The 57,671-nt window shown below is 45.4% G+C and carries 57 protein-coding genes (2 of these 57 cut by a window edge); 29 read left to right on the forward strand and 28 right to left on the reverse strand.

Annotation, left to right across the window (positions count from 1 at the left end; translation table 11 throughout):
* The 4 genes in view from AC1DCV_RS17095 to AC1DCV_RS17110 are tightly spaced (at most 17 nt apart) and all read right to left on the reverse strand, a layout consistent with a single transcriptional unit that may run on beyond the window.
* A protein-coding gene (locus AC1DCV_RS17095) for a glycoside hydrolase family 88/105 protein (RefSeq protein WP_477024271.1) crosses the window boundary here: on the reverse strand, positions 1-626 show its 5' portion. It extends 553 nt beyond the left edge of the window; only the first 626 of its 1,179 coding nucleotides appear in the window; it begins with the start codon at positions 624-626; its stop codon lies beyond the left edge, outside the window.
* Entirely contained in the window at positions 616-2,847 is a 2,232-nt protein-coding gene (locus AC1DCV_RS17100) for a glycosyl hydrolase family 28 protein (protein WP_477024272.1), read from the reverse strand. Before AC1DCV_RS17100 ends, AC1DCV_RS17095 begins: the two co-directional genes overlap by 11 nt.
* Positions 2,847-4,487 (reverse strand): RagB/SusD family nutrient uptake outer membrane protein, encoded by a 1,641-nt coding sequence (locus AC1DCV_RS17105; RefSeq protein WP_477024273.1) that lies wholly within the window; start codon positions 4,485-4,487, stop codon positions 2,847-2,849. Before AC1DCV_RS17105 ends, AC1DCV_RS17100 begins: the two co-directional genes overlap by 1 nt.
* A 17-nt stretch (positions 4,488-4,504) precedes the next feature.
* Positions 4,505-7,462 carry a SusC/RagA family TonB-linked outer membrane protein gene (locus AC1DCV_RS17110; protein ID WP_477024274.1) on the reverse strand — a complete coding sequence of 986 codons (2,958 nt, stop codon included), beginning with the start codon at positions 7,460-7,462 and terminating at the stop codon, positions 4,505-4,507.
* A 222-nt stretch (positions 7,463-7,684) separates the two neighbouring features.
* On the opposite strand from AC1DCV_RS17110, the gene AC1DCV_RS17115 reads away from it, so the two are divergent.
* Positions 7,685-8,725 (forward strand): LacI family DNA-binding transcriptional regulator, encoded by a 1,041-nt coding sequence (locus AC1DCV_RS17115; protein WP_477024275.1) that lies wholly within the window; start codon positions 7,685-7,687, stop codon positions 8,723-8,725.
* 9 nt (positions 8,726-8,734) lie between these two features.
* Here AC1DCV_RS17115 and AC1DCV_RS17120 read toward each other — a convergent pair whose 3' ends face one another.
* Together AC1DCV_RS17120 and AC1DCV_RS17125 are read right to left on the reverse strand one after the other, a co-directional pair.
* Positions 8,735-10,351 (reverse strand): glycoside hydrolase family 43 protein, encoded by a 1,617-nt coding sequence (locus AC1DCV_RS17120; RefSeq protein ID WP_477024276.1) that lies wholly within the window; start codon positions 10,349-10,351, stop codon positions 8,735-8,737.
* Positions 10,348-11,301 carry a pectinesterase family protein gene (locus tag AC1DCV_RS17125; protein ID WP_477024277.1) on the reverse strand — a complete coding sequence of 318 codons (954 nt, stop codon included), beginning with the start codon at positions 11,299-11,301 and terminating at the stop codon, positions 10,348-10,350. The genes AC1DCV_RS17120 and AC1DCV_RS17125 overlap by 4 nt, the downstream gene beginning before the upstream one ends.
* 218 nt (positions 11,302-11,519) lie before the next feature.
* Between AC1DCV_RS17125 and AC1DCV_RS17130 the strand changes: the two genes are divergently transcribed.
* From AC1DCV_RS17130 to AC1DCV_RS17140, 3 genes are all read left to right on the forward strand, one after another.
* Positions 11,520-11,981: an N-acetyltransferase family protein gene (locus tag AC1DCV_RS17130; RefSeq protein ID WP_477024278.1), complete on the forward strand. Its 462-nt coding sequence runs from the start codon at positions 11,520-11,522 to the stop codon at positions 11,979-11,981.
* 52 nt (positions 11,982-12,033) lie between these two features.
* Positions 12,034-12,498 carry a glycine zipper domain-containing protein gene (locus tag AC1DCV_RS17135; RefSeq protein WP_477024279.1) on the forward strand — a complete coding sequence of 155 codons (465 nt, stop codon included), beginning with the start codon at positions 12,034-12,036 and terminating at the stop codon, positions 12,496-12,498.
* 381 nt (positions 12,499-12,879) lie between these two features.
* Positions 12,880-14,172 carry a hypothetical protein gene (locus AC1DCV_RS17140; RefSeq protein WP_477024280.1) on the forward strand — a complete coding sequence of 431 codons (1,293 nt, stop codon included), beginning with the start codon at positions 12,880-12,882 and terminating at the stop codon, positions 14,170-14,172.
* A 160-nt stretch (positions 14,173-14,332) separates the two neighbouring features.
* Here the strand turns inward: AC1DCV_RS17140 and AC1DCV_RS17145 are convergent, their stop codons facing one another.
* Positions 14,333-14,653, reverse strand: coding sequence for a hypothetical protein (locus AC1DCV_RS17145; protein ID WP_477024281.1), 321 nt, complete (start codon positions 14,651-14,653; stop codon positions 14,333-14,335).
* 353 nt (positions 14,654-15,006) lie between these two features.
* Here AC1DCV_RS17145 and AC1DCV_RS17150 point away from each other — a divergent pair, with 353 nt between their 5' ends.
* Positions 15,007-15,495 (forward strand): hypothetical protein, encoded by a 489-nt coding sequence (locus AC1DCV_RS17150; protein ID WP_477024282.1) that lies wholly within the window; start codon positions 15,007-15,009, stop codon positions 15,493-15,495.
* Here the strand turns inward: AC1DCV_RS17150 and AC1DCV_RS17155 are convergent.
* From AC1DCV_RS17155 to AC1DCV_RS17165, 3 genes are all read right to left on the reverse strand, one after another.
* Entirely contained in the window at positions 15,461-15,919 is a 459-nt protein-coding gene (locus AC1DCV_RS17155; protein WP_477024283.1) for a GNAT family N-acetyltransferase, read from the reverse strand. The genes AC1DCV_RS17150 and AC1DCV_RS17155 overlap by 35 nt on opposite strands.
* A 32-nt stretch (positions 15,920-15,951) precedes the next feature.
* Positions 15,952-16,596 (reverse strand): hypothetical protein, encoded by a 645-nt coding sequence (locus AC1DCV_RS17160; protein ID WP_477024284.1) that lies wholly within the window; start codon positions 16,594-16,596, stop codon positions 15,952-15,954.
* Between the two features lie 149 nt (positions 16,597-16,745).
* On the reverse strand, positions 16,746-17,330 hold the full coding sequence (locus AC1DCV_RS17165) for a TetR/AcrR family transcriptional regulator (RefSeq protein ID WP_477024285.1): 585 nt from the start codon (positions 17,328-17,330) through the stop codon (positions 16,746-16,748).
* 83 nt (positions 17,331-17,413) lie between these two features.
* Here AC1DCV_RS17165 and AC1DCV_RS17170 point away from each other — a divergent pair, with 83 nt between their 5' ends.
* Complete coding sequence (locus tag AC1DCV_RS17170) at positions 17,414-18,055, forward strand: VOC family protein (protein WP_477024286.1); 642 nt, start codon at positions 17,414-17,416, stop codon at positions 18,053-18,055.
* Here AC1DCV_RS17170 and AC1DCV_RS17175 read toward each other — a convergent pair.
* Entirely contained in the window at positions 18,050-18,409 is a 360-nt protein-coding gene (locus AC1DCV_RS17175; RefSeq protein WP_441576063.1) for a winged helix-turn-helix transcriptional regulator, read from the reverse strand. The two genes, AC1DCV_RS17170 and AC1DCV_RS17175, sit on opposite strands and share 6 nt — an antisense overlap.
* 92 nt (positions 18,410-18,501) lie before the next feature.
* Here AC1DCV_RS17175 and AC1DCV_RS17180 point away from each other — a divergent pair, with 92 nt between their 5' ends.
* A complete protein-coding gene (locus AC1DCV_RS17180) occupies positions 18,502-19,170 on the forward strand; it encodes an NAD(P)H-dependent oxidoreductase (protein WP_477024287.1) in 669 nt (222 codons plus the stop codon).
* 175 nt (positions 19,171-19,345) lie between these two features.
* On the opposite strand, the gene AC1DCV_RS17185 is transcribed toward AC1DCV_RS17180, so the two are convergent.
* Positions 19,346-19,729, reverse strand: a complete 384-nt coding sequence (locus tag AC1DCV_RS17185) for a winged helix-turn-helix transcriptional regulator (RefSeq protein WP_477024288.1) — start codon at positions 19,727-19,729, stop codon at positions 19,346-19,348.
* 81 nt (positions 19,730-19,810) lie between these two features.
* On the opposite strand from AC1DCV_RS17185, the gene AC1DCV_RS17190 reads away from it, so the two are divergent.
* Both AC1DCV_RS17190 and AC1DCV_RS17195 read left to right on the forward strand, forming a co-directional pair.
* Positions 19,811-20,842: an alcohol dehydrogenase catalytic domain-containing protein gene (locus tag AC1DCV_RS17190; RefSeq protein WP_477024289.1), complete on the forward strand. Its 1,032-nt coding sequence runs from the start codon at positions 19,811-19,813 to the stop codon at positions 20,840-20,842.
* Positions 20,842-21,966 (forward strand): mechanosensitive ion channel family protein, encoded by a 1,125-nt coding sequence (locus AC1DCV_RS17195; protein WP_477024290.1) that lies wholly within the window; start codon positions 20,842-20,844, stop codon positions 21,964-21,966. The genes AC1DCV_RS17190 and AC1DCV_RS17195 overlap by 1 nt, the downstream gene beginning before the upstream one ends.
* Here the strand turns inward: AC1DCV_RS17195 and AC1DCV_RS17200 are convergent.
* The 4 genes from AC1DCV_RS17200 to AC1DCV_RS17215 all read right to left on the reverse strand — a co-directional run bounded on the left by AC1DCV_RS17200 (position 21,958) and on the right by AC1DCV_RS17215 (position 26,774).
* Complete coding sequence (locus tag AC1DCV_RS17200) at positions 21,958-22,434, reverse strand: GNAT family N-acetyltransferase (protein ID WP_477024291.1); 477 nt, start codon at positions 22,432-22,434, stop codon at positions 21,958-21,960. The genes AC1DCV_RS17195 and AC1DCV_RS17200 overlap by 9 nt on opposite strands.
* A 188-nt stretch (positions 22,435-22,622) precedes the next feature.
* The gene (locus tag AC1DCV_RS17205) at positions 22,623-25,247 is read right to left on the reverse strand and encodes a glycoside hydrolase family 2 protein (protein WP_477024292.1); all 2,625 of its coding nucleotides are present in this window, start codon (positions 25,245-25,247) and stop codon (positions 22,623-22,625) included.
* Positions 25,248-25,338: 91 nt separating this feature from the next.
* Positions 25,339-25,779, reverse strand: coding sequence for an SRPBCC family protein (locus tag AC1DCV_RS17210; protein WP_477024293.1), 441 nt, complete (start codon positions 25,777-25,779; stop codon positions 25,339-25,341).
* Positions 25,780-25,781: 2 nt separating this feature from the next.
* Positions 25,782-26,774 carry a GlxA family transcriptional regulator gene (locus tag AC1DCV_RS17215; RefSeq protein ID WP_477024294.1) on the reverse strand — a complete coding sequence of 331 codons (993 nt, stop codon included), beginning with the start codon at positions 26,772-26,774 and terminating at the stop codon, positions 25,782-25,784.
* Positions 26,775-26,896: 122 nt separating this feature from the next.
* Here AC1DCV_RS17215 and AC1DCV_RS17220 point away from each other — a divergent pair, with 122 nt between their 5' ends.
* On the forward strand, positions 26,897-27,316 hold the full coding sequence (locus tag AC1DCV_RS17220) for a VOC family protein (protein ID WP_477024295.1): 420 nt from the start codon (positions 26,897-26,899) through the stop codon (positions 27,314-27,316).
* 6 nt (positions 27,317-27,322) lie between these two features.
* Here AC1DCV_RS17220 and AC1DCV_RS17225 read toward each other — a convergent pair whose 3' ends face one another.
* The gene (locus AC1DCV_RS17225) at positions 27,323-27,796 is read right to left on the reverse strand and encodes a VOC family protein (RefSeq protein WP_477024296.1); all 474 of its coding nucleotides are present in this window, start codon (positions 27,794-27,796) and stop codon (positions 27,323-27,325) included.
* Between the two features lie 121 nt (positions 27,797-27,917).
* A complete protein-coding gene (locus AC1DCV_RS17230) occupies positions 27,918-29,090 on the reverse strand; it encodes an MFS transporter (RefSeq protein WP_477024297.1) in 1,173 nt (390 codons plus the stop codon).
* Between the two features lie 116 nt (positions 29,091-29,206).
* Between AC1DCV_RS17230 and AC1DCV_RS17235 the strand changes: the two genes are divergently transcribed.
* Both AC1DCV_RS17235 and AC1DCV_RS17240 read left to right on the forward strand, forming a co-directional pair.
* On the forward strand, positions 29,207-30,097 hold the full coding sequence (locus tag AC1DCV_RS17235; protein WP_477024298.1) for a LysR family transcriptional regulator: 891 nt from the start codon (positions 29,207-29,209) through the stop codon (positions 30,095-30,097).
* Between the two features lie 71 nt (positions 30,098-30,168).
* Positions 30,169-31,002: a ThuA domain-containing protein gene (locus tag AC1DCV_RS17240; RefSeq protein WP_477024299.1), complete on the forward strand. Its 834-nt coding sequence runs from the start codon at positions 30,169-30,171 to the stop codon at positions 31,000-31,002.
* A gap of 73 nt (positions 31,003-31,075) precedes the next feature.
* Here AC1DCV_RS17240 and AC1DCV_RS17245 read toward each other — a convergent pair whose 3' ends face one another.
* Positions 31,076-33,466 carry a glycoside hydrolase family 2 protein gene (locus AC1DCV_RS17245; protein WP_477024300.1) on the reverse strand — a complete coding sequence of 797 codons (2,391 nt, stop codon included), beginning with the start codon at positions 33,464-33,466 and terminating at the stop codon, positions 31,076-31,078.
* A 340-nt stretch (positions 33,467-33,806) separates the two neighbouring features.
* On the opposite strand from AC1DCV_RS17245, the gene AC1DCV_RS17250 reads away from it, so the two are divergent.
* The 4 genes from AC1DCV_RS17250 to AC1DCV_RS17265 all read left to right on the forward strand — a co-directional run bounded on the left by AC1DCV_RS17250 (position 33,807) and on the right by AC1DCV_RS17265 (position 38,629).
* Positions 33,807-35,255, forward strand: coding sequence for a circularly permuted type 2 ATP-grasp protein (locus AC1DCV_RS17250; protein WP_477024301.1), 1,449 nt, complete (start codon positions 33,807-33,809; stop codon positions 35,253-35,255).
* A 17-nt stretch (positions 35,256-35,272) separates the two neighbouring features.
* Positions 35,273-36,208: an alpha-E domain-containing protein gene (locus AC1DCV_RS17255; RefSeq protein WP_477024302.1), complete on the forward strand. Its 936-nt coding sequence runs from the start codon at positions 35,273-35,275 to the stop codon at positions 36,206-36,208.
* Positions 36,209-36,220: 12 nt separating this feature from the next.
* Positions 36,221-37,207: a transglutaminase family protein gene (locus tag AC1DCV_RS17260; protein WP_477024303.1), complete on the forward strand. Its 987-nt coding sequence runs from the start codon at positions 36,221-36,223 to the stop codon at positions 37,205-37,207.
* Positions 37,208-37,414: 207 nt separating this feature from the next.
* Positions 37,415-38,629 (forward strand): glycosyltransferase family 87 protein, encoded by a 1,215-nt coding sequence (locus tag AC1DCV_RS17265; protein WP_477024304.1) that lies wholly within the window; start codon positions 37,415-37,417, stop codon positions 38,627-38,629.
* 76 nt (positions 38,630-38,705) lie between these two features.
* On the opposite strand, the gene AC1DCV_RS17270 is transcribed toward AC1DCV_RS17265, so the two are convergent.
* On the reverse strand, positions 38,706-39,287 hold the full coding sequence (locus AC1DCV_RS17270) for a PhnA domain-containing protein (RefSeq protein ID WP_477024305.1): 582 nt from the start codon (positions 39,285-39,287) through the stop codon (positions 38,706-38,708).
* A 103-nt stretch (positions 39,288-39,390) separates the two neighbouring features.
* On the opposite strand from AC1DCV_RS17270, the gene AC1DCV_RS17275 reads away from it, so the two are divergent.
* Complete coding sequence (locus tag AC1DCV_RS17275) at positions 39,391-39,951, forward strand: dihydrofolate reductase family protein (protein WP_477024306.1); 561 nt, start codon at positions 39,391-39,393, stop codon at positions 39,949-39,951.
* A 5-nt stretch (positions 39,952-39,956) separates the two neighbouring features.
* Here the strand turns inward: AC1DCV_RS17275 and AC1DCV_RS17280 are convergent, their stop codons facing one another.
* On the reverse strand, positions 39,957-40,553 hold the full coding sequence (locus AC1DCV_RS17280) for a TetR/AcrR family transcriptional regulator (RefSeq protein WP_477024307.1): 597 nt from the start codon (positions 40,551-40,553) through the stop codon (positions 39,957-39,959).
* A 104-nt stretch (positions 40,554-40,657) separates the two neighbouring features.
* Here AC1DCV_RS17280 and AC1DCV_RS17285 point away from each other — a divergent pair, with 104 nt between their 5' ends.
* Complete coding sequence (locus AC1DCV_RS17285) at positions 40,658-41,491, forward strand: alpha/beta fold hydrolase (protein WP_477024308.1); 834 nt, start codon at positions 40,658-40,660, stop codon at positions 41,489-41,491.
* Between the two features lie 80 nt (positions 41,492-41,571).
* Here AC1DCV_RS17285 and AC1DCV_RS17290 read toward each other — a convergent pair whose 3' ends face one another.
* Positions 41,572-43,917, reverse strand: coding sequence for a right-handed parallel beta-helix repeat-containing protein (locus tag AC1DCV_RS17290; protein ID WP_477024309.1), 2,346 nt, complete (start codon positions 43,915-43,917; stop codon positions 41,572-41,574).
* A gap of 87 nt (positions 43,918-44,004) precedes the next feature.
* On the opposite strand from AC1DCV_RS17290, the gene AC1DCV_RS17295 reads away from it, so the two are divergent.
* The 4 genes from AC1DCV_RS17295 to AC1DCV_RS17310 all read left to right on the forward strand — a co-directional run bounded on the left by AC1DCV_RS17295 (position 44,005) and on the right by AC1DCV_RS17310 (position 47,174).
* On the forward strand, positions 44,005-44,187 hold the full coding sequence (locus tag AC1DCV_RS17295; RefSeq protein WP_477024310.1) for a hypothetical protein: 183 nt from the start codon (positions 44,005-44,007) through the stop codon (positions 44,185-44,187).
* A gap of 306 nt (positions 44,188-44,493) precedes the next feature.
* The gene (locus AC1DCV_RS17300; RefSeq protein WP_477024311.1) at positions 44,494-45,708 is read left to right on the forward strand and encodes a 6-bladed beta-propeller; all 1,215 of its coding nucleotides are present in this window, start codon (positions 44,494-44,496) and stop codon (positions 45,706-45,708) included.
* A 3-nt stretch (positions 45,709-45,711) separates the two neighbouring features.
* Complete coding sequence (locus tag AC1DCV_RS17305; protein WP_477024312.1) at positions 45,712-46,863, forward strand: serine hydrolase domain-containing protein; 1,152 nt, start codon at positions 45,712-45,714, stop codon at positions 46,861-46,863.
* A 107-nt stretch (positions 46,864-46,970) separates the two neighbouring features.
* Positions 46,971-47,174: a helix-turn-helix transcriptional regulator gene (locus AC1DCV_RS17310; protein ID WP_477024313.1), complete on the forward strand. Its 204-nt coding sequence runs from the start codon at positions 46,971-46,973 to the stop codon at positions 47,172-47,174.
* Here AC1DCV_RS17310 and AC1DCV_RS17315 read toward each other — a convergent pair.
* Positions 47,149-47,880 carry a siderophore-interacting protein gene (locus AC1DCV_RS17315; RefSeq protein ID WP_477024314.1) on the reverse strand — a complete coding sequence of 244 codons (732 nt, stop codon included), beginning with the start codon at positions 47,878-47,880 and terminating at the stop codon, positions 47,149-47,151. The two genes, AC1DCV_RS17310 and AC1DCV_RS17315, sit on opposite strands and share 26 nt — an antisense overlap.
* 466 nt (positions 47,881-48,346) lie before the next feature.
* Here AC1DCV_RS17315 and AC1DCV_RS17320 point away from each other — a divergent pair, with 466 nt between their 5' ends.
* Positions 48,347-49,474, forward strand: a complete 1,128-nt coding sequence (locus AC1DCV_RS17320) for a terpene synthase family protein (RefSeq protein ID WP_477024315.1) — start codon at positions 48,347-48,349, stop codon at positions 49,472-49,474.
* A gap of 13 nt (positions 49,475-49,487) precedes the next feature.
* On the opposite strand, the gene AC1DCV_RS17325 is transcribed toward AC1DCV_RS17320, so the two are convergent.
* Entirely contained in the window at positions 49,488-51,260 is a 1,773-nt protein-coding gene (locus AC1DCV_RS17325) for an ATP-binding response regulator (RefSeq protein ID WP_477024316.1), read from the reverse strand.
* Between the two features lie 238 nt (positions 51,261-51,498).
* Positions 51,499-52,944: a MocR-like pyridoxine biosynthesis transcription factor PdxR gene (pdxR, locus tag AC1DCV_RS17330; RefSeq protein WP_477024317.1), complete on the reverse strand. Its 1,446-nt coding sequence runs from the start codon at positions 52,942-52,944 to the stop codon at positions 51,499-51,501.
* A gap of 115 nt (positions 52,945-53,059) precedes the next feature.
* On the opposite strand from pdxR, the gene AC1DCV_RS17335 reads away from it, so the two are divergent.
* The 3 genes from AC1DCV_RS17335 (at position 53,060) to AC1DCV_RS17345 (ending at position 54,702) form a co-directional block, all read left to right on the forward strand.
* Positions 53,060-53,536, forward strand: a complete 477-nt coding sequence (locus AC1DCV_RS17335; protein ID WP_477024318.1) for a cupin domain-containing protein — start codon at positions 53,060-53,062, stop codon at positions 53,534-53,536.
* 36 nt (positions 53,537-53,572) lie between these two features.
* Positions 53,573-54,469, forward strand: a complete 897-nt coding sequence (locus AC1DCV_RS17340; protein WP_477024319.1) for a dihydrodipicolinate synthase family protein — start codon at positions 53,573-53,575, stop codon at positions 54,467-54,469.
* A gap of 110 nt (positions 54,470-54,579) precedes the next feature.
* The gene (locus tag AC1DCV_RS17345) at positions 54,580-54,702 is read left to right on the forward strand and encodes a hypothetical protein (RefSeq protein WP_477024320.1); all 123 of its coding nucleotides are present in this window, start codon (positions 54,580-54,582) and stop codon (positions 54,700-54,702) included.
* 30 nt (positions 54,703-54,732) lie between these two features.
* On the opposite strand, the gene AC1DCV_RS17350 is transcribed toward AC1DCV_RS17345, so the two are convergent.
* Positions 54,733-55,089 carry a hypothetical protein gene (locus AC1DCV_RS17350; protein ID WP_477024321.1) on the reverse strand — a complete coding sequence of 119 codons (357 nt, stop codon included), beginning with the start codon at positions 55,087-55,089 and terminating at the stop codon, positions 54,733-54,735.
* Between the two features lie 65 nt (positions 55,090-55,154).
* On the opposite strand from AC1DCV_RS17350, the gene AC1DCV_RS17355 reads away from it, so the two are divergent.
* Positions 55,155-55,628, forward strand: coding sequence for a hypothetical protein (locus AC1DCV_RS17355; RefSeq protein ID WP_477024322.1), 474 nt, complete (start codon positions 55,155-55,157; stop codon positions 55,626-55,628).
* A gap of 66 nt (positions 55,629-55,694) precedes the next feature.
* Here the strand turns inward: AC1DCV_RS17355 and AC1DCV_RS17360 are convergent, their stop codons facing one another.
* Complete coding sequence (locus AC1DCV_RS17360; RefSeq protein WP_477024323.1) at positions 55,695-56,513, reverse strand: HAD-IIA family hydrolase; 819 nt, start codon at positions 56,511-56,513, stop codon at positions 55,695-55,697.
* 212 nt (positions 56,514-56,725) lie between these two features.
* Positions 56,726-56,911 (reverse strand): hypothetical protein, encoded by a 186-nt coding sequence (locus AC1DCV_RS17365; RefSeq protein ID WP_477024324.1) that lies wholly within the window; start codon positions 56,909-56,911, stop codon positions 56,726-56,728.
* A gap of 77 nt (positions 56,912-56,988) precedes the next feature.
* Here AC1DCV_RS17365 and AC1DCV_RS17370 point away from each other — a divergent pair, with 77 nt between their 5' ends.
* Positions 56,989-57,438, forward strand: coding sequence for a hypothetical protein (locus AC1DCV_RS17370; RefSeq protein WP_477024325.1), 450 nt, complete (start codon positions 56,989-56,991; stop codon positions 57,436-57,438).
* Positions 57,439-57,451: 13 nt separating this feature from the next.
* On the forward strand, positions 57,452-57,671 hold the beginning of the coding sequence (locus AC1DCV_RS17375; protein WP_477024326.1) for a hypothetical protein. 407 nt of this gene lie beyond the right edge of the window; the window shows 220 of its 627 coding nt (coding positions 1-220); the start codon lies at positions 57,452-57,454; its stop codon lies beyond the right edge, outside the window.

The raw sequence follows: 57,671 nt of genomic DNA on the forward strand, positions 1-57,671 counted from the left end.
GATTCATCCCAGGCATGGTATAATAAGCCTGTTGCCGTATCACGTGCATGTGTTTCCATCAACACAAACTGCCGGGTAATATCACGGAAGGCGCTGTCTTCATGAAACAACGCCGCGTATTCTGCATAAAAAGGTTCCCCCATGTAAAGACCGTCTAACCACATCTGGTAGGGATAGCGTTGTTTGTGCCAGAAACCACCGTCATGCGTACGGGGTTGTCCGCGCAGCTGTTCCCGTAGCTGCCCTGCTGCCAGCTTATATTTGTCGTTGCCGGTAGCTTTATACAATGTCAGCAGTACCCGGCCATTCTTGATATTATCGATGTTGTAATCTTTCTGCCGGTACGTACGGATGTCACCGTTATCTCCTACAAAAAAATCCATGCGCTGTTGCATATACCGGAAATATTGCTGATCATGGAATCGTTTCCATAGCCCGGTAAACCCCTCCAATACTACGCCTTCATCATAGGTCCATTTTACCGGTGTACCGGGATGCAATACGAGTGAATCCTTCCAAATACGCATGACCGTAGCCGCCATACCGGCAGCACCGCTCTGGGCCTGCGTGGTGAGCATATTGATGAACAACAGTCCTGCGATGATGAATCTCTTTTTAAAACACATGATCTTCCGTTGTTTTGTTTTTAGTATCTCGATAATGACAACTGTCTCGTGTAATATCGTTGACATTGCGGGTTTGCAAAGGAGGCATACCGGAGGAAGTCAGCAGATAAACATTCCTGAAATGTATACCGGTCGCCTCCAGGCAACTGATCCCTTCCTCCGCTTTTATCACCAGGTTGCTCAGGAAAATATGGTCAACAGGCATCTCCGGCAGGCCACGGATGAATACCGCTTTCTTAGCACCACTACATACCACATCATTAATATAAAAGTTGCGGAAACGCGGTGTTGCGTCTGTCACCGGTAGCTTTTCTACTTTGGGTGCAGTTCTTTTTTCACCTGCTAAAGGCACCGGATCTTTGGCTGCATAATACATATCAAACAGGATGGCTTCTCCCGGAATATCTTTCATGTTGATACCGGTGGCATAAATATTCTCCACTACACCACCACGGCCACGGGCAGTTTTAAACCGCAGCCCGATATCGGTGCCCAGGAAAGAACAATCAGACACATAAATATTGCGGGCACCACCAGACATTTCACTGCCTATCACAAAGCCGCCATGTGCATGATAAACGGTACAGTTTTGCACCATCACATTCTCTGTAGGTTTGCCACGTTTACGTCCCTGTTCATCCCTCCCTGATTTGATACAGATGCCATCGTCACCTACATCAAAAGTGCAATCCAGGATCTGTGCATAGCTGCATGACTCAAGGTCTACCCCATCGCCATTTTGCGCGTACCAGGGATTTTTAGCATAAATACCTCTCAGCGTAATATTTTCACAGAGTAAAGGATGCAGGCACCAGGCCGGAGAGTTTTGGAAAGTAACCCCTTCCAGCAACACATTTTTACAGCCGGAAATACTGATCATATTAGGACGCAGGAAATCTTTGATACCAGCGTAGTCCGCTGGTTTGCTGCCTGCTGTAATAACACCGGCCTGGTTGGTTTTAGCACCCAGGTAAGATAATTTGGATGGATACCAGGTAACGCTGTCTTCCCCCATCAAACCACCGGAGGCGACCAATTTCTCCCACTGCGACTGCGTGAGCTTTGCTTTTTTTACAATTCGCCAGGCATCACCGCCGCCATCCAGGATACCACTACCGGTAATGGCTATATTTTCCAGGTTGTTGCCGGAAACCGGCGCCTGACAGCGCACCGCAGCCAGCCCTTCGTAGGTAGTGGAGATGAGCGGATACTGATCAAAGTCGGTCGTAAACTGCAACACCGCATTTGCCGCCAGGTGGAGATTAACATTATTCTGCAACACCAGTGGCCCCGTGAGCCACAGCCCCGGCGGAACCAGCACCACTCCACCACCTTTGCTGCTACAGGCAGCAATCGCATCATTAATGCTTTTACTGTTCAACGTAATACCATCTGCTTTAGCACCATAACGCAGGATATTGAACGTATCCTTTCTGAAGTGCGGTTCATAGATCAGCGGTAACTCGTAACTGTATTTATTTTCGAAGGCGGTCTTTTTCAGGTAGCCCGACAACGGTATGTTTTTCAATCTGATTTCTCCTGCTATCAGTGCCGCTATCTTTGCAGCACCATAAGCAGAAAAATGTGTATTGTCTGTAATGCCTTGTGGCAGAGAGTTATAATGTCCTGCAGGTGTGGTTTTAAACATTTTCACGGAACCCGTTTCTCCTTCCTGCGTCAGCAGTGCGGCACTCCTTTGCTGAAGGTCAAGCAGCGGAACCTGCATCACTGCAGCTACGGCTCTTACCACGGCAGGGTACTGGCCGTGGGTATCTTCCAGAATACCATTGGCAAACTGACGGCGGACTACAGGTGTAATAAGCACCGGGTTTGCTCCTTTGGCGCGGGCTTCTTTTACAAAGCGTTCCAGGTTCGTTTTATAGGCTCCCTCTGCGGCGGCATAGCGGGTACTATCATTTATTTTAGCATCGTTATGTCCAAACTGGATCATCACCCAATCACCGGGATGCAGTTGTGAGAGCACAGTATCCCAGCGGTGTTCATCAATAAAACTTTTGGTACTGCGACCGTTCACGGCATAATTTTTTATGCTCATATCGGGTTCAAAAAAAGTGGGCAACAACTGCCCCCAGCCACGTTCTGGATTATCGGCGAGTGGCTTGTCGGCCATTGTGGAATCTCCGATGAGGAATATAGTGGGTTTGGGACCGGCAGGTGCCAGTCCCAATAATGATAATAGTAGTATCTGTAGATATCTCATTAGTTATATTTATCGTTCTGCTTAAACTCTCCCTTATTCGTCACGGCATCGATCTGATCCTGCGGAATAGGCCGCACGGTATGAAACGACTGGAAATATTTACTGGCGTCCGGATTATGGAGTGCAATTCTTTCCGCAAGCTTACCGGTACGCTTCAGGTCGAACCAGCGCAGCTGCTCTCCCGCCAGCTCCCTGGCTCTTTCATCGAGGATAAAGTCCAGGCTGATATCCGCTGCAGTGATTTGCATCGCTGCTTCCTGACCGGGAATGGCGGCGCGTTTGCGGATCACGTTAATGTAGTCTGCCGCCTTGGCAGCGTTACCTAATTTAAACTGTGCTTCTCCGGCGATCAGGTACATTTCAGCAAGACGAATAATAAATGCATCGCGGGCACTTTGTTCTTCGTTCAGGGATGCCCGTGTGGGGTCATCAAATTTCTGCAGCGATACATAGTGCGTACGATCGTTGCCGCCACCTGCACTGTTATACACCGCGTTTCTATCATATAACCGGTACCTGGTTGTTGCTGCCAATACATCCTTACTACAGCATACAGCCGTATCGCCCAACTTCATACCTGCCGGCGCTGTTTTGAGATTATTGCAAAGCCATACCTGTTTGAAAGAAGCCTGGTAGCGGGCATCTGTTTTATCATTAAACAGGTTTAACAGGAACAACGTAGGCATGTAACGGTTAAACGGACGCTGGTTCAGCACATCACGCTGCATACCCGGGAGATCATCGTACTTCATGGCAAACATCAGGTGACCGTTGTTGGCGCCACGGGAGTGTCCGTTGGGAAAAAGTGTTGCATCCGTACGGTCATCAAATACCAGGTTCTTCATATAGTTAACTGCCCAGATCACCTCTTTATTTTGCAGGTTATCCATACGCCAGAGATCCGCATACTTTGGTAATAACGCATAAGTGTAGTTATTAATTACTTTATCAGCCAGGTCAGCGGCCTGCTGGTTCATACCACGGGTGAGATACATTCTCGCCAGAAAGGCTTCTGCCGCAGGTTTGGTAACCCTGCCATAATCGGTGGTAGTAGCAGGCAGGTTATTCACGGCCACATCAAGGTCAGCAAAAATCTGTTTATAAAAGGTTTCTACCGGCGTACGGTTGGCAGTAGTGATAGCGCCGGAGGTTTCCTCCAGGGTAAAATGTACAGGCCCCCAGGTTTCCACAATATGCCAGTAGTAAAAGGCCCGGAGGAAATGTAATTCCGCATTGCGTACTTTCTTTTTATCTTCTGCGAGACCGGCTTTATCGATGCGCTTGATACCGGCATTACAGAGATTGATAGCAGCATACAATTGTTTCCACAACCCACTCATCACAACATTGCTGGCCTGCAGGTTGTTGTAGTTGGTGATGTCAGGATATTTATCACCGGTACCGCTGGTCCATATATCCGTTCCCATTTCTGCCATGCTGTATCCTTCTTCCTTTCCATACCACCAACGGTTATAGGTATACGCTGCATTTACCAGTGTTTCAAATCCTTCCGGCGTGGAGTATACCGCATCGGTGGTGGTGCCGCCGGGATTATATTCTTCCAGCTGTTTGTTGCAGCTGGCAAGACTTGCAGCCGCTATGGTGAGTATGATAAAGTACTTATTTATGTTTGGTTTCATAACTGCTTTTTTGAAAATTAAAACTCAACATTTATTCCTGCCACATACATTTTGGTGAGCGGGTTGCTCAGATCGCCGCCTCTTTCCGGATCGTAATCTTTTATTTTGCTGAATGTAAAGAGGTTCTTACCGGTTACGTATAAACGAAGACTGCTGAGGTGCAATGGTTTCAACGCATGAGCGGAGAAGGTATAGCCAAGTGACAGATTGCGGATCTTCACAAAAGAGCCTTCTTTATAACCCAGTGTTTTAATAAACGGTGTACCATCTTTAGAGAGACTTGCATTCGGGCGTGGATACTCATTGGACGGATTTTCAGGGGTCCAGTAGTTAAGCGGGGCGCTGTTTTCCAGACCCTGTGGATCAAATTTAGCAGCGTATTCCGAATTGATCCACTGCCCTATACGAGCAAACACATAAATGTTGAGATCAAAATTTTTGTAGCGGAAGTCGTTATTGATACCACCACTCCATTTAGGCACCTGCGCGCCCAGGATGATGCGGTCAGCAGAATTGATGACACCGTTGCCATCCTGGTCTTTCACGCGGATATCGCCGGGTTTGTAACCATATTTCGTGGCCTCTCCCGCATCTGCTGTTTGCCAGATACCAATTTTCTGCTGATCGAAATATACTTTCACCGGGGATCCGATAAACCAGCCATTGGCCACATCATTCGTACTACCATCTGCCAGCGCCACTATTTCTTCTTTGTTGCGGGAGTACACGATGTTGGAAGTCCACCTGAAATCAGCTGTAGCAATATTAGTGGTGTTAATACCTATTTCAATCCCTCTGTTACGGGTTTTCCCAATGTTTTGCATTACAACGCTCACGCCGGAGGAGGTAGGTAAAGTACGTAACAGCAGCAGGTCTTTGGTTTGTGTATCGTAATAATCGATGCTACCACTTACTTTATTGCCAATGATGCCGAAATCGAGTCCGATATTTTTAGTGGTAGAAAGTTCCCATTTCAATCCCAGGTTACCTGCCTGATCACCGATGGCATAAGCCATAGCGGCATTGGTATCATCGAAAGAGAATGGAATTTTAGTGAGGTAGGCAGTGCTCGAGTAAGGAGGTACCGCATCATTACCCGCTATGCCATAGCTCACTCTCAGTTTCAGGTCGCTCAGGAAAGTTTGTGACTTCATGAACTTTTCATCACTGATGCGCCATGCCGCTGCCACGGATGGGAAGAAGGCCCATTTATTACCCGGCGCTAATTTAGAAGAGCCATCGGAGCGGCCGGTGAGTGATAACAGGTATTTTCCTTTAAACGCGTAATTCAAACGGCCTGTAAAAGAGATCAGTTTACTGGCCTGGTAGCTGTTACGGATAGCGATGCCACTCACACTATTTTGCAGCGCATAATATAGCTGAGAGGGCAGCAGCTGTCCTTCTCCCTGCATCAGGGAAGAATCACGCTGATCTGACAATACGCTGGCTACACCGGTGATCCCGAAGGTGTGATCACCAATCGTTTTATTATAGGTGGCCACGTTTTCCCAGCTGAGATACCTGCGGGTATTGCTGTTGGACTGGGATCGTGAAGTAGATGCAGTGGACCGGTCAATGGAGCTTTTAGATGCAAAGATGCCTTGTTTCGCATTGTCCAGGGTTACACCAAAATTAGACCGGAACATAAATCCTTTGAAGGGTGTAAGTTCCAGGTAAGCGTTGATAAAGGTGCGCGTAGTCCGTGTGATGTTCTGATAGGCATTCGGTTGTTCATCTGCCAGCGGGTTGATAGCGGATCCGCTGTTGGGAAATAACACGAGGTTGCCGGCAGAATCATAGGGAACACCCAGCGGAATATACTTATTGGCCTGGTTCAGCGGATCGCGGCGTGCGCTCTGATCATAGTAAGTGATCTGGCTCTGTACACCTATTTTGATCGCATCATTAATGGTTTGATCAATGTTTAAGCGGGCAGCATAGCGTTTCAGGTCATCCAGTTTCAGCAGTCCTTTTTCATTAAAGTAATCAAAGGAGAAATAGACTTTTGTTTTTTCTGATCCTCCTGAGATACCTGCCTGGTAGTCCTGCTGTAAACCTTTATGTAAAAGCTCGTCCGCATAATTTGTCCAGATATTATTTTTGATTTCATCCAGTTCAAATGCGTTGAATATTTTGGAATCATCGGCGGGGCTGGCCCATCTGCCGGTGGTGCGGTTCGCTTCGCGTTTCAATGCCGTATATTCTTCTCCGTTACTCATGCGGGGATAACCGTTTACTTCGGATATGCCGGCATAGGAACTGATATTTACGCGTGGTCTGCCGGCAGTACCTCTTTTGGTGGTGACCATGATAACGCCGTTGGCGCCTCTGGAACCGTAGATAGCTGTAGTAGACGCATCTTTCAGCACTTCCATTGATTGGATATCATTCGGACTGATATCCTGGATGTTTTCATACTGAACGCCATCAACGATATATAGGGGACCATTGCCTGCTGTAATAGAGCGGTTACCTCTTACGGTGACATTCACTTTAGCGCCCGCTGCACCGCTGCTGCGGGTAATATCCACACCTGGCAGTCTTCCCTGCACCGCTTCCATCACATTGGTGGAAGGCACTTTTTTCAGTTCTTCTCCTTTTACCGATACCACTGCACCGGTGAGATCACGTTTTTTCACCATGCCGTATCCTACTACCACAATTTCATCCAGTCTTTTATTGTTCGATTCCATTTTTACTGTCATATTGACATTATCCGCTACTAGGGTTACCGGGGCATATCCTACATAGCTGAACAACAGGTCCGTTTTTTTCCCGTCCGGAACCTGCAGTGTAAAATTTCCATGTGTATCTGTTTGGGTTCCACTGGTAGTTCCTTTCACCTGTACACTTACAAGTGGCAGCGCATCACCGGAGGTTGCATCTGTTACCCTCCCTTTTACGGTGCGGGTCTGTGCAATCGCCCAGCTGCTAAAACCCAACAGCAGCAAGCAAATAAGGTAAATTCTTTTCATAACGTTTGGCGTGAATTTAAATGGCAAATAAAGGTTGTGCTAATCGCTATTGATTAAACGTGGTGATTTGTTGGTTGAAACAGGAGCGCTTTTTTCTGTGTCGTGTGGTTACAAGTCTACAGAACTATTTATTAATTGTGAAGTTTATTTACGCAATCGTTCCCGGAAAATCAGTACTTTCACCACGTACCTGAATGCCGGAAAACATAGTCCGGAAGCCATATGAAGTATAAAGCAGCTACTATAAAAGATATTGCGCAGGCACTTCACCTGTCTACTTCCACGGTATCACGTGCATTGCGTGACAGCCATGAAATCAGTGCGGCTACCAAGCAACTGGTACTGGAGCATGCGGCACAGTTGAACTATCATCCCAATCCTATTGCATTAAGTTTAAAGGAGAAAAAAAGCAGGTCAATAGGTGTAATCGTATCCGAGATTGCCAACAGTTTTTTTTCTCAGACAATTAACGGAATTGAATCGGTAGCTAACGAACAAGGCTATACGGTAATTATTTCCCAGAGTCATGAATCCTTTGAAAAAGAAGTAAGAACGTTACAATACCTCKCCTCCCGTTCCATAGATGGCCTGCTGATATCGGTATCCAGTGCAACTAAGGACCTGACGCATCTGAAAGCGTTACATCAGTACGGTTTTCCCATTGTATTCTTCGATCGGATTGTAGAAGATATTGCCACGCATAAAGTAATGGTGGATAATTTCCAGGGGGCCTATAATGCCACTATGCATTTGCTTTCACAGGGCTACAAGCGTATTGCCTGTATTACCAATTCGGCACATCTTTCCATTACCCGTGAACGGGTGGCGGGATATATGGCTGCATTGGAAAAGCACGGTATCTGGCCCCCATCTTCGCTCATCAAATATTGCTTCCATGGTGGTATGCTGCTGGAGGAAGTAACAGATGCCGTAGAAGAGCTGTTGAAAGAAAAGAAACGGCCGGATGCTATTTTTACTACTTCAGATAAGCTCACTACAGGTTGTATGCGTGCGCTGAAAAAAGCGCAGGTAGCCATTCCCGGTGAAATGGCGCTGACAGGATTTTCCAATTCAGAGTTGATAGAACTACTACATGCACCACTCACTGTGGTGCGGCAACCCGCCTTTGAAATGGGACAGGTGGCCACTCAATTATTACTGCAACTGATAGAAAGTAAAAGACCCGTGAAAGACTTTGAAACGCGGATATTGCAAACGGAGTTATTGATTCCTCCCATGACACCAGCTAAAAAGAAACGATAATCGCGGCAACTATTTATCTATTCTCCACCAGTCCACATCAGCCCAGCCCGCATCATTTGTTTTAATATTCCTGGTGCAGCACAATCCCATTTTGGCGCCTATCCATCTGCCGGTAACGGCGGTAAACGGCGCTCCTGCATCGTGAAATGTTTGTCCATCGCTGCTATAACTAAACTGACAAACAGCGCCTTCTCTTACCTGCACCCTGAAAAATATATCCGTGGACGTTATCTTCTCCAATACGGTAACCGTTTCGGGATGACCTTTGTCTGCCTGCTTACAGCTGAATCGGGATAAATAAATGCCGTCTGCTTTTTTCACGAGTGATAGTCCGGCATAATCGCTGCCCATGACCAGCATATTCATACGATCTCCTTCCTGTCTGGGTTTAAAGCTACACTTCACGGTAGCCCTAAATGCCGGCGCCGGGAATTTCTGCAGGAGTACATTAGGTACTTCCCACAAATTCCGGGCGCTGTCGGTCTGTTGCGCTGCAAAGAGGCGCAGGCAGCCATGCGCAGACGATGGGAAAGCCCAGCCGGCAGCCGGATTCGCCTGCCATTGCCATTGCAGTCCCAATACGTTTTCATTAAACTCATCTGATTCCTGTGGGCTGGCAACCGGATAGGTTCTGCCCACATCTGGTTTGCGGTAACGGAGTACGGGTTCTCCTTTGCCATCATTGTCTTTGTCTATACCTATCACCGGCCAGTTATTTACCCACTTCATCGGCTGCAGGTGAACAACCCTGCCGTAAGCTTCCTGATCCTGGAAATGCAGGAACCAGTCGCCCCCTTTAGGTGTTTGTACCCAGGCGCCCTGATGAGGTCCATTGATCGGGGAATGCCCCTGATCCATCACTATTTTACTCTCGTAAGGACCGTAAATATTTTTTGAGCGCAGTACCAGCTGCCAGCCTGTGCTGACGCCGCCGGCAGGTGCAAAAATGTAGTAGTACCCGTTACGCTTATAGATCTTGGGGCCCTCCAGTGTAGGTTGATCATCATGTCCATCGAACACCAGCACGCCTTCATCAAGCGCTTTGGTACCGGCGGCATTCAACTCTTTTACTACGAGGATACTTTTAATACCGGCGCGACTTCCTGCGTAAGCATGCACCATATATACGTGTCCATTATCATCCCATAGAGGGCAGGGATCTATCAGTCCTTTACCGGCAACTACCAGTTCCGGTATACTCCAGGGGCCTGTGATCTGTTTTGCTTTTACCACATAGATACCGAAATCGGGGTCCGGATAATAAATATAAAACTCCTTATTGTGATAGCGGATTGCGGGCGCCCAAACACCGTTGCCATGCTGTGTAGCCGCGAAATAATCATAGGGTGGCTGACGCAGTAAAGCATGTCCGATAATACGCCAGTTGACGAGGTCTTTGGAATGCAGGATCGGCAAGCCCGGAACGGCGTCAAAGCTGGAGGCCACCAGGTAATAGTCGTCTCCTACCCTGATGGCATCGGGATCGGAATAGTCCGCATATAGTACCGGGTTTTTATAAGTGCCATCTCCATTATCGGCTACCCATACTTTAGATACTTCTGATGCGGATTGTGCCATCACTGGTGTGGTCGCCAGCAGGCACCACAGACAGGCTGTTATCTTCATAATTTAAATTTCCAGTCTCCGAATATATATTCCCTTGTAAATTGTTTCGCTTCCTTTTTGGTGAGTTGCCGGCTCCATCCTGCTCTCCCGGCAGGATTGGCACCGGGGCCACGACTATTATACTCTGCATAACGGGCCGTTTTTTCATTCGACTCTTTCCGCCAGTTGTCCCAGCCTTCCGGTAAAATATGTGCACCCATGTAACAATCAATCCAGGTAGTGCTGGCATAAGGCCGCCACGGCCGCCCCAGGTATACTTTGGTTACGCCGCTATCTGCCGTCAGTGTACAATCTTTAAATACATACCCCACCGGACGTGTTTGCAGTGTAGCCGCTGCCGTAATATACGAGTTCGTTTTATTGTTAATAAGACACTTATAAAACAATGCAGCCGCATAACCAAAAATGAAATCGGTACTTCCTTCAATGTAGCATGCTTTGTAGTATTGCCTGCAGTAAAATGTTCCGGCCAGCAAAGTATCCTGGAAACCCAGCATACGGCAATGCACAAACGTAGTTCTGTCGCCCCGTACGCTGAGTGCCACGGCCTGTCCGGCTTTTACGCCGGCAGTATTTTCGAAGGTGAGGTGCTCTGCCCGGAAATCGCTGGCATAAATCATACAGGAGGGAGAAGAATAGGTAGTGATGCTATCACCGGCAGCATTGCGCATGCCTGCATGATCATCGTAGGTGAGAATGGTTTTATTTTCATCTTCTCCTATTAACGTAACAAAATCTTTGGTGGAATCCAGCTTTATTTTTTCCTTGTAAATGCCATTTTTTATGAAGATGCGTACAGGTATTTTGTTGTTAAGAGGTATCGCGTCTAATGCCGCCTGTACGGTGGTATAATCACCGCTGCCGTCTTTCGCAACTGTTTTCGTTATCGTTTGCGCAGAAAGGAAAAGGCTGATGAACAGTCCTATGGCTGTTAAGATAGTTTGTTTCATAGCGTGGTATTGAATTGCAGACGTCAAAATAGCAAATGGGGCGCAGAAGTGCGGGGATATTTACGCAATCGTTCCCGGAGTATTGGCGGATGGTTCACGGACAGTTCTTCTATAACCCGTGCAAACAAAAAACGCTCTCCCCCGACAGTAATTGGCTGATTAAGCGGTAAAAAGTAGTAAAAAACTGATATTTGCCCCATATTAGTAACAACGCAACCATGGAAACGATTCACATCAGAAAGGCAATATTAACCGACCTGCCCATCCTGCTTGAATTTGAGCAGGCCATTATCGACGCAGAACGGCCCTACGACGCTAACTTAAAAGACGGTACTATTCATTATTACGATGTTGCCGCCATGATCGCCGCCCCCCACGTGGAAGTGCTGGTAGCGGAGTGTAATGGTCAGCTGATAGGCTCGGGCTATGCCCGCATACAGGACGCTAAACCATATCTTAAATTTTCCCAATATGCCTACCTGGGATTTATGTATGTTGAACCCGCACACCGGGGTAAAGGCTTAAACAAGCTGATCATCCAGGGACTCAAAGCCTGGGCATCTTCACAGGGCATGGTGGAAATGCGCCTGGATGTGTACGGCGGGAACGAGGCTGCTGTTAAAGCTTATGAGAAAGCCGGGTTCCGTACCAACCTCGTAGAAATGCGGTTACCACTGTAATTTTTGAGTTTGGCATAATTTTCGTCAGGTGGCTGTTAAAAGGATTTTAACCATGAAACAGTTACTTGTAGCCTTAGCAGCAGCAGTCATTTTCTTTTCCTGCAAAAGCAATGCTGATAATGCCGCCGCTATAGAGAGCGCGAAGAAAGCCACCATTGATTCCATGAATAATGTAAGTGCCATTAAACAACAGGTAGTGGATTCAATGAACAACTTAAAGAAACACAGACATAATACTTCCAACGCAGCTGTAACACCAGGATATGCCGATGCAGAGATGAACAGTCCCGCCCCGGCAACACCAGCTCCTGCTGCACCAGCAAAGAAGAAAGGTTGGAAAGGATGGAGCCACACTGCTAAAGGTGCCGTTGTAGGCGCAGGTGCAGGTGCCATCACCGGAGCAATTGTAAATAAAGACAGACTCAAAGGAGCCGCAATAGGAACCCTGATTGGCGCCGGCGTAGGTGCAGGTACAGGAGCCATTGTGGATCATAAGAAAAAGAAACAGGGGCAGTAATGCTTTGACATAATTTTGAAACGGCGCATCCCAATGGATGCGCCGTTTTTTTGTATCTCAATTATTACATTTTTTGTAATCGTTTATTTACATATTTAATAAAAAGTAAACTCATAATAAAAGATAAAAAATCCTCACCGCACTAGCTACTATTCCTACTCATCAGCACAAAGAAAATCAAACGCTTAAATTCAAGTCCTTAACTTTCGACTTTAATCTATCTAAAAAATACACTCATAAAACCGCCAATTAATTGCAGTGAATCATCTTATAAAGCTTTAGCTTAGTGTTATTATGAAAGGCTAAGACCATTCTTAACCAAACTCCAGTTTACAGTTTTTCTTTCCATTCAGCTCTAGTTTACTAATAAAACGTTATGTGATGAATGTCTACGAAGAATGGGGATTTAATGAAAATCCATTTAGTCCCACACCACTTCAACCTAATGAAGAAGGTAAGAAATTGCTCATCGGCCGTGATGAGGAGATAAAGGAGCTCATGATCCGACTTTTTAATCCTCCTTCCTTAGTAACAGTTGAAGGTGCAAATGGAATTGGCAAATCAAGTCTGATTAACGCAACATTGTATGAATGTTACGAAGACTATTTCAATCAACGAAGAAATTGCTTATTTATTCCGTGCTACAAAAACTTTCAAATAAGTCTAACAAAAGATCCGGAAGAATTCGTTGATGACGTACTTGTTGAGGTAGCTCAAACTCTTTTAATGAGGGCTGATGAATTGACGAATCTAGGTTTCGAAATCCCAGACAATTCAACATCCATCGACAAATGGTTGAATTCTCCAATGATTTCAAATTTCCAGGTCTCAATTGGAAATTTTGGCGTGGGTTTCGGATCAATACCTAACGACTCAAGTGGCTTTGCCAGAAGTGGATTCAGAAGTGTAATTCGAGGCTGGTTGCAAACCATTTTTCCCGTTGACACTGGTGGTGGAGTAGTATGCACTATCGATAATTTAGAGATATTGGAAACAACTGACACTGCAAGAAAGCTCGTTGAACAACTAAGGGACTTGCTATTCAATTTACCGGGAATAAGATGGATTCTATGTGGCGCATCAGGGATTGTTAAAAGTATTGGATCATCTCAGCGACTGGAGGGATTGCTACATGATCCAATAGAAATAATGAGAATTAACCAAAATTATGCTAAGTCAATATTTGATAGCCGAATGGAATACTGCTCCTACAACAGTAAGTTCTATATGCCTCTAACAGAAAAAAATTTTGTAACATTATTTAGTCTCTTTGCTCAAAATGTACGAACTACATTTAAGTACGCAAATGACTATTGTATCTATATTCACAGCAAAACAATCATACCTCGAAGTGAATCTGAAAAAGATAGTATGTTTTCTGACTGGCTCAATGATTTATCTAATCATCATCTCAAAATTATAGTTGAGCATCTAAGCTCAAGGGCCCTCATTTTTTTTAAAAAAATACTTAAATACAACAATAGTTTCTCCCTATGTGATTACAAGACATTTTCATTTGAGAGTATTACAATAATGGAAGCCTACTTGAATGACCTGGCGACAATTGGAGTAATCAAATTTTTCAAGGAGGAAAATGACTATCGAAGAAAATCAATCCAATTAACTTCAATTGGTTACTTCGTAGGGTTTGCAATGAATATAATTCACAATTAGTATCATTCTAATTTGAAATATACGGCTTCTCCTATTGAGTAACATATAAGACAAGCATGCAACTTTCCCAAGGATCAAAGAGGATTGGATTATGAGGGGAAAGAAAAACGCGGCAGCCACCGGTAATATCCCGATGGCTGCCCCGCTTTAAAAAAAACAATTACTTCGTTCCTCCTTCTTTCTTCTGATCACCCTCTTTTTTCCGGTAAGCCTTCAGTTCTTCTTTATCGAGAAAAGAATCCTTATTGGCGTCTATAGCATCGAAGTTCTCTTTCAATTTGGACACCCTTTTATTATCTTTCGCTGCTTCATCTACCTCAGTTTTACTGAGTTTACCATCTCCATCGGTGTCAATTTTCTTAAAAAACCCTTCATGGTCATGCTGTTGCTGTGGTTGTTGTTGCTGCGGCTGTTGCGCATAAGTTTTTGCGGATACAAGTGTTGCCATTAACAAACCTGCTACAAGAAAATGCTTCATCATAATTGTGTGTTTTAAGTTATTGATGATTTTAACTCCAGGGTATACACTGAATTGCCACAAGTGGTAAGAATTAGTTCAGCATATTAGGATTGCACTCTTGGATAGCCGTCAGGTGTCGAAGTTTAATGTGAAGGGCAATGGGGAAATGGGGTATTACTACCTACCGGTAGCTTATAACGCTTATCAGTATTGGGTTTAACGGATAATAGCGGGAAATATACAGGCGATTTCCTTAAGACTATTTAACACTAATTGACATAAATTAACGGTCATAAAGGCTATTTCCTGAAAAATGGGCGAAAGTTGTTACCATTGTCAAAACTCAGTAACTTCACTCCTCCTATACCAAAAACATGCAAATAAAATCTACCAATAGCCCCCTGTTTGAGCTGGTCGGCAAAAGCATCGCATACTTCGCCATGTTGATATTATTCATTCCCCGTCACTACAATAATGTCAATCCATATAAGTATTTGGTTCCCCTCCTATTGATTTCAGCAGTTACTTATTTATACGTAAAATTCACGCTCTACAATAAATATACAACTGCAGTACAGGTATTAAAAGATCAGCTGATAGTGACCTACCTCCAGGGCTTGAGAAAGAAAAGCGTTTATTTCCCGGTAACTACCACTTCATTGGAGCTCAGGTTCCAGGCCCGTTATCTAAGGACGCCGCAATTGTATACCCTCGTGATCGCCGAAAATGGACAACCCAAATACTGGGTCAATAGTACGGAGGGATTTGATGAAAAAATACTCACCGATTTTCTACATGAATATGCCCGTTTACAATACGGAAAAACAACTACCCCAACCTCATCTTCATCCCTTCATGCGTAGCCTTGAACCCCACCGACTCATAAAACCTGATCGCATCTACTCTTTTCTTATCAGAAGTCAATTGAACCATGTAGGCGCCTTTCTCTTTCGCACGGTTAACAATGTATTCAAACACGCGCTTACCGATGCCTTGTCCGCGGTATTTTGAATGGGTTCTTACCGCTTCTACCTGCGCTCTCAATCCACCTTCATTGACCAGGTATTGAATAAACGACAACTGAAACGTAGCTACTGATTCACCATTCATTTCCACCACCGTTAATTCCAGGTTAGGGTCTGCCGCAATCCTTTCAAATGCCTTCTGATACTTGTCGGAATGTACATTATCTGCATTCTCTCTGTCCGCGCCGAGTACATCGTCTGCCAGCATACGAACAATGTCGGGAATATCTTCTTTCTTAGCCAATCTGAATGTAAGATCCATATTCATCTGGTTTATGTGTTCTTCAAAACAATTCATTTCATCACAGGCACAGCCACACCGTTAAAATCAAGGACTGCAAACTTACCATCATTCTCCGCCACCACGTGACTTAAGGCGGTAGTAGCAAACTGTTTCTGGTATACCTTCTCACCTGATGTAAACAGCTCCGGCAAAAGTACGGCGGGTGCATTGGTGTTGGCCAGTTTTACTTCGAATAAGTTATTGATTTTCTTACGCAGCGCAGCATCCGGCTCCTGATCGATATTGAATATTTTATCAGCAATACCTTCAATAAATGCGATATCATGACGTTTGCTGCCGTTAGTGTAAATACAATAGTAAACGCCGGTATCATCATTGCCATACACTTTCTTCGCTATGCAAACAGGCACAGAAGCAATGTTCTCCAATATCTTCTTTTTTGCCTTATTCTGCATCACTGCAATAGCCACGATAGATAGTAATATCAAGGCGCCACAAACCAGGGAATAAGTGGAATAAGTGGCATCTCTTTTCGATAAATCATAAAAAAAGTAAAGCGCAAATGCGCTGAATACCAGGATGGCAATAGGCAGGAACATGAGTTTGTTTTGTCCCCAGCTACCGGCGCTGGCATAGGTTTTCTTTAATGCGGTATTCTGTTCAAGATCATTCAGGGCCTGACTGGTAAGTATCATAGTATATTTTTAACTGGATTAAAAGCTGGTGTTCCAATAAACATTATTTATTCTCCACTGAACATGACTACACTTTAAAAGATTAACATTCATTCAAATATAGTATCGCTCCCTTACATAAACAATGCCCGGGTAAAAACTAGATAAATTCATTTCTTCCCCTTCTCTGTTAAATACGGATATACCATATCCCCAATCATCTCCGCATAATACCCCACAGCTTTCTTTCCCTTCATTCCCGTAGTCAGCTCATTCGCTGAAATCCAGAAATCGCCGATGATATAAATACTCCTGATTAAGCTCTCCCACACGGTGGCAGGTATATCGTTCCGCATGAGGCCCTGCTGCCGGAAATGCTCAAACACCTGTAGCAACTGCGTCCGCCGGGCAAGAAACCGCTGACTATATACTTTTTTTACAGCGGGTATACGCCGTGCTATTACCACGAAGTGAATATAGATAAACCGGTACTGGTAAATATGCTGTAATATGCCGGCAATCGACTCCTGCAGAGAGGCAATGCTCCCATTCTCCAGTGGGGGCAGCGCATTCAGCTCATCAATGTGCCGGGTATAAAGGGCGGTAATAATTTCATCTGCGTTGGGGAAGTAATACTGTATGTTACTATGACTGATCTCCATTTCCTTCGCAATGTGCCGGATGGTGATCACATCAATGCCTTGCTCGTTAAACAACCGCAGCGCGGCAATTAATATCTTTTCTTTTGTATTCATATCTACAACGAAAATAGAAAAATTAGTACAAATGTACAAGAATGAATTATTTTAGTACATTTGTACTAAAATAAACGAATATCATGAATATCAAAGAAATCAGCATATACACCAACGACATTGTACAAACTACCGCTTTCTATACAACAAAACTTCAACTGCCCATACTTCGTCAAAGCAGTAACAGCATCAGCTTTCAGGCCGGCACATCTGTATTGACGTTTGAACAGCAAACAGCCATTACACATCCTGTGTACCACTTTGCATTTAATATCACACCTGATTTATTGGAAGAAGCCATCGCGTGGTTGCAGCAAATCACCACTTTGTTACCCGTGACAGCGGACAGTCACATCGCCACTTTCGACAACTGGAACGCCCACGCAGTTTATTTCTTTGATAATAATGGAAATCTGTTGGAACTGATTGCACGGCACGACCTGCCAAAGGAAGCGAATACGCTGACCATTATCAACATCAGCGAGATTGGGATTGCTGCCGCAGCAGTGCCTGCATATGCCGATCAACTGATCAGCACCTGGCATTTGCCGGTTTTCGCAAAACAGCCCAGAATGGAGGCTTTTACGGCATTAGGAGATGACAACGGGTTACTGATCATCGCGGCACAGGGCAGGAACTGGTTTCCTACACAAATACCGGCACAACCCTTCCCTGCTACAGTAACAATTGAACATAACGGAGAAACAAACACTTTCGCATTATAACGCGCGATCCCGATGCATATGCCCCCATTCGTTCAACTGGTCCCAGATAGGCACCAGCAACAGGGCACTGTCGGTAAGACTGTACTCCACCCGTGGTGGCACTTCCGGATAAACGGTTCTCTTAACGAGGCCATCCCGCTCCAGCTCCTGCAAATGCAAGGTGAGCATACGATCCGTAATGTTGGGGATCTTCTTTTTCAACTCGCTGAAACGAAGCGTCTTTGTTTCCAGCTTGTATAATATCTTCAACTTCCATCTGCCGGACAGGATATCCATTGCGAAGGCCATCCCGCATACTTCGCGGATCTCCTCCAGGTTAATAGTGTTGGTAGATGTTTCCTTTCTCTTCGCCATTACTTACATTTTTGTGAGCAGCATACAATAGGCTGCTGTACTACAAATGTAATATTCATATAATAATTTTGAGCCCATAAACGAACAATCACATGAATATTCTTATTGTATACGCACATCCGGAACCAAAGAGCATGAACGGCGCTATGTTTAACACGGCTATATCTACACTCCAGGCGGCAGGCCACCAGGTAAAAACATCCGACCTATACGCCATGGAATTTAATGCCGCTTCCGACCGTACCAACTTCACCAGCACACATAATCATCATTTTTTTAAACAACAACTGGAAGAACTACATGCTACCAGCGTCAACGGCTTCGCACCCAACATTGCAGCTGAACAGGAAAAAGTAGCCTGGTGCGACCTCATGATCTGGCAGTTTCCCCTGTGGTGGTTCAGTGTACCGGCGATCATGAAAGGATGGGTAGACCGCGTGTTTGCCATGGGCCGCACCTACGGACAAGGACATATTTACGAAACCGGTATCTTCAGTGGCAAAAAAGCGATGCTTTCGCTCACCACCGGCGGCAAAAAAGAAGATTACATAGACGGCGGCGCCAACGGCGACATGGATAACATGCTGAAACCCCTGCACCGCGGCATCTTTCAATTCACCGGCTTTTCCGTATTATCACCACAGGTGGTGTACGGTCCCGCCAGACAAACACCGGAAGACCGCAGCAAAGAACTCAGCAACTGGACATCCAGGTTGAATACTATCTTTGAAGAATCACCCATCAGCATCACGAGTTACTAATTTAAGTAACCCTCAGCAAAACCATTTGCCAGCATGAAAATTCTCATCATAGGAACCGCTGGTGCCATAGAGCTGTTAGCTTTTAGCTATTAGCCGTTAGATTTTAGCGGATAGATTTTAGCGGATAACATTTGGTCCTGCAGCGAATTATTTATGCGTTGCAGGACCAGATCGTTTAATTATGCAGGATAGCTGCCTTTACTTTTTGCCGGTGATGCAGCCCCCATTCCACCAAACTCTCCGCTACCGGCAGTATCGTTTGACCATAAGCCGTAATGGCATATGCTACGGTAACAGGCTTTGTTTTCAGGACAGTCCTGGTCACCAGGAAGTTCAGTTCCAGCACCTTCAGTTCTTTTGATAACATCCTCGCAGAAATGCCTTCTATCTCTCTTAATATCTTTTTAAAATAGTTACTCTCTTCAGGCCGGTAAGCCAGGTACCGCAGTAGTTGCAGCTTCCATTTACCACTGAATAATTCAATACTGTCGCGCATCGCGGTAAGTTCTTCGTGGCAAGTTGCTTCCCGCAGATTTCCTTTTATATTTATAATTGCCATAGCTGTTGGTTTCCATTGCAGACCGGTTACCTCCGGTATACCTATAGCAAATATAACAGAACATCACAATAATTTTGATGCATGAAAGATCAAGAAAACATGCAGGCAATTGTACTGGATAATTTTGGAGGCGTAGAAAATTTTTCTGCTGCCACCCTGCCCATACCCGAACCGGGAGATAATGATGTGCTGGTAAAAATAATGGCCACCGCATTTAATCCGATCGATTATCAGATGAGACAAGGAGCTACAGAACGCAAACGGATGCACTCCCCAATACTGGGCCGCGAATTTTCAGGCATCGTCATTAAAACAGGTAAAGGGGTACAGCAATTTGCCATAGGAGACGCCGTGATGGCCGCATCGGGCAGTATGGGCTCCAATGGCACCTATGCTACGCATATCAGTCTCCCGCAGGAAATACTGGTACATAAGCCCTCCAACCTATCCTTTGCAGAAGCCGCTGCCCTGCCCACCGCAGCGCTCACCGCACTGCAATGCTATAAACGCCTTCAACTGCCTGCGGCTGCCCGCATTTTCATCAGTGGCGCCGCAGGAGGCGTAGGACTGGTGCTGGTAAAACTCCTCCTGGCTGCCGGATATACGCAGCTCTGCGTGACAGCAGGTAATGAAGACAGCCAGCAACAATTGCTCCTGGCAGGATTGCTCCCATCACAGATCATCGACTACCACCTGCCCGATTTATTGCAGACAATTTTAATACAACAGAACGGCCAGTTGTTTGACGCAACTATCGATCTCGTAGGTGGTCATCTCTCCGAACTATGTGCCGATGTACTCCTCACCAATGGCATTTACCAGGACGTAACAGCGCTCTCCACTCCGGCAGCCAGGGAAACGCTTTTCAATAAAGGGGCCGTCATCATCAATATTTCCAATTACGCTTATTCCCTCACCGGTCAGCTGCGTTATTACGGAGACGGCCTCCGGCAGATCACAGCCATGCTGGAGAAAGGAATCCTCACTCCGTCTCCGGTGTATGTTACAGGTATGTTAAGTGTGGAAACGGTGCAACAATCGCACGATCTGCTGGAACGCAATCAGAGCAGAGGACGCAAGCTGGTCATGACCATATTTCCGGAAAATGAATAGTGCAGCTGGCACATACCGGCATCATCTTTGGGGCATGGGGGCGCATGTGGAATCAATTTATAGAAAATGCGGACCACCTGCCCAATTTCCTATGGAATCTGATGCTGGCAGGCATTGCAGTCATCACAGGATGGCTCATCAAATTGTTACTATCTGTTTTTTTAAGAAAATCAGTCTCCCCCAAACCGGAGTTTTCGCTGATTCATAGTATCCTCTATCGGTTAGGTAAAGCATTCAATTACTTTCTGCCCCTGCTCCTGCTGAACATGGCATTGCCCCTGATGCGGGTGAATCCTAACTATGTGCCGGTGATGAGTAAACTGGCGGAGATCGCATTAACACTGTCGTTTGCGGCGCTGGTGATAGGTATCATCAAAGTGATGGAAGACTATATCTACCACGCCTATGATCTGAATAAAGCCAACAACCTGAAAGAACGGAAAATACGCACGCAGCTACAGTTCATCCGTAAGTTATCCATCTCCCTGATACTGATACTCACTGCCTGCGTAATATTGCTCAGTTTCGACAGCATGCGTAAACTGGGTGCAGGGCTCCTCACCGGCGTAGGTGTAGGCGGTATCATTATTGGTTTTGCCGCGCAAAAATCATTGGGCAACCTCCTCGCAGGCTTTCAGATTGCTTTTACACAGCCCATTCGTATTGATGATGTACTCGTGGTAGAGGGTGAATGGGGTCGTGTGGAAGAAATTACACTGACCTATGTAGTGCTCAATATCTGGGACCAGCGTAAACTGATTTTACCTATTAACTATTTTATAGAGAAACCTTTTCAGAACTGGACCCGAACCGGCGCGGAAATACTGGGCACCGCCTTTTTTTATATGGATTATACGGTACCAGTAGATCAGCTGAGAACAGAATTTGAAAGGCTACTGGAACTGTCGCCATTATGGGATAAACGTGCAAAAGCCTTGCAGGTAACCAATACCAGCGAACGAACCATTGAAGTGAGGGCATTAATGAGTGCTGCTAACTCGGGCAATGCATTTGATCTCCGTTGCTATATCCGGGAAAATCTCATCAAATATGTAAGAGAACATCATCCTGACAGTTTACCAAAAACCAGGGCCTATATTGAAAATAAGGAAGTATCAGTTTAATCGCTTTTCCAGCAGGATCAGGTGCTTACACTGAATGCCGTTTTCATAGATCGGCTCCTGGTAATGCATCATAAAATAATCTTTCTTAATGGCGGTGATTTCAAATCCCTGCCGTTGATATAAATACAGTTGTGCAATACTCGAATTGCCGGTGCCAATGGTAATCCGTTTAAAACCATTGGCCCTGGCCCGTTGCGCGGCATCCTGCAATAATATCTTACCAAAACCCTTTCCCTGGTAGGCAGGATTTACGGCAATATTTTTAATCTCCAGTTCTTCCGCATCGTTTGCCAGTAACACGTAGCTGCCTATTACCTGCTGGTCCTGTTCCATAACATATACTTCCGCCAGTGATAAATAGGCATTGAGGGCTATAATAGAAGGATCGGCTAATAATAACAGGTCATAGGGAATCTTTTCGCCCGGACCTAATTTCCGGATAATAGTGTCTTCCTGCAGGGAGGTCATCGCTGAATGATTTTGTCGCTATTAAAGTAAATGCTTTCTTTTTTCTGAAACCGGGTCCCGGGCAACAGCTACAACAGGGGTCTAGGGAACGATTAACAAAATGAATATACGGAAAAGCTGTTAGCTTTTAGCTTTTAGTAAATGCAGCGAAGACCATATAGTATAATCTCCGCTGCATTTACTAAAAGCTAAAAGCTAATCGCTAACCGCTTCACATTATTTCCATACACTTCTACCTGCGCGCCGCTGTGAGTGGCTACAGCAGCACCACTGATGCTAACACTTTTCTGTTCGCCCGGCAATACAGAGAAGTAGTTGTCGCTGTAAAACACCGGCAAAATCCTCTTCTTTGTTTGCGCATCCACCAGTGATAGGCGGTTGAAGAAGGCCACCGGTCCACCGGCAGGATTGCTGATCGTCACCACAATGCTATCTGCTCCTGCTTTATGCGCTGTTACCTTTACGTCTGCTGCCGGCATCTTTTGCAAACCGGAATAGTTACCACCTGCATCTGCCAACCAGTAAAGGTTTTCATCTACTATTTCCTTTTTGGTATTCAGGAGACGCAGAGAAAAGAATACGCCCTCTTTTTCACTTAATTTATCTAACACTCCTTTCATCGACATGAATTTTTGTACGGTAGCAGGACCTACTTCTACGAACAACTGTGTCAATAAGCTATCGTGGCCCTTCATATCATAGGCTTTCAATTCCAGCATCAGGTCACGGGCATAATTAAAGGTATTGTTCACCGCCATCACCATGCCATCCGTAGGATCGTACATCACATGCAGCGGCGCCGCGCCTTTACGGGTACCGTACAAACAGGCGTTGGGGTCCAGGTAATAATCGTACATCTGTCCTCTTAAGGCAGTCCAGGGGTTTTGTGTTTTCCAGATGATCACACCAGTATACCAATCCCACATATGTGCACTGAAACCTTCCATAAGCGCACGATACTGGTCATAGTTCACTAATTGTGCCTTGTTGGCCCACTCTTTTAAATCAGTGGTTTTACCATAAGGATCGATCGATTTATTATAAGCGATATACTTATGATAATCCCATACTGCGTCCGTTTTGCCAGTTTGCGGATTGGGTGTCACCAGGTTCTCCGCTGGTAAAAATCGTTCCAGTGATTCATAGTCGCCGGTGCCTACAGATCCTACTTCTGAGTTAAATGGAAAAGTACGATAGCTCCAGAAGTAAGGCACTGACTGAATACCATAAGGGCCATCGCCGTTACCACCCAGGGCATTATAAGACATGCTGTCGGAATTGGAATAGTCGAAGAAATACCGGGTACCGTCCAATGCTGGTATAATAGAATCTTTCATGGCATGAAAAATATCTGCCGGAGGCGTAATTTCATTTCCACCACACCAGAAAGCCAGGGAAGGATAGTTACGTAACAGCTTTACCTGGTCTGCTACACTTTCCAGGAACAGGGAATGGTTATCCGGATATTGACGGCGGGTCCACTGGTCTTCTTTCTTCAAAGGGTCCTGCCACCTGCCATTACAGTCGCCCGACATCCAGAAATCCTGGAATACCAGCAGCCCGTATTTATCACAGGCTTCAAAGAATTCAGGTCTTTCTGTTAAACTACCACCCCATATCCTGATCAGGTTCAGGTTCATATCGCGGTGAAAGCGAACTTCCGCATCATATCTTTCTTTGCTGAAACGGAACATGGCATCAGAGGTGATCCAGTTACCGCCTTTAATAAATATTTTTTGCCCGTTTACCGCAATCTCGCGGCTGCGGGTATGTGTATTCCAATAGGTTTGTATTTCCCGTACACCAAATTCTACATCTTCTGTATCATCGGTGTTGCCATTGTTGAGGAACTGCAACTGCATATGATACAAATGCTGCGGACCATAGCCGGCAGGCCACCACAGGGAAGGTTGTTTCAGCAACAGGTCCGGTAGTTGCACCGTAGTGGTGGAATGCGGCGCCAGTGTTACCTTTTGCGTAGCCATGCCGCCGTCTATCTTATAGCGCAAAGTGCCGGTAATACTTTTAGCGCTGGCATTTTCCAGGTCTGCCGATACAAGGATTGTGGCCGGTGCCTGCGGCCCGTCCGACTTCCGGGTGCCTGGCACCCGGGTAATAACATGTGGATCTTTGATGCGTACTGCGCCTGTTTTTTCGATAGTCACTTTATCCCATATACCGGTGTTACGATCGCCCATAGGCTGAATCCAGTCCCAACCGGCGGTGTATTGCGGTCCTACGTTTTTGGCGATGGTACCATCGCCTCCCTGTCCGCCATTAGGATTGCCAGGAAATACCGGTGGGTACACGATCACAGCGAGACGGTTTTTACCGTTCTTCGCCAGCCATGGCGTAATGTTATAGGATTGACGCAGGTAAGCGCCAAAGTGAGTCGATGGTGTTACTTTATGTCCATTTAAGAAGATGTCACAGCCATCGTTCACACCTCTGAAATGCAGCCATACCTGCGCCTCTCCGGCAGCTGGCTTCTCCGTAAAATCTTTTACAAACCAGTAGGTGTAGTGATCGCGGCCTGCATGATAGATATCCGGTATCTTTTCGTTGTTCATACCATACATCGGATCCGGCACCTGCTTATTATCCAGCAAGGTAGTCAGCACCGTACCCGGCACTGTGGCAGGTGTCCAGTCCGACAGGCGGTACGCTGGATCTGAAATCTGCTGTCCGGTCGCTTTTATCCCGGCAACGTTACTGCATTGCCATCCGCTGTTGAGTTCATATTTTTCCTGTGCCGATAACTGCGAAAAAGCCATTAATAGCAGGCAGGAGATTGTTGATGTCCGAAATATCATGAGATCTGTTTTACACACCTTTTGTCCGGGGGCAAAGATAGCGTAACGTGCTCCCCCGTCAAAACAGATCATGATAAGCGGCGGGGAATAGTTATCCCTTTTCTGCCAGTTCCTTTACTTTATCCAGCGCTTTTGGGAAGGTCGTAAAAAAGAAGTCTTTATACGCTTCTTCCGTTTCCACTTCCACCAGTAAAGATGTTTCACCACCTGCTTCTGTGAGCGTGTAGTTTTCGGTAGCACCGGCCCAGTCTTTTACTTTTTCGCTGGTAAGGTCTTCTACGCCGCCTTTAATATAGCCCAGGTGTTTGAACGACAGGTATTCATTGGGTACTTTGGCTGCAATGGTAGATACCATGCCATCATTACTTCCATCTACAAACAATGTCCGGCCACCTACCTGCCAGTCTGTTTCCATTTTGGAGCCTTCTGCAAAAACGGCGGTCCAGGCAGGATAGCTTTCGTTGCCCCAGAGCACTTCCCATACTTTGTTACGGGGAGCATTGATCGATGTTTTGAATGTTAACTTTTCCATAGCTACGCATTTACAAAATTAGAGGTTTGTTTATTGTATTTATTTCGGTACTCCAGCGGTGTTAGCCCGGTTACTTTTTTGAACACCGTTCTGAATGCTTTGGTGTCCACATAACCTACATCGTAAATTACTTCATTGATATTTTTGTTGCTGGTTTCAAAATCCCTTTTTGCTGCTTCAATTTTAATCCGCTGAATATACTCGACCACCGTATTACCGGTTGATTTTTTGAATCTTCTTTCAAATGTTCTTCTGCCGATGGCAGTCAGATCAGATAATTGTTCCACAGTGATTTTATCCTGGTAACTGGCTTCAATAAATTCCTGTGCTTTCAGGATGGGCTCATCGTTATGTGTCTTTTGTCCTTCGAAGATGATAAAGGGAGACTGGCTTTGCCTGTCCAGGTCGATTTCATACCCCTTTGCAGCCATGATAGCAATGTCTCTGCCGGCATATTTCTCTACCAGGTACACAATCAGGTTAAGATAAGAATAGGCGCCACCGCTGGTGTAGATGCCATCTTCTTCAGTGATCACTCTGTCATCCATCAGGTGCACAGCCGGGAACATTTCCCTGAACTGTTTGGCCATTTTCCAGTGTGTAGCACAGGCCTTGCCATCCAGCAGCCCGGTGGCGGCCAGGAAAAATGCGCCCAGACAAAGACTGGCGATAGCAGCACCTTTCGCGTGTTGTGCTATCATCCAGGGAATAAATGCTTTATTCTCTTTGGCTGCCTGCGCCTGATCTCCATGAATGGCGGGTACGATGATAAGATCTGTTTTCTTTACATCTTTTACCAATACATCCGGAGAGATGGTAAATAACCGGTTGGGCTGACTAACCACCCGGCTCAGTCCTACCAGCTGCACCTGGAATATGGGCGCCCTTCCCTTCTCGGCCAGGAAGCTGTTCAGTTCGGAGAAGATCTGATAACTGCCTTCGATATTAACAACGCTGGTATGCCCGAGCGGAACCAGTATGGAGATATGTATCATAACAGTGAATATAAAGTAATTTATGCCGCAATTAACCTACGAATTGTCGCTATCTCCCCCCGTCATTGTGCCAGTACCTTACGATTTTTGTAATATATTTTTCACTCTCAAAACCGGCTGCAATGACAATCATCCATACCTACCTTACTTTTAACGGCAACTGCCGGGAGGCAATGACTTTTTATAAGGAATGCCTGGGTGGAGAATTAACCCTTCAAACTATCGGAGAATCCCCTATGTCTGTTGGTATCCCTGCATTTATGAAACCGTTCATTTTACATTCCAGTCTTACCAAAGGCCCCCTGGTACTTACCGGCTCCGATATGGTGCCCGAAATGGGACTTACTGCCGGTAATACCGTTTCTCTATTTCTGAACTGTAACAGTGAAGCCGAAGCAAGGACGTTTTATGACAAACTATCTAAAAACGGTGTCGCCACACATCCATTGGAAAGTACCTTCTGGGGAGCATTATTTGGTGCGCTGACAGATCAGTTTGGTCATCACTGGCTCATCAATTTTGAAGGTAATTCCCGGCAATAGCGATGATTAGTTGTTGGCCGCCTTTTCCAGTGTCGCAATATCCAGTTTACCCATTTTCATCACTTCTGCGAACACTCTGCCGGCTTTCGCGGTGTCATTATCGGATATCAGTTTGGGGAGAATGGAAGGCGTAATCTGCCAGGACAAGCCAAATTTATCTTTCAGCCAGCCGCATTGACTTTCCTGTCCACCATCAGCGGTGAGTTTGCTCCAATAATAATCAATCTCCTCCTGGGTGTCACAATATACGGTCAGGGAAATCGCTTCTGTAAAAGGAAACATAGGACCCGCATTCATCGCTGTAAATTGTTGTCCGTCTAATTCAAAAGTGGCCACCAGTAAAGTCCCTTTGGGCATAGGGGCTCCTTCTCCATAATAGGATTTATTCAGCACCCTGGACTTCTTAAAAATAGAAGCATAAAAATTAATCGCTTCCTCGGCGTTGTTGTTGAACCATAGCGACGGTGTGATCTTTTGCATAACGGTACTTTTAAGTTTAATAAGGTTTTATTTCCTTACAAAGATACCGGCCCTTCTGCTTATATCTAAGGTGCAAAAGCGACATTCTAAAGGGGCACTTGCGACAAATGTAGATTTGGGGTTATGCCTCCACCGGAACGGCCTTTAATGCATACCGTTTTTCTCTCGCTTCCAGCACTTCCTTCACCAGCAACATTCCCAAAGCTGCGGTTCCTAATATCAGCATGGCCCAGGGAGCGCTGTGTATACCATAGGAAGAAATGACCCATCCACTGATAGCAGTGCCCAGAGAAACGCCCAGGTTACCGAATGAAATAGCGAGACTATTGGCAAATCCCGGCGCTTCCGGTGCTGCAGCAATCATATAGGCGCCACCGGTAAGAAAACAGGGCGTATGTAAAAATCCCCATACCATCACCAATGGCACTGCCAGCTGTGGAGAAAAATAAATGCCAACAGAAATGAGCGTGATACCTGCCAGGAAAATACCCGTAGCACCCGTAACGCTGCGTCCCAGCAGTTTACCGGCCACATAGTTACCGGGCAGTCCGGCAGCACCGAATAACAACAGCATTATGCTGATCGTGTCGGGCGACATGTTGTTCACCTTTCCCAGGTAGTCTGCAAAATAGCTGTAGGTGGTAAACATCGCCGCTATCATACAGGAAACCATGATAGCGCTGGCCAGAAAAGCCGGCCTGGTGAGTATCTTCAATTGTGCACCGTAAGATTTCTTTTCTGTTACCGGCATAGAAGGCAATGCGGTGAGCATGGCCATCAACGCCAGCGCACTGATCACAGTTTGTACCACAAACGACAACTGCCACTTACCGAAGATACCCGCGATATAAGTAGCCAACGGGATAGTCGTCACCGTAGCCATGCCGATGCCCGCCATCACAATGGCCATCATTTTATGCTCGTCCTTTTTATCTGCCGCCGCTATAGCGGCAGTAATGGCGGTAGAAATAAATACCGGCTGCAAAAATGCCGGTAATACCCGCACCAGTAGCAGTAGCCAGAACGGTGGCGACAAAGAGGATACCACGCCCGTGATCAGGAACATCGCAATGCTGATCACCATCACCGTTTTACGGTTATAGCCGGATAACCAGAGCGTCATCAATGGTCCAGCCAATGCGATGACGAGTGCAAATGCACTGAGCAGCGTCCCTGCTTTCTCTATGCTGATATGATAATATTCCGCTACCTGCGGTAAAATACCAATGACACCAAATTCAGTTGTAATAATGCCGATAAGCCCGAGACTTCCTATGTATGCTATTTTTTTCATTGACCGTTTTATGAATAATGCCTGCCTTTCTTTTCTATGCAAATGTGCCACTCCTTATCATATAAAGAAAATAATATGATTTATGAAAGCTCATAAAAATATTTATAACTTGCAGGATGGTTAATCTGGAATGGTACAGGACATTTAAAGCGGTTTATCAAACAGGATCGCTGACAGCAGCAGCAAAACTGCTGTTTATTTCGCAGCCCAATGTGAGCCAGCACCTGTCGGCATTGGAGGCGCATATCGGGAAACAACTCTTTGAGCGCAAACCTAAAATAATACCTACCGATTATGGTAAACAGTTTTACACCCAGGTAGTAGAACCATTAGAGAAACTGGAAAATGTAGAGTCAGAATTCCGGCACCTCTGTATGACCAAACAGCTGCCCAACATACATATCGGCACAGTAAAAGAATACTTCCAGGCGGAAGTAGCCAGACGTATCAGCAGCGCACCGGCGAACTTTATTGTTGAATTTGGTCTTACGAAAGATCTGATCAGCCGGCTGCAAAAAAATGACCTCGACTTCGTGATTGCCACGCAATTAATTGAGGAGAAAAATATTACTTACGAACCCATCGTTACAGAACACTTCCTGGTAGTATCTCATCCTGACCTGGATGTGCGGCCGTTTAAAAACTTCCTGAAGAAAAAAGAAATGGCCCTTGCGGAAGCATGGCTCCTCGAACAGCAGTGGTTTGCCTACAGCAGCGATCTGCCGGTGATACGGCGGTTCTGGCGGGAAAACTTCAGAAAAAGACCCGCTTTAAAACCACAATTCACCATACCGGACAGCGGCATCATTCTCGAAGCTATCCGTCATGGAAAAGGCGTAGCCATCACGGCCGATTATATGGTAAGAGAAAGTATTAAAAACAGGGAGTTGAAGGAAGTCTGGAAAGGTATTGTACCGGCACTCAACACCCTTTACCTGGCTTATGACCCTACCAAAACAGCCAGCAACCGGGTTAAAATAGTCAGGGACCTGCTGGGCATGCACTAACGAATACCCTTGCACGAAAAAAAAGAATATTCTCCCTAAATGAGTTATTTTGTTATTCATTTACTCATTTTATGAAGCTAAGATTCCACAAAGGCCTCCTCCTGCTTATTTTAAGCCTGATTGGCAGCGCCATAAGCTATGCCCAGGAGCATCCCCCCAAATTCAAAGTAATTGCCTTCTATACGGCTAAAAATGACCAGGCACATATCAGTTTTGTACATGAAGCCAATGCCTGGTTTCCCAAAATGGCGGCGCAATATCATTTCAGTTACGACTCCACCAACGACTGGAAAAATCTCAACCCGGCATTTCTGTCTGATTACCAGGTAGTAATTTTCCTGGATACCCGTCCGGATGATCCGGCACAACGGAAAGCATTCCAGGAATATATGGAAAAAGGCGGTGGCTGGATAGGATTCCATTTCTCTGCCTTTGCCCTTACCCCTTCCGACTTTCCGCAAAACTGGGACTGGTATCACAACACCTTTCTCGGCTCCGGCTCCTATGGCAGCAACACGTGGCGGCCCACTTCCGCCGTATTGCGGGTAGAAGATCATCAGCATCCGGCCACCAGGAATTTACCGGATACCTTTTCGGCTGCTCCAAATGAATGGTACCGCTGGAGCAACGACCTGCGAAAAAATCMGGACATCCGCATACTGCTCTCGATAGATTCCAGCAGCTTCCCGCTGGGCACCGGTCCTAAGCTATACGAAATATGGCATAGTGGTTACTATCCCGTGGTATGGACCAATAAAAAATACAAAATGCTTTACCTGAATATGGGGCATAATGATATCGATTATGAACACCACACCAATAAGGAATTATCGTTCACCTTTGCGAATGAAACACAGAATAAGTTAATCCTGGATGCCCTGCAGTGGATGGGTACAGGGAAATAATAGTACCAAAATAAAAACGGCGGAATATTTCATGCGCATGAAATATTCCGCCGTTTTTATTTTGGTACTATCTTTAGTTCATAAACGCCTCTATCTTCTTTTTTTCAGACAGTTTCACAAACTGACCATACTTATCCAGGTACTCTTTTGCCACTGGTATAAACCCTGCTTTATCCTGTTTATTCAACAGGTAAATAGTTTTTGCCCGCAGAAATATTTCTTCGCCGGGGGCGCCATAAGGTTTTACGTTGGCATAGATGGCTGACCAGTCTGGGTTAGCGCCACCATCCGGCACCGCTGGTGCAATGAGATCCTGGTAAATCAGGTTCATCATTTTCACGGCGGCTTGCCGGGCCCCCATGGCTTTATCGATAGCATCCACATTATTACGGATAATGGTGAATCCGGTATCCCTGGTGCTGCCGGTTACCTGCATCACATAACGGAGATCTTCTTCAGAATATGGCTGCTTCATCATCGCAAAATAATCAGCACCTGCCATGGCGGCGCCTTCCTTATCGCCGGCCTGTACGGCCATCATCGCCATCTTCCGTAAAAACTCCGGTTCTCTTTTTCCATCAATATATTCCTGTAGTACAGCGCTGTACAAGGCCGCGGGTTCTGTGATATCTGCATCTGCAGCGGTAACTTCCGGAACAGGACCAATATCAGGATTCAGCGCTGCATGTATTTTCCTTATTTCAGCGAAAGGAATTTTCACTACCTGGCGATCATAGGTAAGTAATCCGTTCTGTTCTCCTTCCACATCAAATGGCTGGGTATAGATGCTGGCAGATAAGCCCTGTCGCTGCAGGAGTTGCAGGTGCTGATTCATGATGGCATATTTCGCTTTGAGTGCACCGGGCTTTTCCAGGATGTATCCCCAGGCGCTGCTCACGTTCCACTGATGATCCGGAATAAATACGCCGATGCCGCCAAACTCGCCCAGCACCTGTGCTTTGCCTGGCATCCGGATCGCATTCATAGGGTTGGGATAACTGTGTACATCAGTCAGGTCTGCACTGATATAAGCATTGGGACTAGGGCTGCGCAGTTTATCATTTACATAGAGATATTCTCCGGAGTGTCCGTTCACCAACCTGGAGGGATCTGTACGTTTAATCCACTCCGTTAGTCGTTGCTGATCAAATTGTCCCCACTTTTCGTTAAACAGCACCCAGGTAGTGATGCTGGGATAGTTTTGTAGTTGTGCCAGTGTTTCTTTGCATTGTTGTTCAAAGGCGGCTTTGGCGCCTTCCGGCAAACTATGATTAGGACTCACCATGTCCTGCCATACCAGTATGCCCAGTTTATCTGCCCAGTAGTACCATCTTGCCGGCTCCACTTTAATATGTTTGCGGATGGTATTAAAGCCCATGGCTTTGATCACTTTGATGTCGAACGACAACGCCTCGTCGGTGGGCGCAGTATATAAACCATCAGGCCAGAAGCCCTGATCCAGCGTGCCCAGGTTGAAGTAAGGTTTGTTATTAAGCAGGATGCGATCCACTCCTTTGGCATCTTTACCGATGGAAATTTTCCGCATGCCGAAATAACTTTTCACCTGGTCTACCGTTTTATTTCCCTTCCGCAAAGTCACGGATAAGTCGTACAGGAAAGGGCTGGCGGGTGACCATAATGCGGCATCGGGTACTTTCAACGGCAGCTTTACGCCGCTGTTGCCTTTAATTCTGCCAACTTCGGTTCCTGCTTTTAAGGCTACTGCTTCTACGGTATAACCTGCGGGTGCATTTACCGTTACATGCAGTATTCCGTTATCGATATCCGGTGTGATATGAAGACCGGAGATATAATCTGTGGGTACTTTTTCCAGCCATACGGTTTGCCAGATGCCGGAGCTGGGGGTATAATAAATATCGGCCGGATTCAATACCTGTTTACCGTGAGGGCCAATGCCCCGATCGGAGGGGTCATACACTTTCAGCACCAGCGTATTTTCCCCTGGTTTTGCTGCGGCCGTAATATCAATGGTAAAGTTCGTATAGCCGCCGGTGTGAGTTCCTACTTCTTTGCCATTGAGATATACTTTGGTTTGCCAGTCTACCGCGCCGAAATGCAGCAAGGTTCTTTCACCAGCTGCCGGGGTGATGCTGATCTTCCGGCGATACCAGAGGCGTTGTTCCGGTTGTAAACTTCTCTTTACGCCGGATAGAGCAGACTCCAGGGGAAAGGGTACCAGTATTTGTCCATCGAACGTGGCAGGTTCTTTTGCTTCCGCAGTGGTGATAGCATATTCCCATAGGCCGTTGAGGTTTTGCCAGTCTTTACGTTCCAGCTGAGGGCGGGGATATGCTGTCAGCGCATTTTCGGGAGTTACTTCTTTCGCCCACCTCGACTGAATGGCGATGGGCTGCATTTTATATCCCTGCTGTGCGGACAGCTGCATACAAATAGTGAACATGGCCGTGGCCGGCAACAAATGTTTGACGATTAGTTTTAACATAGTGATGTTGAAAATTATTCTTTATTGGTTAATTGAGTACTGCGGCAGGGGTAAGACTATGAAAATCGGTTGATGATATAATTCGTCGATGAAACAGGTCCGGGCGTTAAACAAAAAGCATCAAAATATACATAATTATCGGGGATTAAACAGCGCTAACTTTTGGAAGATGTTAATCTCATTATTTTCAATTTTTATTAATATTAATAAATATAATAATGTTCATATTTATCACCATAAAATCAAAAATAAACCTACTATCTATGTAATTTTTAATTTATTCTGTGTATATTATTTAAAAAACGGCCCTTCATCATGGAATAGATAAAATATTACAAATATGAATACTATAAATCTCAACCGCTATCAGCATGTCTCCAACACCTGGGATGAAATGTACATTTCTGATAATCACCTCCGGGAACAGTATCATAAAATCATTGGTTACCTGGAAAATGAATCTGCCAATGATCTGAATAAAAAGGAGGAACTGGCCAAACGACTATTCATGAGTCAGGGTATCACCTTTACGGTATACGACAGCGGAGAAGGAATAGAAAAGATTTTTCCTTTTGATATCATTCCCCGGATCATCACCAGTGCAGAATGGTCTTTTATAGAAAAGGGCATTAAGCAGCGTTTAAAGGCTTTAAATCTTTTTTTGAAAGATGTATACAACAACCAGTTTATCATCAAAGATCAGGTGATCCCGGCCTCATTAATCTACTCCTGCCCTCACTTCTTACGGGAAATGCATCAGCTGAACGTACCCTATGATATTTACATCCACATCGCCGGCATAGATCTCATCAGGGATTATGACGGTACTTTTTATGTGCTGGAAGATAATCTCAGAACCCCTTCCGGCGTCAGTTATATGCTGGAGAACCGGGAAATCACCAAACGGCTTTTTCCTGATCTGCTCCCCCAGTGCAAAGTGCGCAGTGTAACAGAATATCCGGCGATCCTGTACAAAAACCTGCTGGCGCTCTCACCCCGACCAGTAGCCAATCCGACCATTGTGTTATTAAGTCCGGGTATGTATAACTCTGCCTATTACGAACACACCACGCTGGCCCGCCTCATGGGGGTAGAACTGGTGGAAGGACGCGACCTGGTAGTCAGGGATCAGAAGGTGTACATGAAAACCACCACCGGCCTGCAACAGGTAGATGTGATTTATAAAAGAGTGGATGATGAATTTATTGATCCCCTCGTATTCAATCCTAAAAGCATACTGGGCGTAGCCGGTTTAATGAGTGCCTACCGCAAAGGCAATGTGGCTATCATTAATGCTACCGGCAACGGTGTGGCCGATGACAAAGCCATATACAGCTATGTGCCGGACATGATCCGCTATTATCTCAATGAAGATCCCCTGCTGAAAAATGTACCTACCTACAGTTTAGGTAACCCCGAACACAAGGAATACGTTTTCAGGAACATGCACAAAATGGTGATCAAGAAAACCAATGAAAGCGGCGGCTATGGCATGTTAATGGGGCATGCGGCCAGTGAAACCGATATCGAAAATTACAAAAAAGAAATACTCAAAGATCCCCGCAACTTCATCGCACAACCCACCATCAGCCTGTCTACCGCCCCTTGTTACATGGATGGCATGTTGCAACCACGGCGGGTAGACTTAAGGCCTTATGCGCTCGTAGGCCCCGATGGTATCTCTATTGTACCGGGCGGCCTCACCAGGGTAGCGCTGAAAGAAGGTTCGCTCGTAGTAAACAGTTCACAAGGTGGTGGCAGTAAAGACACCTGGGTTTTAGCATCTTAAATTTATATCTATCGCCTATGTTAAGCAGAGTAGCATCCAGTTTATATTGGTTAAGCAGGTACGTAGAACGCAGTGACGGCATCCTGAGAATGCTGAAAATTAACTACGCGTCCTCCCAGGACACCATCCAGGAATTTACCTGGACGCCGGTGATCCGGATTTCTTCCGGCGGAGAAACAGCCGAAACATCAGCTATTAAAAACGATAGCCGCTCAGTAGTGGAATATCTTCTTTTTAACCGCGACAATCCCAACTCTATCATCAACATGGTTACGCTGGCACGGGAAAACGCCCGCAGCGTACAGGAACATATTGCCAAAGATCTGTGGCAATGCCTGAATGAATATTATCATACCGTAAAAGATCCCAAATTGCTCTGGTATGTACAAAAAGATGATCCTGTTACCGCACTCGACATCCTCATCAAACAGGTCATGCTTTATTATGGCACGGCCGGCAGCATCATGGAACGTGGCGAAAGCAGGAGCTTTATGAGCATCGGCAAATACCTCGAAAGAAGTATACAGTCGATCGATATCCTCGATATCAAATTCATTTCTATCTCCAACAACCCCGATCTGCTCACCGATACTTCCTACTGGCAACATCTGCTGTTATCTCTTGGTGGTTACGAACTATATCTGAAAACTTACCGCAAAGGTTTCGAAGCAGAAAATGTGCTGGAACTCGTGATGCTGAATAACGACTTTCCCAGGTCCGCCAAGTATGCCGTACATAATATTCACCGCTATTTTGAGCGGCTGAAAAGTGATAAGAATATAGATCATTATAACCAGTTGTCTTTTAACATCGGCCGGCTGAACAGCACCATCACGTATAGTTCCGTCAACAGTATGAAAGCAGAAGGCCTCCATAATTATCTTGTTAAAATCCGCAGTGAATTATATGGCATCGGCAATCTTTTAAATGAATACTATTTCGCGAACGCTTAACTATTATCGTATATGCCCGTTTTTAAAATAAAACACCTCACACATTACACCTATGAAGCACCGGTGCGCGACAGTGCCAACCAAATTGTCCTGTATCCCATTAAAGATGAGTACCAGAAGGTTATCCGGCACGAGCTCAACATCTCTCATCATCCGGAGATAGAAGTATTTAAAGATTATTATGGCAATGAGGTGGGCATTTTTACGCAGCATGAACCACATCATGAATTAAAAATTTTTTCAGGAAGTTGCGTGGAAACCACCGCCAGGCCATTGCCCGCAGATGAGCTTCCGCCTGCAGCACAGTGGCAGCTCCTGGACGACATCCAATACGATGTGGCCTATATCGATTACCTCAAGCAGGAAATGTTTGATCATGCCGCACTGCTGCGGGATACTTCTCTCGAATTAAAACAAACAAACGATACGCCTTACCAAACAGCGGTGAGATGCTGTGATTACGTGTATACTCATTTTGAATATATCAAGGGCGTTACTACTGTAGATAGTACACTGGAAGAAATCCTGGAGCTGAAAGCGGGTGTATGCCAGGATTTTGCGCATGTGCTCACTGCCATGTTGCGGTTTGTAAAAATTCCGGCGCGGTATGTAAGCGGATATATTTGTCCGAATAAAAACGGAATGCGGGGAGAAGGCGCTACCCATGCGTGGGCAGAGGTATATATTCCTGAATATGGCTGGCTGGGCATTGATCCTACCAATAACTGCATTGCCAATGAAAATCACGTACGACTGGCGGTCGGTAGAAATTTCAGTGATTGCTCCCCCGTAAAGGGCGTGTACAGCGGCGGCTCCGGACATACATTGGAAGTGACCGTATCTGTTGGTTATGCAGATGATGATCATTTTGAAGCCGACAATCTTACACCACTCAAACAGGCAGCGAAACCTGTTCCGGTATCACATCAACCTCAAAAAAATAGTTATCAGCGACATCTGGAAGATATTATGCAACAACAACAGCAACAACAGCAATGAATACACGGATTTCCCGGTTGAACCGGGAAATCCTGTCGACCAATGGCAAAATGGGCAACTGGCGTGCCCTGCCGCGATTTGCTATTAATTCCTTAAAACAATTTCATAATTCACAAATAAAGAAAAAATTATATAGTTTTGCGCCTGACAACCTAATACGAAGAATTGTAACTACAACTGAAACTGTCACAACTTTAAAAGAGTAACATGCAACGCATAGCCATGAAAGGCCGCTGGGATGCTATCTGTCGCGCAGTTAGCAGCATTCCTCGGAAATATCTGTATACACTGTTCTTATTGATGGCCGTTGGCATATCATTTCACTCCTGGCATTCTTCTCAGGATATGGAGAAATGGACCCGTTACAATAACTTTCTGATCTTCAAAGATGCGTGGTCGCACCTGATACACAATCAGGACCTCTATATATTATATCCGGCTGAGTATTATGATCTGTATAAATACAGTCCTACTTTCGCCATGTGGATGAGTGCCTTTGCGTGGATGCCGGATGTGCCGGCGCTGATTTGCTGGAACATTATGAACGTAGTGGTATTTCTGATCGCGATCAGGAAGCTGCCGGTGAAAAAAGAACAACAATCTACCCTGTTGCTGTTCCTCGCCATAGAGATGATGATTGCACTGACCAGTTCACAAATCAACGTGCTGATCACCGGCTTTTTCATCCTCGCATGGCATTGCATGGAGAACAAGAAAATTTGGCTGGCCGCTTTATTGCTGGTAATCACTATTTATATCAAAATATTTGGCATCGTGGCCTTGTCGTTGTTCCTGCTGTATCCGCAACGCTGGAAAGCAGCTTTATACACGGCCTTCTGGACGCTGGTGCTTGCCGTGATGCCGTTGCTGGTCATTTCCCCGGAGCAACTAACCTTCCTTTACAAGAGCTGGGCACACTTGCTGGCCAATGATTACTCTGCGTCTTACGGTGTATCTGTAATGGGCTGGTGGCATACCTGGTTTAATATGGACATCTCCAAACAGACATTCATGCTCACTGCAGCAGCCATCTTTATCCTGCCATTTATAAAAATATTATACAGCAGGGAAACGAAGTTTAATTTGAGTATGCTGGCATCTGTACTGATATGGGTAGTTATTTTCAATCACAAAGGTGAGTCGCCTACTTATATTATTGCATTGACCGGGGTGGCTATCTGGTATTTCACACAACCGCCTACCCGGTTAAATACCACGCTGGCGGTGCTTACACTGGTATTTACCTCTTTTTCTTCTACTGATCTGATTACGCCTTACTGGATTGCCAGAACATATGTGGAGCCCTATGCGGTAAAAGCAGTTTTCTGTTCCATTGTATGGATGAAAATCGTGCTGGAACCATTCTTTGTAGCACAAGCAAGCAAAGTAGTGATAGTGGAAAAGCATCTTAAGGCGGCTTAAAAATATACCACCATAAGTAAGAAGGGCGTCTGTACAATGTGTAGTGCAGACGCCCTTCTTACTTATACGATGTCGGTTAGCTCTGTTTTCTTACATACTTGGTAAGAATAACAATCAGTTGTCCTTCTATTTTACCTTCAATTTGTTCGGTGTTATCCTCTACTAAACGAATATTCTTTACCACAGTACCCATTTTCGCATTCAGGGTAGAACCTTTTACATCGAGGGATTTGATCAGCACTACGGAATCACCATTTTGCAGCACGGCATTATTACAGTCCCGGTGCAGTTCTACAGCGGCATCATTATCATGATCGCCGGTAGCTTTTGCCCAGGCCAATGCTTCATCGTTCAGGTATATCATATCGAGGTTGTCCATCGCCCAGCTTTCATGCTTTAAGCGGTTGAGCATGCGCCAGGATACAATTTGCACACCCGGTATTTCACTCCACATAGAGTCGGATAAAAAACGCCAGTGTTCACTATTCAGTTCCGCTTTCTTTTCAATCTGTGATTTACATTGTTCACAGATCATGATACAATTATCCTGATCGCTGGAAGATTGGGGAGGCACTTCATAAACATTCAATGTATCAGTGGCCTGGCATAGCTCACACTTATTGTCACTCCTTTGCAGTAATAGTTCGTTCAGCTTCATAATATCCCTTATTGTAAAAAAATGTGCACGAAGGTAACGTTTTTGGGGTTGCGGTCCTATTCCCGCCGGTTCATTTGTTATAATAGTAACTAAAGCTAATTTCATGAGAAAGTTAACTGTATTCAACTTCATGACCCTGGATGGTTATTTTGAAGGACCCGCCAAGGGAGACCTCAGCTGGCACCGGCACGGCGAAGAAGAAAATAATTTTGCCACCGATATGCTCCAATCCGGCAATACCCTGTTATTCGGACGTATCACCTATGAGCATATGGCCGGTTACTGGCCTACTCCTATGGCATTAGCGCATACCCCGGAACTGGCTGCCGGCATGAATAACGCGGATAAGATCGTCTTTTCCCGGACTATGGACAAAGCCACATGGAAAAATACGCGGCTGATAAAAAGTGATATCGTGGACGCCGTTCGGAAAATGAAACAAACTCCCGGGCATGATATGACCCTGCTGGGCAGTGGCAGCATCCTCACCCAGTTTGCTGCTGCGGGCTTATTTGATGCATATGAGTTTATGATAGACCCCGTAGCACTGGGCAGTGGCAGCTCCATTTTCAAAGGATTAACCACACAGCTGGACCTGGAGCTGATCCAGGCCAAAACATTCAAAAGCGGAACAGTATTGTTGCAATATCAGCCACGGCGATAGCCCCATCATCCTTTCAGCAATATACGGGTGAGTACTGCCGCATCCGGCATGTGAAATTTATCTTTGAACATCAGCTTAAAACCGGCTAAACCCTGGGTGGCAGAAATAAAGGTGACTGCCAGATCAAATGGATCTCCCGGTACACATTCACCGGTTTGTTGCCCTTCACTTACAATGGCAGCAAGGTTCCTGATGGATTGCATCTTTCGGCTCATCAGCTTCCGGTCTTCCGTTTTATTGCCTGTTTCAAATAACTGCGATATCAGGATAAAATAATAAATGCCGGATTCTTTATGTACGCCCTGCATAAATGCTGCAAGAAACTGTGTAATCCTTTCTTTTACAGAGATATCCTGTGCCTGCAGCTGGTCAAATAGCGCCTGGGATTTATCCATGGCTTCATTAGCCAGCAGCAGGTACAGTTCCTCTTTGGACGAAAAGTAATGATACATTAATCCCAGGCTGATCCCCGTATGCCCCGCAATCTCCTTGATATTGGTGGCTGCCAGGCCTTTCCTGGAAAAAAGCTCCAGGCCCGATTTTTTTAACCGGGCGATGGTCAACTGTCTCATTTCCTCAAATTGCTCCTTTTGCTTTGGCATCTGTTTATTATTGAAATATTTTTCAATAATAATTTTTTTTATTCGAAAAATAAAATCACTTTTGCTTTATCATTGAAACATTATTCAATCATAAAACAATTACGATGACTACGAACCTGTTTACATATTCCAGCATTCAGTCGGCAGACGGCACCACCATTGGTTATCAGCAGGGCGGCAACGGCCCCGGTCTCATCATTGTACCCGGCACACTCAGCACATCAGCCGATTACACCAGGATTGCCACTATGCTGGCCAAAGCTTTTACTGTATATATCATCGACCGCCGCGGACGTGGCGCCAGCGGCGCACAAGGCAGCTCCTACAGCATCAGCAAAGAATGTGAAGATGTAAAAGCCCTGCAGGATGCTACCCACGCCCCTTATATATTTGGTCATAGCTTTGGCGGCCTGGTAACCCTGGAAACGGCCACCAGGTATCCCGGCTTCAAAGGCATCGTTTTGTACGAACCCGGTGTTTCCACTCAGGATAACGCTACCACCTGGGAATGGATCAATACCTACGAACAAGCCCTGAAAAAAGGAAAGCCCAGACAAGCCTTCACCAGCTTTGTACAGGGTGCCGGCCATACACCACTGAGCAAGATGCCCAAATGGTTCGCCGGCTTCATACTTCGTATAATGATAAGAGGTGATCACTGGCAGGGAATAGATGAATTGCTGGTGACCAACCTGAATGAGCATAAAGAAATTAAAAAGCTAAGCGGTACCTATTCCCGTTACCAGGAGATTAACAGCAATATATTGTTGATTGCCGGAGAAAAGAGCCCCGAATTTGTACATACTACCAATCAGCTATTGGCCAATACTATCGCTAACTCACAATGCCAGACACTTCCCGGCCTGAGCCATCTGTCACCTGAAAATAAAGAAGCACCGGAAACCATCGCCAACGAAATCATCCGGTTTCTTTCCTGACAATAAAAAAAAACGTGATACCACACCAATGGCATCACGTTTTTTTATGCAGATAGCTGAACGGTAATACCGTCACTGATTTATTTCAGCCGGAGCATTATTTCCCGGGGCTGCTGATTACGCATCACCATCACCGGAATTTTATCTTTCCAGGCAGCAGCTTTTACAATATCCAGCAGGTCGCTGGCTGTTTTTACCTTTTTCCCGTCTGCGGTAATGATAACATCTTTAACTTTTATTCCGGAAGATGACAACAAACTGTTTTCACCGGTGCTAAGCACCAACACGCCGGATTCATCTGCCAGGCCATAAGCGGACCGCTCCCCTAGTCCCACAATTGATTTTACTTTTCCACCAAGCAATGCGAGTCCTTCTGCACCAGCGGTGGCACTGCTGCTGCGACTTAAGAATACCGGTATTTCCGGTTGCAGTGCTATTTTCCGCAGGGCCGGCTGCATCACACCAAAGCTATCCATCGCGATATTATGAAAACCAATACGCAAAGCCGGTGAGTTATCCGCCACGCGGTAATTGCCCCGGGCTGCATCGATAAACTGCGGATCGCCCGCTATGCTATGTGCATCAGTGCCATTTTGTTGCGCTTCCTGCAAAGAGGCTGCATCCGGGAACAGGTTATAGTCTACCTGTTTACCCCAGTCACTGATCTGGATCGGGAAATATTTCCGGGTCACAATATTATGTGTAAACACATCACCGCTTTGCTTAAACCAAACATGCGGATGAAAAGAGTTGTTGACCATAACATTATTCTCTACTACCCGGTGAAATCCTTCTCTCAGCTTTAGTCCGCCATTCAGGCATACGTTGTTGTAAATATGATAATTGGAGGAACCATCGTCCAGGTCTATATCCCAGCCGTGGTCACAACGGAAACGGTTGTTCCGGATAGTGATGGTTTGCTGCGCATCCAGCAGAATCAACTCCGGATGTGCCGCTGTGAGACTGTCCATATAAGCGCGGTCGGGTGCCCAGTAACGGTCACGTCCCCACGAATTAAAGGCGCCATGATCACCGGTTTCCATCACTGTATTAAATACATCGTTGTATGCCAGCAGGTGACCGCCAAAACAGCCATCACCAATATTGATGCCTGCACGCGGAGTATTATAGATACTGTTATGACTCACCGTGATGGCGGAAGATATTTCTATCTCCACGCCGGTGGCCTGCTTTTCTATTTCGCCCGCATGGTGAATGAGATTGTTGGTGACAATACATTCCCTCGGATAATTATTGCTGGCCGGGCCGGGTGTTTTATCCAATTGCGCATAAGGTGTGAAGTCTTCATACCTGAAATTTGGCGACCGCACTGCTTTCACATCTCCCACAAAACAAACGGCGCTGGCGCCCAGGTGATGAATATAACAACCACTAATTGTATCATGGTAATTGTAGTTGCTCAGCATAATAGCATTGCCACCTACTTCACTAAACTCGCAATCCGTGATGTGGCAGTTTTCTGTACCATCAAACAATACCACCCCACCCCGATAGATGGTCCAGTCGCTGCGCAGCAGCGGCTCCCGGGTGTCCATAAATGTGCGTTCATTGTGTAAGAAATGCAGCCCACGCAGCGTCACATTTTTTACCGGAGCAGCGGCAGATCCGCGCAATACGATGCTGTTTTTCAAACGGGCTACTTCTACGCGGGCCTGCGGCAGTTGCACATCTCCCGAAGGATAATAATACAATTGACGGGCATTATTATCCAGGTACCATTCACCGGCAACATCCAGCTCTTCGGGGTTATTTTCTACAAAACGATATTCCGGATGCATGCCATTGGGGCGGTTATTTTGCCAGCCACCTTCCAGGGTGAGAGTGGTATCTTTTTTACCGGTGATGCGGTAATGAAAACCGCCCCAGTCGGAGGCATGCAGTGCATGTACATACCCATTTTCCGGATGCTGCCATTTGCGGGCATGGTCCAGGGCATCTTTGGCAGTACCGTGAAATACTTTTGCGGTGGAATCATAATTGGGATAACGCGCCAGCACCTGCAAACGACCATTTACATACAGGCGTTCAAAGGTAACACCTGCGGGCACTGCTGCCACATAGATGCCATTTTTCCAGGGCTTCCATTGCAGCGATAATAACCTGCCGGCACTGATGAAGACTTCCTCCTGCTGATAGGCACTTATCTCAAGACTGCTGCAGGTCATATCGGCGGCCTGCAGGCTGATTTCTTTTTCCAGGTAATAGGTGCCGCCATGCAACAACACCTTTACCTGTTCTCCTTTCCGTTTCATGGCCAGTTCTACTGCCCGGTTAACTGTTTTCAAAGGCTTTACCGCGGTGCCGGCCTGGCGGTCATTGCCATTTCCAGAGACATGCAAAACGGTTTGCGCACCGGCCAGTTGAACGGTGAACATGATACAACAAAAGAAGAAGATCTGTTTCATACTATTGATACTGCGGATTCTGTTTAATATTATTATTGGTGATTTCCTGTGTTGGTATCAGCCTGGTTTGGTTATACATGCCAAAAGGTGTACTCAGCGAAGCATCACGTACCGTTTAAAACACAAAACCTGACAGGTGCCTTCAAATGGGGATCAGACATCACCTTCACCAGCAACCACACTAAAGTACCCCACCAGGGAAAAGACGCACAGGGCAAGGAAATTACCTACAAGGAAATTAAATGCTGCTTCATTATCTTCCGCCATTAGAGATCTCAGTTCTTCATCACTGAGCAGATGCACTCCCCTTGACATACAGCCAATATTATTCATGAAAAATACGTGGCATTGAGCTACCCATCATGGCGCGCTGACCGGGCATATGACCTGCTCTGTACTTGAAATATAAAGATAAAGTCCACATTCACAGTGGGAAAAGAGCGAGTTGCGAAAAAAATATTGATAAAAAAGAAAATCATATCGGCATTCCCCCGGAATACCGAGCCGTTTCAGCTTATCATGATTTAATCCAGCATTTAATTGCATATCTTAAAGCAATAAATTTTCCCGTTCGCTATGCGCCGTTCTTCTTTCTTATTCGTGATCACTTTCTTTTTTGCTGCCATCACCTATGCCCAGGAAATAACCACCCTTCGTATTGATCCCACTACCGCTATGGGAGGTAACGCCTCAGAGCTGATAGAAAATGTTTCCTTCACCGTCCTGGAATCCACACCCGAAAGTGTTTTCGGCAGCATTGAACAGCTGGTAGTAACACCGGAATATTATATTATCCTGGATAGATCCACCAATGCCATCCTGATTTTTGATAAAACAGGAAAGTACCATGCAAAAATAAAAGCACGCGCAGTAAGCAATAGAAACAACTATTACATGAGTTCCTTTTCCTATGATAAATTCAATCAGCTGATCCAGGTAGCTGGCGACCTGGAGGCTGTCGGTTTTAATACCGATGGAAAATTCATTAAGAAAATAAAGACATACAGCTATGCCTACGACATGCTGAATATCGCGAAGGGAAAAATGGCCGGGTATTCTTATTACGTTGATAGAAGGAATAAAGATTCCATTGCCTACCAGGTAGCGATCATAGATGAGCAGGGAATATCACAAAAACATCTTCCTTATAATTTCAAATACGCGCTCCTCGAAAGCAGGGATATGTTGTCCGCCAACCACAGTACCTTTTATGCCACTGATGATACGGCTGCATACTTTGTTCGTCCTTATGATTTCAATGTATATTATCTCAGTGCCCATAACTTTTACCCCGTATATCGGTTTGTGTTCCCAATGGCAAATACGCTCCCGCGTGATTTTCTTACTGATTCTTCCTTGAATGGCAAGCGGGTGGCATACTTAGAAAACAATAAAGCATTTTATCATAACCTGGACGGTATCTTTAAAATGGGCAACAACCTGTTTTTCCGCCCCTGTAGCTATTCAAGCCATCATGATGGATATATTTTCAACCTGGCATCAAAGCATTTAATTGCCCTCGATAAAATCACACCGGATGAACGCACGCATTTTCTTTTTATAACAGATAGTCGGGTGGGCGGCGTGGATTTTGCTAATCATAATTTTCTGGCAACAGACAGTACTTCTTTTTATACCTCCTATTCTTCTCTGGTATTGTTCCAGCAAAAAGAGGCCACGGCTGATAAAAAACCGGTGTATCCTCCTGCCCTCGCAGCCTACTTCCAGGATGCCAGAAACAGGAAAGGCAATCCGGTAATTATTAAAGTGACATTTAAAACGGAGATGTAGTCCATGAAAAACTATTGCCTGATAATATTAATCCTGCTGCTTGCCGGCAATAACCTGCAAAACGCAGTCGCACAGGCACGCTACAAGGGCGGCGCTAAACATGCACCGCTGCGGGAGGATATCTTACCGGATGCCGGTCAATATGATATTCACCTGCCTGTTTCCGGTGCGCTCAATGACAGTTTGCATAAAAAGATGCAGGAGATGTTTACACGTACCGGCATGCCTGGCATCACAGCAGCAATGCTGGTTCCCGGCAAAGGGCTCTGGCAAATAGATACCGGCTTTATCTCGCTGCCTGATCAACATAAAGTAGACGCACATACGGTGTTTTACTGGGCGAGTGTAGGTAAACTGATAACGGCGACCATCATTACCGCATTGATCCTGGAAAAGAAACTGGACGGTAACAGCCGGCTATCCCAATGGTTCCCGCAGATACCCGATGCAGATAAGATAACGATAGATGCGCTACAGGAACATACTAGTGGTATTTACAGTTTTAATGCTGATAGTGCTTTTCATTTCAGCCACCGCTATTACGCACCGCAGGAATTAATTGACCTCGCTATCTCCAAAAAGAATTTGTTTCCACCCGGGCAGTATTGGTCGTATAGCAATACCGGCTACCTGTTACTCGCGATGATCGCAGAAAAAATTGAAGGAAAAACCTATGCGGAAATAGTGCAGCAAAGAATGGCATTACCTTTACAACTCAATTCCCTCCGGGCATTGTCGCCGCAGGAGTTACCAGCTAACCTGGCGCTGGCGCATGAAAACGGCCGTATCGTGGCCACCGACTATTCCATTCCGCTGGGTGCCGGCAACATTGTTGCTAACGCAAAGGATATGGTGGTGCTGTTATGTGCATTGCTCACCGGCCAGCTTAACACACTCTCACTAACATACGACCGCCTCCGTGATTTGTACCCTATGTACGATAAAGGGACGTATTATGGTAAAGGGATCATGCTATTTGATTTTAAAGAGATCAATAACACTGCTGATAGCTGGATCGGGCACAGTGGTGGCACAGAAACCTATCGCGCCATTGTGCTCTATGATACGGCTACGAAAGCGTTTGTGGCGGTGGCTGTAAATCAGCACCTGCCGGTAGAAGCAATTGCCCGGAAAATGCTGGAACAAATTCCATAAAGTGTTAATTACTTTGTCTTTTATAAAGTTTACTTTACTTTTAGAGAGGTAAAAGCACTTTTTTATTTTCTACACCAAACTTTTCGCTACTGCTATAGTAAGTATTCATGAAAAACACCCTTAAAGTAGAGCGGGCCAAACAAAATATAACGCAGGGAACCCTGGCTGAAAAAGCGAAGGTATCCAGGCAAACCATTAACGCCATTGAACTTGGCAAGTTTGTTCCTTCTACATTACTGGCTTTAAAAATTGCAAAGATTCTCCATACAACGGTGGGGCAGTTGTTTACGCTGGAATCAGCGGATGGATAACCGACGTATTTTTCCAGAAGGGTTTTGTCTTAAGATGACTTACCGGCACATTCCTTTCCTCTTTCAGATAATGATGCAGCCATACACAAGTATCCGGATCGCCTAAAATATAGGCAACGGTGTTTTCCAGGTTCTCCGGAAGCTGCTGCAATATGGCCGCCCTGATTTCTTCCTGAGCAGTTACCCGGTACTTAAAAGGATAACGCAAGTCTATGTCCGGAAAGATATCCTCTTTTTGCTTTGCATAAATAAGCGAGTGTACTGGCTTACCTGCCGGCAGGTGTCGGTTGATTTCATAGAGATGCGATAGCGCCGTAATATCTCCAATCAGCAAATAACGTTCGGCGTTTTCGTCCACCAGCAATTTACCCCGGGGTGGCTTAAAATAGACGGTATCATTTGCCCTCAATGTCTTTATCCAGTGGGCTCCTTTCCCGTTAGAGAACGTGCAGATGGCGATATCTGCGATGCCCGATACCGGATCATAACGCCAGAAGGAATATTTCCGGTCCACCGTTTCCCGTACTTCAAAAGGGTTACCGATATACATATCCAGGGTAAATCCGGGGAGGTACTGCATTTGTTTAAAGTCGCTGCCCTGTAACTTCAGGTGCCAGGCATGTGCGGCTATCTGCAGAACGGAAAGCACCTTTGCCTGCTGTATTACTGCTGTATGTTCTGCATGGTTCATATCATTGTGATTCATACCACAAAATTGCCTGATCTGTTTTTGTTAATCTTTGATCTACGTCAATAAAAAAAGCGGTTTGCCCGGATGCTTTCCTTGTAGCACAGTTCTGCCTGATAATCTTTTCCTTAGCCTGTAAACGGCTCCCATCACTGCTTTAAAGCCGCAGTACATTTTATGACAATCGGCTGTATTTCGCTTTAGTATTCGTACCTACCGCTATTTTTCCCATCAATTGGTTTGTCCATTTTAGCTATCTTGTAATCACATACACTTATCAAATACAGCAAGGCTACCTACTATAACCATTAAACAATAGTAAAAACACCGATATGGTTCCTATGTCTATTTCGGTCAATTTCCTATTTCGTTTGCCACCTACTGTCTACTTACATCAATGCTTACCCAGGCTGCGGCTAACTGTTCGGCTATACGCAAATAGAATGGATTGCTATTTTCAAACACATTAAAAAAAACAACATTTATGAATGAAACAATGTCCCTGACTGCCCTTAGAATGGCGCAGATTCAGCAACAGTATTCCCACCAACTACTGGAGGGAACTGTTTTTTCAATTGCTGATTTTCTAAACTTTGGCAATTTCCGGTTAGATGAATATTGTAAGCAGCTGTATCCACATCCTCAAAGTGAGGAAATCATCCGGATTGCACAGCAATACTGTGAAGAGCATGGCATCTGGTGCGATAATGCCAAACATTACATCACCTGCGAGCTGTACCTGTATCCGGATGCGCAGTTTGACCGCATGCTGGCGATGGTAGAAAACAATGCGATCGACTACTACTTAAATGACGTAGTTGGGCGGGATCTTTTCGGTCACCTGAAAGCAACCGAACAATTGGAAGCAAGAAATTTAATGAAGAGAATGGCCAGCGTAGATCATCATTTATTGCTGCCCGCTGATGCCACGCCGGTAGAAAAAGCCAATGTGGAAATTCTGCAATTCATGAAAGAAACGTCTCCCGCCGTTTGGTTTGAGGAGTTCATGCAGTTGTATTGTTATCATATTGACGTAACACACAGAGATGGTAATTCAGATGCGCTGGGCCACATTCCTACAGTGGAAGAGTACATTGACCTGCGCTGCCATACTTCCGGCATGCATCACATTGTACTGCTTATCGAATATGCGGAAGGTAACTTCCTGAGCAAAGAATGGTGTGCGGCAGCGGGTATTGACGACTATTTAAGGAGAGTCAATTTCTTAACAGCAGCATTTGGCTGTTTGTCGAATGATCTTTTTTCGTTTGAAAAGGAGGTCATTGATAATAGTACCGATGCCAATCTTTTAATGGCCGTTGCCCTGAATCATCCGGCGTATACTTTCAACGAAGTGATTAGCAGCGCCGCCAAAATTGTGCAGGATATATTAGTTGAATTGCTGGATTTAATAGATAAAATCAACGGGCAGCTAAGCAAAGCCAGTGCGACGGATGCGGATAAAACAGCCAGGCTGAATAAGCATTTGAAAGGCATCGACAAATGTGTACAGGCGAGTTGGTTGTGGCAGGTGTATACCAAACGGTACAAGCGCCCCGCTTCGATCTGGCTCGAAACACAATTACCTGATCCGATGGCGAAAGCCGTATAGGCGTCAGCCCTTCTTACTGTTGTTGTAATAAATCGTCACAGTGGCGTTTAAAATGTTGATTCAGCACTTTTGCCAGTTCTTTCGGTTCAATGGGTTTGGACAGAATAGCAGCTGCACCGGCTACGGTAAAGCGATCCTGATTCTCTGCAAAAGCGTCTGCTGTGGCGATTACTACAGGTATGTGACTCGTATTGGACTGGGATTTTAATTTAAGCAGTGTTTGTTCGCCGTCTAATACTGGCATTTCGCTGTCCAGGATAACTAAATCCGGTGCATACTTTTCAATGGCTTCCAATGCTTCCTGTCCGTTGGCGGTGGTCACTACTTTACAGCCTAGTTTCTGTAGCAGTTTCGACAGGAGCATACTATTCATTTCATTGTCTTCCGCCAGCACTATCTTCAGCGAAAAATCGAAAACATCCATTTCATCCTCTTCTTCGGGAATATCTTCTACCTTACCTGCCAGCAGCGGCAATATCACGGTGAACATGGTATGTTCAGGCATGGGCGTGGTAGCAGCTACTTTTCCGCCCATAGTCGTCACCACCCGTTTCACGAGTGAAAGCCCGATACCGGTTCCTTCAATGTTGCGGTTACTTTTATTGGTCACGAAGGGATCAAAAATGGCGGTCATTTTTTCCATTGGAATGGTTTCCCCTTTATTAGTGACTTCTATGCAGTATGTTTTTCCGCTCACTCCTATTCTTAAATAGATGATACTGTTTTTATGTGCGTACTTAATGGCATTACCCAACAGGTTATTGACCACTTCATTTAATTTCAAAGGATCCCCCACCATGACAGCAGGCATGTTGGCATCGATCATCAGTTTCAGGGTAAGTCCTCTTGACCGGGCCATGAGCCGGTATACCGCTACACTTTTTTCAAAAAACGGCGCAGCATAAAAAGTAGCCAACACGGTAGGTTCCACCAGTCCGGATTCAATCCTTGACATACTCAGTACATTGTTCACAATATTCTTTGCCTCTATGGCGGAGTATCGGAGTACATCAATCAGGTACTCATTCTTTTTCAGGTTTTCATCAAGCAATGCCTCCTGTTTCAGTAAGTTCGAAGCCAGGTAAACCTGGTTCAGTGAATTTCTCAGTTCGTGTGAAACCTGGTATATAAAAATCTTTTTGAAGCGGTTGGCTCTTTCCAGTTCCGGATAGTAATCATTGCTGTGCACGTAGGGCTTGCTGATTACCAGGATCAGAAACAATACACCTGCCAGAGCCAGCGACTGAATAATGTAACCGGTGCCTAATCCGATGGGTTGTAACTCTACAGAATTAAAGTAATAAATGGATTGTAAAACGGCGAGTGTTAAAATAGCGGAGACCAGGCAGAATATCCTTAATCGTCTTTCCTTAAACATCAGGTAAAGAATAGAGATCAGGAATACAATCATGAATTGTAACTGCAGTACACCACCCAAAATGATCCCGAATGCCAGCACTGCAAAACATTGCAGGAAGTAGATCACGAGACTGGCAGTTAAATGCTTTTTATAATAGTTAAAGGGAAGTACAGATAAGGCAACCAGCGCATCCACGCTGGCGGCGGCCAACATGACCTTATTATGTGTAAATACAAAATAAACAGGGGCAATCAAAAATACCATTAACGCCACACAAGTACCAATGGAGTTGGTTAAGCGGATCCTTTTTATACTTTCAGGATCGGTTACGCCGGTGGTACCCATATTCCAGATGGCGGAGATGAAATTGCTGATTTTTTTCCTAAAACTGCCGGTTTTGTTAAGATGTAGGTTCAAATAACGCATGTCGTGTAGGTTTTCAGATCAAGGTGCGGCACCTTAAGTTATTTTGAGATAGTATGTAGTATTCCGGTAACAAAATCTCCTTTCTTTGGGTCGAATCAATTTTTACTAATATACCTTTTTACCATGGTATATACTTTGCTTTGGGTGTTATTAATTTTATCCCCGGGAATGTTTCCGAAAGATATCTCTATTTTACTTAGCAACTGTAAATTAAATGTAAATGCCGGTATATCGTTCCTTAGCGGATCGCAGTTGCAATGATGCGGATACCTTCTTCCAGTTCTGCCGGCGTAAGCGAAGCATAGCCCAGGCGCAATGCGTTCAAAGGCTTACCGGAAAAGGAAAAGCGCTCTGTAGGCATCACGGACACTCCTTTTTTCAGGAGCTTTACAGACAACTCTTCGGTATTAATTGCGCGGTTAAATTTCACCCAAAAGGCCAGTCCTCCTTCCGGTTTCCGGAACGTAATCTTTTTACCAAGATAGGTTAACAGGTGTGCTTCCATGTGATCCCTTCTTTCCTTGTAAATATTAAATGCTCTTTTTGCATGACGGTTCACAGCACCTGCTTCCATCAGTTCCGCGATAGCCTGCTCCATCATTGGATCACCTTGCCGGTCTACCAATCCACGCAGCTGCGCCAGCGAGGCAATAAATGCAGCGGGTCCTGTGACATAACCGATTCTTACAGCAGGCGCCACCAGTTTGCTGAGAGAGCTGATATAAATTACATTGGCCGCATCCTGGTTGCTGGCCAGTGGCAACAAGCTTTTAGCATCAAAATGAAACTCATGATCGTAATCATCTTCTATAATAGCAAAACCATAACGGTTAGATAATTCAATGAGCCGCAGCCTGCGTTCCATTTTCATACTCACCGCAGTGGGAAACTGGTGATGCGGCGTCACATACACCGCTTTCACCAGCCTTTTACGGCATAATTGCTCCAGCTCATCCACCACTAATCCTTTATCATCGACAGCTATATTGACCATACTGGCGCCTGCCCCTGCAAATGTTTGCCAGGCCGGCAGGTAGCCGGGACATTCCATCGCCACGGTATCACCAGGTTGAAGCAGCGTATGCGCAGTCAGGTACAATGCCATCTGGCTCCCCCTCGTTATGCAGATATTATCCTTGCCTGCATTCATACCTCTTTTGAACGATAACATATTGGCCAATGCCACCCGAAGTCTTTCTTCTCCCTGTGGATGTCCGTAGCCTAACATACGCCAGCGCGCTTTTTGCTGGAAAATGCGCTTATAAGCTTTCGCCAGTTCATCCATAGGCGCCAGCCGAACATCCGGTAATCCATCATTGAAAGTGATCAGACCCGAAGTGGCAGCAGGCTGCTCCGGCAGCATACCAGTAGTATGATTGAATGCAAAAGTATTCCCCTTCCTGGTTGCCTGCTTTTTTTGCAGTGGCAGTTCATGAGATACAAAGGTCCCTTTCTTGTCGGCAGCTTCCAGCCAACCTTCTGCTATCAAAGCCTCATAGGCCAGCACAACTGTCTTCCTGTTTACACCAATATCTGCCGCCAGCACGCGGCTGCCCGGCAACGGAGCCCCCGGCGTTAAACGTCCCTTGCGGATTTCAGCTATTATACCATCAGCGATCTGCTGGTACACCGACAACTGCTTGTCTACATCAATCGGAAGTATTGTATTCCAGGGTCTAAGCATCTGGACCATCTATTTAAGTGAAAACTGGATGATTAAGATCATCCAAAAATAGACAAATTTTGTACGGTCAAATCGAGTTGACGGAAAAACATTTTTAACTAAAAATTTTTTACCCATGGAAAAAAATACCGCAGCAACACCCGCCGCTTTCTCTTCGAAAGACTTTCATCAAACATTTGCCCGCCCCGTATATGTAAAGCAGGAAAAGCTGATCCACAAAAATGTAGAACAGGCAGGCGCACATACCCAGTTTTCTACCGAACGTAAACACCCGGTTTTCTTTGTAGACCTGCCCACCAAAAACGTGAGCATGACGATTGGTGGCCTGCTCCCGGGACAACTCACCAACAGGCACCGGCATACCTACGAAACCGTGTTGTTTGTACTGGAAGGAAAAGGATATACAGAAGTGGAAGACGAAAAAGTAGAATGGCAGGCCGGCGATGCCGTATACATTCCCAGCTGGGCATGGCATCGTCATCAGAACTTAAGTGACAGTGAACCGGCAAGATATATTGCCTGCGAAAATGCACCTCAGCTACAAAACCTGGGCGTGGCATTGCGGGAAGAAGAAGGCCGTGATCCCGCATGAGTCAAAGCATCTGCCACTTTATTATCATCTCACTAAATGAAAAAGAACATGAACGATACCGCAACATTCAAAGGCATCATTGCCTACCCCATCACCCCTTTTGATGCCGGAGAAAAAGTGGACCTGCCTTTATTTAAATCGCTGACGGAGCGCCTGGTACAATCCGGCGCCCATGGCATTGCTCCTTTGGGCAGTACCGGCGTACTCCCCTATCTCCGTGATGAAGAAAAAGAAGCTATCACAGAAGCAGCACTGCAGCAGGTAAATGGCCGGGTACCGGTACTGATAGGCGTATCCAATCTAACCACAGAACGCACTATTTATCATGCACGGTTCGCAGAAAAAGCCGGTGCCACCGCTGTAATGATCATTCCGATGAGCTACTGGAAGCTCACGGATGATGAAATTTTCCGTCACTATGAACAAGTGGCGGCCCGGTTGTCTATTCCCATTATGGCTTACAACAATCCAGCCACCGGTGGTATTGACATGTCGCCCGCACTGCTTAAAAGACTGTTACAAATTCCTAACGTGACCATGATCAAAGAAAGCAGCGGAGATATCCAGCGTATGCATATCCTGCGCAAAGAATTGGGAGAAGCAGTGGCCTTTTATAACGGATCCAATCCGCTGGCGCTGGGTGCGTTTGCCGCGGGTGCCAGCGGCTGGTGTACCGCAGCCTTTAATTTAATCCCGGCGCTTAACCAACAATTGTATGAGGCCATCAGTCAGCATCGGCTGGATACTGCAAGGGATATTTTTTATCAGCAGTTTGAACTGCTGCAGTTCATTGTCAGCAAAGGCCTGCCGGCCGCTATCCAGGCAGGATTAAAAATACAGGGCATTGAAAGTGGTTACCTGAGAAGTCCGTTGCAACCGTTAAGTGATCAGGATTATCAGCAATTATCAGGGATTTTAGGGCGTATAAACTAGTGTTCAGCGACACAAGCCTTATTGGTAATAAGCCGTTTGTTTTGCTACTGTCTCTTCTCCCAAATTATTAATAATATTTTGGGAGAAGGGAATCCTGTTTATTTGGCATTATGATTTCCGGAATGGACCCAGCGGCGAAAGATTTTGCATTGGAAAACGGGGCAGATCTTTTCCTGGAAAAGCCGTTCAATAAAAGCACGCTTTGTCAGTCTATCATGGAATTACTGAACTAAAGCAATGCCGGCGGCGTTCATATCACCCGGTCAACTGACCGGTATATCGCGGTAGTCATAGCATTCCGGTGCAGCAGTGATGGCCGCTAATAGCTGCTGCACGTTTTCAAAAACAGGTGTTACATCCATTTCCTCATGGTCAAGGAAACAAATTTTATTTTTCAAAGCACCAGATATATGAATGCCCACATAATTGGAACCACCGCAATCAATGAGCGGTGCAACCGTTTCCGGTAATCCAAACTCGTCGCTGTATTGTATCAGTTCTTCAAACGCTGGCAAGGGCATTAGTCGAAAAGCATCCCGCCATTCATAGTCTATCAATGCCTGCAGGTCTTCCTGCGGCAGCTCCCATTTTTCGAACAATTGGCGGATATGATCCATCATAATAATTTGGGCAGAAAGATATCTAAAATTCGTATCTTATTATTATCATCAGCCAACAATTACCTATGGGATTATTTAGTTTTTTGTTTAAAAAGAAGCCTGACATTTCCATTCAGCATCCTTACTTTGGTCACATGACCTATGTGTATAACAAATTGAATAAAGCTGCGAATTATTTTCGATGTGAGAAATATTTCAAGCCTGCTTCCGCAAAGATCACCCTTAACATTGAGGCGGATGTAAACGGGCCTACAGTGGCGCAAACAGACTATTTCCGGTCTTTGGAGCAGCACTATACGTCCATGCTCCCCGATATTGCTTCACGTATCACATCAGCCACCAACAGCGCCGGAAAAAAGGAAGCATTCAGCTTTGATGATTTCTCAAAAGACTTCCGGCTATTGGCCATATACATTGCCACTTCCAAAAAAACACCCATTGAATGTATGATCACCTTTCTTACAGATCTTGCACCTGACTATGATTTGGTAGTGGAGCTGGAAGATCTGGAACTGATAGGAGTCGAGCTGATGGAATAATAGATCCGGAACAACAAAAAACCCCACGTTAAACGTGAGGTTTTCGTTTTCCCAGTGGATTTTATATTAGTAAGTTGCGTCCATCAGCAATGATTCTCCCATTACTTTCATAAACAGTTGTTCATTCAGTAAGTCCTTGATAGATTTAATAATAAAGTCCGGAGAATAACCAAAGTGTGCGAGGTCATTTTCATGTGTTACACCTGACAGCGTCAGGATAGTGGTGAAGCCCATAGAGCCGGCACCGAGAATATCAGTCCCCATGGTATCCCCTATCATCACGGTTTCGTCGGTAGTCAATCCCAGTGTTTTCCTGGCCATGCGCATCATTACGGGGCTGGGTTTACCCACACTAAACGCTTTTATACCGCTGGCAGATTCCAGCATCGCTACGAGTGCACCGCATCCTGCTCTGTATTTACCTTCACCTATGGGACAATTGGGATCCAGGTTGGTAGCGATTAATTTGGCGCCTTTCATAATCATATTGATGGCTTTATCAACAGATTCGAGCATGATCGTTCTGCCTTCACCAATAATCACATAATCAGGCTGGTCATCTACAATAGAATAGCCGGCATTGTGCAGTTCTGTGAGCAAGCCTCCTTCGCCGATTACATAGGCAGTTCCGTTTTCTTTTTTGGATGCCAGGTACCTGGCGGTGGCCATGGCGCAGGTAAAGATATCTTCGTCATTTACCTTAAAGCCCATCTTAATAAGCTTGTAGCAAACATCCCTGCTGGTTCTTTGGCTGTTGTTCGTCAGAAACAGAAAAGGAAGCCCTTTATCCCGGAGACCATTAATAAATTCTACAGCGCCGGGAATTGGTTCACTTCCCTTGTAGATTACACCATCCATGTCGATAAGAAATCCCTTTTTTTTCATAGCAATTCGATGTTGGTTACTTTATAAGTTGAACAGTAAAAAATAACATTCATAAAAAACTATGGAATGGATAAAGGCGGGAAGCTGTGTAGATACAGCAGTACATAGCGTACAGATAACAAGTAGAATTGTTATCTGAGCTAAAGATAATAATAATTTCCGGGAATGGAAATTATTTAGAAAAAGTGATTCATTAAACGCAAAATAAACGGCTATGCTTCGTCTTTCGTATTCCTTACCAGGCCAATACCCGATATGAAGAAGATAATACCTATTATAGCAGCTACGATCAATTCACGCCACTGCATGCTGTGCTTAATGAAACCAAAACCCGCATATATGAGGCCTATTATCCCCAAAACGGTCAGAATGGTCCCGAAAAGTCTTTTTACATTCATATATTAGCGTTTGACAGTATATAGGACAATATCTATGCCGCAAGGCCCTGCCATCTAACAACTTGAACCATTGCTATATGTCGTACTTAACCTGGAATTATCGTTGTGTACCTTTTTTCATCGAGGAAAGAATGGAAAATGATTTGGCCCAATATCCAGTGCCCTCTATAAAAGAATTTCAGCAGGAAAATGTATATCCTCCGGCGTTAAGAGCGCAACTCATCGATTATGTCGCTAACTGCTACCCGCTGGTAGCCACCAGCATCAGGAGAATCCGCCCCTATCAGGGCACTTTCACTTTTGACTTCGCCTACTATACAGATGGAGAAATCATATTCAACAACTTTCTTTCAGATTATATCCAACAGGATGACTTTGCAATTCCGCCCCTGTGGCTGGAGCTGATCCGGCAAAAAGACTTCAGGGTGGAACAATTTAAGATTGATTATGAAGTGGTCGATATCTTTCAAACAATAAAAGAAACGTTTGCAGAAGCGCCAACGATAAAAAAAGCCCTGAGATTTTAAAATGTAATGATGTATGGAAACACCCGGCAGCAATGAAAACGAAGATATCTGGACCAGTGGATTCACCCCATTTACTACCTCCAGGGAAGAAATGGCACTATTTGCGGCGCGATTAGGAGAAGTGATGATCACATCTGATACCATCACCGTCGACCATTATCTTTTCCAGCCTTCCATTGCTTATCAACAAACTACTTTTGCCGCGAAAGACATACGCAGCATAGATCTGACAT

Source organism: Chitinophaga sp. 10T418 (assembly GCF_056394125.1).

Coding starts and splice junctions, on each gene's coding strand:
- AC1DCV_RS17100 (WP_477024272.1), bottom strand. CDS start 2,847: ATGAGATATCTACAGATACTACTATTATCATTATTGGGACTGGCACCT.
- AC1DCV_RS17105 (WP_477024273.1), bottom strand. CDS start 4,487: ATGAAACCAAACATAAATAAGTACTTTATCATACTCACCATAGCGGCT.
- AC1DCV_RS17110 (WP_477024274.1), bottom strand. CDS start 7,462: ATGAAAAGAATTTACCTTATTTGCTTGCTGCTGTTGGGTTTTAGCAGC.
- AC1DCV_RS17120 (WP_477024276.1), bottom strand. CDS start 10,351: ATGAAGATAACAGCCTGTCTGTGGTGCCTGCTGGCGACCACACCAGTG.
- AC1DCV_RS17125 (WP_477024277.1), bottom strand. CDS start 11,301: ATGAAACAAACTATCTTAACAGCCATAGGACTGTTCATCAGCCTTTTC.
- AC1DCV_RS17130 (WP_477024278.1), top strand. CDS start 11,520: ATGGAAACGATTCACATCAGAAAGGCAATATTAACCGACCTGCCCATC.
- AC1DCV_RS17135 (WP_477024279.1), top strand. CDS start 12,034: ATGAAACAGTTACTTGTAGCCTTAGCAGCAGCAGTCATTTTCTTTTCC.
- AC1DCV_RS17140 (WP_477024280.1), top strand. CDS start 12,880: ATGAATGTCTACGAAGAATGGGGATTTAATGAAAATCCATTTAGTCCC.
- AC1DCV_RS17145 (WP_477024281.1), bottom strand. CDS start 14,653: ATGATGAAGCATTTTCTTGTAGCAGGTTTGTTAATGGCAACACTTGTA.
- AC1DCV_RS17150 (WP_477024282.1), top strand. CDS start 15,007: ATGCAAATAAAATCTACCAATAGCCCCCTGTTTGAGCTGGTCGGCAAA.
- AC1DCV_RS17155 (WP_477024283.1), bottom strand. CDS start 15,919: ATGGATCTTACATTCAGATTGGCTAAGAAAGAAGATATTCCCGACATT.
- AC1DCV_RS17160 (WP_477024284.1), bottom strand. CDS start 16,596: ATGATACTTACCAGTCAGGCCCTGAATGATCTTGAACAGAATACCGCA.
- AC1DCV_RS17165 (WP_477024285.1), bottom strand. CDS start 17,330: ATGAATACAAAAGAAAAGATATTAATTGCCGCGCTGCGGTTGTTTAAC.
- AC1DCV_RS17170 (WP_477024286.1), top strand. CDS start 17,414: ATGAATATCAAAGAAATCAGCATATACACCAACGACATTGTACAAACT.
- AC1DCV_RS17175 (WP_441576063.1), bottom strand. CDS start 18,409: ATGGCGAAGAGAAAGGAAACATCTACCAACACTATTAACCTGGAGGAG.
- AC1DCV_RS17180 (WP_477024287.1), top strand. CDS start 18,502: ATGAATATTCTTATTGTATACGCACATCCGGAACCAAAGAGCATGAAC.
- AC1DCV_RS17185 (WP_477024288.1), bottom strand. CDS start 19,729: ATGGCAATTATAAATATAAAAGGAAATCTGCGGGAAGCAACTTGCCAC.
- AC1DCV_RS17190 (WP_477024289.1), top strand. CDS start 19,811: ATGAAAGATCAAGAAAACATGCAGGCAATTGTACTGGATAATTTTGGA.
- AC1DCV_RS17200 (WP_477024291.1), bottom strand. CDS start 22,434: ATGACCTCCCTGCAGGAAGACACTATTATCCGGAAATTAGGTCCGGGC.
- AC1DCV_RS17205 (WP_477024292.1), bottom strand. CDS start 25,247: ATGATATTTCGGACATCAACAATCTCCTGCCTGCTATTAATGGCTTTT.
- AC1DCV_RS17210 (WP_477024293.1), bottom strand. CDS start 25,779: ATGGAAAAGTTAACATTCAAAACATCGATCAATGCTCCCCGTAACAAA.
- AC1DCV_RS17215 (WP_477024294.1), bottom strand. CDS start 26,774: ATGATACATATCTCCATACTGGTTCCGCTCGGGCATACCAGCGTTGTT.
- AC1DCV_RS17220 (WP_477024295.1), top strand. CDS start 26,897: ATGACAATCATCCATACCTACCTTACTTTTAACGGCAACTGCCGGGAG.
- AC1DCV_RS17225 (WP_477024296.1), bottom strand. CDS start 27,796: ATGCAAAAGATCACACCGTCGCTATGGTTCAACAACAACGCCGAGGAA.
- AC1DCV_RS17230 (WP_477024297.1), bottom strand. CDS start 29,090: ATGAAAAAAATAGCATACATAGGAAGTCTCGGGCTTATCGGCATTATT.
- AC1DCV_RS17235 (WP_477024298.1), top strand. CDS start 29,207: ATGGTTAATCTGGAATGGTACAGGACATTTAAAGCGGTTTATCAAACA.
- AC1DCV_RS17245 (WP_477024300.1), bottom strand. CDS start 33,466: ATGTTAAAACTAATCGTCAAACATTTGTTGCCGGCCACGGCCATGTTC.
- AC1DCV_RS17250 (WP_477024301.1), top strand. CDS start 33,807: ATGAATACTATAAATCTCAACCGCTATCAGCATGTCTCCAACACCTGG.
- AC1DCV_RS17255 (WP_477024302.1), top strand. CDS start 35,273: ATGTTAAGCAGAGTAGCATCCAGTTTATATTGGTTAAGCAGGTACGTA.
- AC1DCV_RS17260 (WP_477024303.1), top strand. CDS start 36,221: ATGCCCGTTTTTAAAATAAAACACCTCACACATTACACCTATGAAGCA.
- AC1DCV_RS17265 (WP_477024304.1), top strand. CDS start 37,415: ATGCAACGCATAGCCATGAAAGGCCGCTGGGATGCTATCTGTCGCGCA.
- AC1DCV_RS17270 (WP_477024305.1), bottom strand. CDS start 39,287: ATGAAGCTGAACGAACTATTACTGCAAAGGAGTGACAATAAGTGTGAG.
- AC1DCV_RS17275 (WP_477024306.1), top strand. CDS start 39,391: ATGAGAAAGTTAACTGTATTCAACTTCATGACCCTGGATGGTTATTTT.
- AC1DCV_RS17280 (WP_477024307.1), bottom strand. CDS start 40,553: ATGCCAAAGCAAAAGGAGCAATTTGAGGAAATGAGACAGTTGACCATC.
- AC1DCV_RS17285 (WP_477024308.1), top strand. CDS start 40,658: ATGACTACGAACCTGTTTACATATTCCAGCATTCAGTCGGCAGACGGC.
- AC1DCV_RS17290 (WP_477024309.1), bottom strand. CDS start 43,917: ATGAAACAGATCTTCTTCTTTTGTTGTATCATGTTCACCGTTCAACTG.
- AC1DCV_RS17300 (WP_477024311.1), top strand. CDS start 44,494: ATGCGCCGTTCTTCTTTCTTATTCGTGATCACTTTCTTTTTTGCTGCC.
- AC1DCV_RS17305 (WP_477024312.1), top strand. CDS start 45,712: ATGAAAAACTATTGCCTGATAATATTAATCCTGCTGCTTGCCGGCAAT.
- AC1DCV_RS17310 (WP_477024313.1), top strand. CDS start 46,971: ATGAAAAACACCCTTAAAGTAGAGCGGGCCAAACAAAATATAACGCAG.
- AC1DCV_RS17315 (WP_477024314.1), bottom strand. CDS start 47,880: ATGAATCACAATGATATGAACCATGCAGAACATACAGCAGTAATACAG.
- AC1DCV_RS17320 (WP_477024315.1), top strand. CDS start 48,347: ATGAATGAAACAATGTCCCTGACTGCCCTTAGAATGGCGCAGATTCAG.
- AC1DCV_RS17325 (WP_477024316.1), bottom strand. CDS start 51,260: ATGCGTTATTTGAACCTACATCTTAACAAAACCGGCAGTTTTAGGAAA.
- pdxR (WP_477024317.1), bottom strand. CDS start 52,944: ATGCTTAGACCCTGGAATACAATACTTCCGATTGATGTAGACAAGCAG.
- AC1DCV_RS17335 (WP_477024318.1), top strand. CDS start 53,060: ATGGAAAAAAATACCGCAGCAACACCCGCCGCTTTCTCTTCGAAAGAC.
- AC1DCV_RS17340 (WP_477024319.1), top strand. CDS start 53,573: ATGAAAAAGAACATGAACGATACCGCAACATTCAAAGGCATCATTGCC.
- AC1DCV_RS17345 (WP_477024320.1), top strand. CDS start 54,580: ATGATTTCCGGAATGGACCCAGCGGCGAAAGATTTTGCATTGGAAAAC.
- AC1DCV_RS17350 (WP_477024321.1), bottom strand. CDS start 55,089: ATGATGGATCATATCCGCCAATTGTTCGAAAAATGGGAGCTGCCGCAG.
- AC1DCV_RS17355 (WP_477024322.1), top strand. CDS start 55,155: ATGGGATTATTTAGTTTTTTGTTTAAAAAGAAGCCTGACATTTCCATT.
- AC1DCV_RS17360 (WP_477024323.1), bottom strand. CDS start 56,513: ATGAAAAAAAAGGGATTTCTTATCGACATGGATGGTGTAATCTACAAG.
- AC1DCV_RS17365 (WP_477024324.1), bottom strand. CDS start 56,911: ATGAATGTAAAAAGACTTTTCGGGACCATTCTGACCGTTTTGGGGATA.
- AC1DCV_RS17370 (WP_477024325.1), top strand. CDS start 56,989: ATGTCGTACTTAACCTGGAATTATCGTTGTGTACCTTTTTTCATCGAG.